48 protein-coding genes, 1 tRNA gene, 1 rRNA gene and 2 riboswitches (1 of these 52 only partly in view) are annotated in these 57,671 nt (G+C 30.1%); of the genes, 14 read left to right on the top strand and 36 right to left on the bottom strand.

Features of this window, described 5'->3' with window-relative positions; translation table 4 throughout:
- Positions 1–16: 16 nt before the first annotated feature.
- A riboswitch (Lysine riboswitch) is annotated at positions 17–184 on the bottom strand.
- Positions 185–597: 413 nt separating this feature from the next.
- Together ACM0IS_RS01385 and ACM0IS_RS01380 are read left to right on the top strand one after the other, a co-directional pair.
- On the top strand, positions 598–1,317 hold the full coding sequence (locus ACM0IS_RS01385; protein WP_416756492.1) for a chromate transporter: 720 nt from the start codon (positions 598–600) through the stop codon (positions 1,315–1,317).
- Positions 1,317–1,973: a chromate transporter gene (locus tag ACM0IS_RS01380; protein ID WP_416756491.1), complete on the top strand. Its 657-nt coding sequence runs from the start codon at positions 1,317–1,319 to the stop codon at positions 1,971–1,973. The genes ACM0IS_RS01385 and ACM0IS_RS01380 overlap by 1 nt, the downstream gene beginning before the upstream one ends.
- A 68-nt stretch (positions 1,974–2,041) precedes the next feature.
- Here ACM0IS_RS01380 and ACM0IS_RS01375 read toward each other — a convergent pair whose 3' ends face one another.
- The 7 genes from ACM0IS_RS01375 to ACM0IS_RS01345 form a co-directional block, all read right to left on the bottom strand.
- The gene (locus ACM0IS_RS01375) at positions 2,042–4,195 is read right to left on the bottom strand and encodes a hypothetical protein (protein ID WP_416756490.1); all 2,154 of its coding nucleotides are present in this window, start codon (positions 4,193–4,195) and stop codon (positions 2,042–2,044) included.
- Position 4,196: 1 nt separating this feature from the next.
- The gene (locus tag ACM0IS_RS01370) at positions 4,197–4,472 is read right to left on the bottom strand and encodes a hypothetical protein (protein ID WP_416756489.1); all 276 of its coding nucleotides are present in this window, start codon (positions 4,470–4,472) and stop codon (positions 4,197–4,199) included.
- Between the two features lie 2 nt (positions 4,473–4,474).
- A complete protein-coding gene (locus ACM0IS_RS01365; protein WP_416756488.1) occupies positions 4,475–5,464 on the bottom strand; it encodes a carbohydrate ABC transporter permease in 990 nt (329 codons plus the stop codon).
- Positions 5,445–6,494 (bottom strand): carbohydrate ABC transporter permease, encoded by a 1,050-nt coding sequence (locus ACM0IS_RS01360; RefSeq protein WP_416756487.1) that lies wholly within the window; start codon positions 6,492–6,494, stop codon positions 5,445–5,447. The genes ACM0IS_RS01365 and ACM0IS_RS01360 overlap by 20 nt, the downstream gene beginning before the upstream one ends.
- Positions 6,478–8,565, bottom strand: a complete 2,088-nt coding sequence (locus tag ACM0IS_RS01355) for an ATP-binding cassette domain-containing protein (protein ID WP_416756485.1) — start codon at positions 8,563–8,565, stop codon at positions 6,478–6,480. The genes ACM0IS_RS01360 and ACM0IS_RS01355 overlap by 17 nt, the downstream gene beginning before the upstream one ends.
- 111 nt (positions 8,566–8,676) lie before the next feature.
- A complete protein-coding gene (locus tag ACM0IS_RS01350; RefSeq protein ID WP_416756483.1) occupies positions 8,677–10,062 on the bottom strand; it encodes a thermonuclease family protein in 1,386 nt (461 codons plus the stop codon).
- A 108-nt stretch (positions 10,063–10,170) separates the two neighbouring features.
- Positions 10,171–12,912 (bottom strand): P68 family surface lipoprotein, encoded by a 2,742-nt coding sequence (locus ACM0IS_RS01345; protein ID WP_416756481.1) that lies wholly within the window; start codon positions 12,910–12,912, stop codon positions 10,171–10,173.
- A gap of 738 nt (positions 12,913–13,650) precedes the next feature.
- Between ACM0IS_RS01345 and ACM0IS_RS01340 the strand changes: the two genes are divergently transcribed.
- The gene (locus ACM0IS_RS01340) at positions 13,651–14,022 is read left to right on the top strand and encodes a hypothetical protein (protein ID WP_416756461.1); all 372 of its coding nucleotides are present in this window, start codon (positions 13,651–13,653) and stop codon (positions 14,020–14,022) included.
- A 68-nt stretch (positions 14,023–14,090) separates the two neighbouring features.
- Complete coding sequence (locus ACM0IS_RS01335) at positions 14,091–14,801, top strand: transposase (protein ID WP_416756479.1); 711 nt, start codon at positions 14,091–14,093, stop codon at positions 14,799–14,801.
- 204 nt (positions 14,802–15,005) lie between these two features.
- Here ACM0IS_RS01335 and ACM0IS_RS01330 read toward each other — a convergent pair whose 3' ends face one another.
- The 3 genes from ACM0IS_RS01330 to ACM0IS_RS01320 form a co-directional block, all read right to left on the bottom strand.
- On the bottom strand, positions 15,006–15,356 hold the full coding sequence (locus ACM0IS_RS01330; RefSeq protein ID WP_416756477.1) for a transposase: 351 nt from the start codon (positions 15,354–15,356) through the stop codon (positions 15,006–15,008).
- A 417-nt stretch (positions 15,357–15,773) separates the two neighbouring features.
- Positions 15,774–16,103 carry a transposase gene (locus ACM0IS_RS01325; protein WP_416756476.1) on the bottom strand — a complete coding sequence of 110 codons (330 nt, stop codon included), beginning with the start codon at positions 16,101–16,103 and terminating at the stop codon, positions 15,774–15,776.
- A 20-nt stretch (positions 16,104–16,123) separates the two neighbouring features.
- A complete protein-coding gene (locus ACM0IS_RS01320; protein WP_416756262.1) occupies positions 16,124–16,630 on the bottom strand; it encodes a hypothetical protein in 507 nt (168 codons plus the stop codon).
- A 145-nt stretch (positions 16,631–16,775) separates the two neighbouring features.
- On the opposite strand from ACM0IS_RS01320, the gene ACM0IS_RS01315 reads away from it, so the two are divergent.
- Entirely contained in the window at positions 16,776–16,985 is a 210-nt protein-coding gene (locus ACM0IS_RS01315; RefSeq protein ID WP_416756474.1) for a hypothetical protein, read from the top strand.
- 317 nt (positions 16,986–17,302) lie between these two features.
- Here ACM0IS_RS01315 and ACM0IS_RS01310 read toward each other — a convergent pair whose 3' ends face one another.
- From ACM0IS_RS01310 to secG, 5 genes are read right to left on the bottom strand one after another with little or no spacing between them, the layout of a single operon-like run.
- Positions 17,303–17,587: an antibiotic biosynthesis monooxygenase family protein gene (locus ACM0IS_RS01310; protein WP_416756472.1), complete on the bottom strand. Its 285-nt coding sequence runs from the start codon at positions 17,585–17,587 to the stop codon at positions 17,303–17,305.
- Between the two features lie 45 nt (positions 17,588–17,632).
- The gene (gene metG / locus ACM0IS_RS01305; protein WP_416756470.1) at positions 17,633–19,174 is read right to left on the bottom strand and encodes a methionine--tRNA ligase; all 1,542 of its coding nucleotides are present in this window, start codon (positions 19,172–19,174) and stop codon (positions 17,633–17,635) included.
- A gap of 9 nt (positions 19,175–19,183) precedes the next feature.
- On the bottom strand, positions 19,184–19,969 hold the full coding sequence (locus tag ACM0IS_RS01300; protein WP_416756468.1) for a tRNA1(Val) (adenine(37)-N6)-methyltransferase: 786 nt from the start codon (positions 19,967–19,969) through the stop codon (positions 19,184–19,186).
- Positions 19,941–22,145, bottom strand: a complete 2,205-nt coding sequence (gene rnr, locus ACM0IS_RS01295) for a ribonuclease R (RefSeq protein WP_416756467.1) — start codon at positions 22,143–22,145, stop codon at positions 19,941–19,943. Before rnr ends, ACM0IS_RS01300 begins: the two co-directional genes overlap by 29 nt.
- 1 nt (position 22,146) lies before the next feature.
- Positions 22,147–22,377 (bottom strand): preprotein translocase subunit SecG, encoded by a 231-nt coding sequence (gene secG, locus ACM0IS_RS01290; RefSeq protein WP_416741926.1) that lies wholly within the window; start codon positions 22,375–22,377, stop codon positions 22,147–22,149.
- A 307-nt stretch (positions 22,378–22,684) separates the two neighbouring features.
- Here secG and ACM0IS_RS01285 point away from each other — a divergent pair, with 307 nt between their 5' ends.
- From ACM0IS_RS01285 to ACM0IS_RS01265, 5 genes are all read left to right on the top strand, one after another.
- On the top strand, positions 22,685–25,045 hold the full coding sequence (locus ACM0IS_RS01285; RefSeq protein WP_416756466.1) for a hypothetical protein: 2,361 nt from the start codon (positions 22,685–22,687) through the stop codon (positions 25,043–25,045).
- An 8-nt stretch (positions 25,046–25,053) separates the two neighbouring features.
- Positions 25,054–26,610 carry a hypothetical protein gene (locus ACM0IS_RS01280; protein ID WP_416756465.1) on the top strand — a complete coding sequence of 519 codons (1,557 nt, stop codon included), beginning with the start codon at positions 25,054–25,056 and terminating at the stop codon, positions 26,608–26,610.
- Between the two features lie 97 nt (positions 26,611–26,707).
- On the top strand, positions 26,708–27,223 hold the full coding sequence (locus ACM0IS_RS01275) for a transposase (protein ID WP_416756364.1): 516 nt from the start codon (positions 26,708–26,710) through the stop codon (positions 27,221–27,223).
- Positions 27,154–27,522 carry a transposase gene (locus tag ACM0IS_RS01270; protein ID WP_416756464.1) on the top strand — a complete coding sequence of 123 codons (369 nt, stop codon included), beginning with the start codon at positions 27,154–27,156 and terminating at the stop codon, positions 27,520–27,522. The genes ACM0IS_RS01275 and ACM0IS_RS01270 overlap by 70 nt, the downstream gene beginning before the upstream one ends.
- Positions 27,422–27,883, top strand: a complete 462-nt coding sequence (locus tag ACM0IS_RS01265; protein ID WP_416755871.1) for an IS256 family transposase — start codon at positions 27,422–27,424, stop codon at positions 27,881–27,883. The genes ACM0IS_RS01270 and ACM0IS_RS01265 overlap by 101 nt, the downstream gene beginning before the upstream one ends.
- A gap of 450 nt (positions 27,884–28,333) precedes the next feature.
- Here the strand turns inward: ACM0IS_RS01265 and ACM0IS_RS01260 are convergent, their stop codons facing one another.
- The 17 genes from ACM0IS_RS01260 to ACM0IS_RS01180 form a co-directional block, all read right to left on the bottom strand.
- Positions 28,334–28,669 (bottom strand): transposase, encoded by a 336-nt coding sequence (locus tag ACM0IS_RS01260; protein ID WP_416756158.1) that lies wholly within the window; start codon positions 28,667–28,669, stop codon positions 28,334–28,336.
- Entirely contained in the window at positions 28,627–29,019 is a 393-nt protein-coding gene (locus tag ACM0IS_RS01255) for a hypothetical protein (protein ID WP_416756462.1), read from the bottom strand. Before ACM0IS_RS01255 ends, ACM0IS_RS01260 begins: the two co-directional genes overlap by 43 nt.
- Before the next feature lie 91 nt (positions 29,020–29,110).
- Positions 29,111–29,482: a hypothetical protein gene (locus tag ACM0IS_RS01250; RefSeq protein WP_416756461.1), complete on the bottom strand. Its 372-nt coding sequence runs from the start codon at positions 29,480–29,482 to the stop codon at positions 29,111–29,113.
- A gap of 29 nt (positions 29,483–29,511) precedes the next feature.
- A complete protein-coding gene (locus ACM0IS_RS01245; protein WP_416756460.1) occupies positions 29,512–29,700 on the bottom strand; it encodes a hypothetical protein in 189 nt (62 codons plus the stop codon).
- A gap of 413 nt (positions 29,701–30,113) precedes the next feature.
- Complete coding sequence (locus ACM0IS_RS01240; protein WP_416756458.1) at positions 30,114–31,202, bottom strand: M42 family peptidase; 1,089 nt, start codon at positions 31,200–31,202, stop codon at positions 30,114–30,116.
- A gap of 1 nt (position 31,203) precedes the next feature.
- On the bottom strand, positions 31,204–31,710 hold the full coding sequence (locus ACM0IS_RS01235; protein WP_416754826.1) for a redoxin domain-containing protein: 507 nt from the start codon (positions 31,708–31,710) through the stop codon (positions 31,204–31,206).
- A 33-nt stretch (positions 31,711–31,743) separates the two neighbouring features.
- Positions 31,744–32,799 (bottom strand): hypothetical protein, encoded by a 1,056-nt coding sequence (locus ACM0IS_RS01230; RefSeq protein WP_416756457.1) that lies wholly within the window; start codon positions 32,797–32,799, stop codon positions 31,744–31,746.
- Positions 32,800–32,937: 138 nt separating this feature from the next.
- Positions 32,938–33,021 (bottom strand) — tRNA-Leu (locus ACM0IS_RS01225).
- 37 nt (positions 33,022–33,058) lie between these two features.
- Positions 33,059–33,556 (bottom strand): dUTP diphosphatase, encoded by a 498-nt coding sequence (locus ACM0IS_RS01220; protein WP_416756456.1) that lies wholly within the window; start codon positions 33,554–33,556, stop codon positions 33,059–33,061.
- 134 nt (positions 33,557–33,690) lie between these two features.
- On the bottom strand, positions 33,691–38,214 hold the full coding sequence (rpoC, locus tag ACM0IS_RS01215) for a DNA-directed RNA polymerase subunit beta' (protein ID WP_416756455.1): 4,524 nt from the start codon (positions 38,212–38,214) through the stop codon (positions 33,691–33,693).
- Positions 38,207–41,839 carry a DNA-directed RNA polymerase subunit beta gene (locus tag ACM0IS_RS01210; RefSeq protein WP_416756454.1) on the bottom strand — a complete coding sequence of 1,211 codons (3,633 nt, stop codon included), beginning with the start codon at positions 41,837–41,839 and terminating at the stop codon, positions 38,207–38,209. Before ACM0IS_RS01210 ends, rpoC begins: the two co-directional genes overlap by 8 nt.
- A gap of 219 nt (positions 41,840–42,058) precedes the next feature.
- Positions 42,059–43,732 carry an ABC transporter permease subunit gene (locus tag ACM0IS_RS01205; RefSeq protein WP_416756452.1) on the bottom strand — a complete coding sequence of 558 codons (1,674 nt, stop codon included), beginning with the start codon at positions 43,730–43,732 and terminating at the stop codon, positions 42,059–42,061.
- Positions 43,725–44,450, bottom strand: a complete 726-nt coding sequence (locus tag ACM0IS_RS01200; protein WP_416756451.1) for an ATP-binding cassette domain-containing protein — start codon at positions 44,448–44,450, stop codon at positions 43,725–43,727. The genes ACM0IS_RS01205 and ACM0IS_RS01200 overlap by 8 nt, the downstream gene beginning before the upstream one ends.
- Positions 44,450–45,649, bottom strand: a complete 1,200-nt coding sequence (gene cypl / locus ACM0IS_RS01195; RefSeq protein ID WP_416756449.1) for an ABC transporter thiamine pyrophosphate-binding lipoprotein p37/Cypl — start codon at positions 45,647–45,649, stop codon at positions 44,450–44,452. Before cypl ends, ACM0IS_RS01200 begins: the two co-directional genes overlap by 1 nt.
- 28 nt (positions 45,650–45,677) lie before the next feature.
- Positions 45,678–45,775: riboswitch (TPP riboswitch) on the bottom strand.
- Between the two features lie 16 nt (positions 45,776–45,791).
- On the bottom strand, positions 45,792–48,263 hold the full coding sequence (locus ACM0IS_RS01190) for an MAG1360 family OppF-related protein (RefSeq protein ID WP_416756448.1): 2,472 nt from the start codon (positions 48,261–48,263) through the stop codon (positions 45,792–45,794).
- A gap of 9 nt (positions 48,264–48,272) precedes the next feature.
- Complete coding sequence (locus ACM0IS_RS01185; protein ID WP_416756447.1) at positions 48,273–49,283, bottom strand: ECF transporter S component; 1,011 nt, start codon at positions 49,281–49,283, stop codon at positions 48,273–48,275.
- 134 nt (positions 49,284–49,417) lie between these two features.
- Positions 49,418–50,266, bottom strand: a complete 849-nt coding sequence (locus ACM0IS_RS01180) for an HAD family hydrolase (RefSeq protein ID WP_416756446.1) — start codon at positions 50,264–50,266, stop codon at positions 49,418–49,420.
- Between the two features lie 130 nt (positions 50,267–50,396).
- Here ACM0IS_RS01180 and ACM0IS_RS01175 point away from each other — a divergent pair, with 130 nt between their 5' ends.
- From ACM0IS_RS01175 to ACM0IS_RS01160, 4 genes are all read left to right on the top strand, one after another.
- Positions 50,397–50,864 (top strand): hypothetical protein, encoded by a 468-nt coding sequence (locus ACM0IS_RS01175; RefSeq protein ID WP_416756444.1) that lies wholly within the window; start codon positions 50,397–50,399, stop codon positions 50,862–50,864.
- A complete protein-coding gene (locus ACM0IS_RS01170) occupies positions 50,864–51,391 on the top strand; it encodes a hypothetical protein (RefSeq protein WP_416756443.1) in 528 nt (175 codons plus the stop codon). Before ACM0IS_RS01175 ends, ACM0IS_RS01170 begins: the two co-directional genes overlap by 1 nt.
- Positions 51,384–51,863, top strand: a complete 480-nt coding sequence (locus tag ACM0IS_RS01165) for a hypothetical protein (protein WP_416756442.1) — start codon at positions 51,384–51,386, stop codon at positions 51,861–51,863. The genes ACM0IS_RS01170 and ACM0IS_RS01165 overlap by 8 nt, the downstream gene beginning before the upstream one ends.
- Before the next feature lie 113 nt (positions 51,864–51,976).
- The gene (locus tag ACM0IS_RS01160; RefSeq protein ID WP_416756441.1) at positions 51,977–53,209 is read left to right on the top strand and encodes a transposase; all 1,233 of its coding nucleotides are present in this window, start codon (positions 51,977–51,979) and stop codon (positions 53,207–53,209) included.
- A 32-nt stretch (positions 53,210–53,241) separates the two neighbouring features.
- Here ACM0IS_RS01160 and rplA read toward each other — a convergent pair whose 3' ends face one another.
- The 4 genes from rplA to ACM0IS_RS01140 form a co-directional block, all read right to left on the bottom strand.
- A complete protein-coding gene (rplA, locus tag ACM0IS_RS01155) occupies positions 53,242–53,937 on the bottom strand; it encodes a 50S ribosomal protein L1 (RefSeq protein WP_416756440.1) in 696 nt (231 codons plus the stop codon).
- A gap of 2 nt (positions 53,938–53,939) precedes the next feature.
- Positions 53,940–54,530 carry a 50S ribosomal protein L11 gene (rplK, locus tag ACM0IS_RS01150; protein ID WP_416741864.1) on the bottom strand — a complete coding sequence of 197 codons (591 nt, stop codon included), beginning with the start codon at positions 54,528–54,530 and terminating at the stop codon, positions 53,940–53,942.
- Between the two features lie 266 nt (positions 54,531–54,796).
- On the bottom strand, positions 54,797–55,570 hold the full coding sequence (locus tag ACM0IS_RS01145; RefSeq protein ID WP_416756438.1) for a hypothetical protein: 774 nt from the start codon (positions 55,568–55,570) through the stop codon (positions 54,797–54,799).
- Between the two features lie 428 nt (positions 55,571–55,998).
- A 23S ribosomal RNA gene (locus tag ACM0IS_RS01140) occupies positions 55,999–57,671 on the bottom strand (it continues 1,212 nt past the right edge of the window).

Raw genomic sequence — 57,671 nt, 5'->3', positions numbered from 1 at the left:
TTATCCCTGGAATTTGTAAATCTATAGCACCAATGTTCTTAAACAAAGAGTAGAAATCTTTTATGCTTTTCTACCAGCATCTAGGTTGCCACCATCAATGCTTCGGCTTTTATATCCTTTCAATATTTATCATCGCATGCCTGCTAAAATATTTACTTTTACTAAAAGCTCCTCTATAGTTTATCTTTAGCAATAACAGATTTCTAGGTTGAATCTGTTATTTATATGAGCCAAAAACAGATACAACTAAAACACATTCATCATAATATGTCAGTGACGACGGATGAAGGTGATAATAATATTAGTTGTAATCACGTTTCTTTCTTTTTTCATGGGTTTATTATAACACACATCTAGCTGAAGCAATGAAAAAAATGGTTATTCCATATTTTTTCCACATTTTCGCTTTTAACTGCATAATATAGTACTAAAAAACATTACATTTTTATATTACCATGTAAAATATCTAAGAAATCTGTTTAAAATTTGATTTTATTTAGAAAAAATATTGAATTTTTACCTTTAAGACTATGCAATAATGCTAAAAATAAAATGCGCTTTATTTTGCAAATGATAGAATACAATAGAAAGGATAATATGAAAAAAAATAAGCACACAGTCGCAAGCAAAGCCAGCTTTTGGGAAGTATTTCTTTTCATTTTAAAAGTAACCATAATTGGATTCGGCGGTGGTAACGCACTAATGCCAGTAATTCAACGTGAAGCTGTTGGAAAGAAAAAATGACTTACCGAAGATGAATTTGATGATATTGTTATTGTTACAAATATGCTACCGGGGGCTTCTGTAATACAAACATTATCATATATCGCAATTACATTACTTGGCAAAGTTAAAGGAACTATACTTACATTAGTCGCTATATTACCGCACGTCCTTTTAGCTTTTGCTTTCTTAGTTGTATTAACTAAGTATTTACCTGCGGAATACTTAAAAATAGTTTCAGTAGGTGTCTTAGTGGCAATTATTGCCTTCTTAATTAATTTTGGAGTAAGATATGCAAAACAAGCACACAAAACAATGTCTACTCCTTTATGAATACTTATTTTTCTTTTTTCAGCAGGATATTCATTATTTATACCTGCTCCATACAATTTACCTGTTGTAGCTATTGTAGTTGTTATTGCTATTTATAGTATTTGATATTTAGCAACTAGAAAGAAGAGACAACTTAACACACCAAAAGTACAACAAATTGAACAAAAGAAAATTTGTGAGATTTCAAAAGAAGAATTAGAAGAAGCTGACATAGAAAATAATATTCAATGTGAAGATCCAAAGAATAAGGAGGATAAATAATGCCTATAATCGGTTTTTTAGTTTGTATTCCCTTAATCATTTTTATCTCATTATCCGTTTTTGGTGGTGGACAAGTTTTTATGCCTATTTTCCAATGATTATGAAACTTAATGCATTCCACCTTTGGAGTAGAACAGTTAGATGAAACTGCAATCAACAATATCTTTACAGTAGCAAATACCACACCTGGTGTTGTCTCAACTAAATTCGCGTTCTTTACAGGTTATGTAGTAGCTAATGGATCATGATGAGGTTATTTAGCTATGTTTGTAACATATTTAGTCTTTTGTTTGCCGGCAATTATAGTTATGGCTATTACAATGAAGTATGTTAAAAAATTCAAGACAAATAATTATGTTGCAAATATGTTAATTGTAATGAAACCTATAGTGGCTGGAATTATGATTTCACTTGCTATTTCTCTTCTAGTTTCTATTTTAGTTCCTGAATATTACTTCAACTCATCTACTAAAGGATATTTAGGAGTTAGTGAGCAAAATTATTTCGTTGGATATAAAAATATCTTGTTAAAAGTGTATGTGCCATTGGGAATTATAGGTTCTTATATTATGGCCAAAAAGAAAGTTTCGCTCTTTATTATTATTGTAGTAAATATTATTATTTCACTAATTCTGTTTGCTCCATATGCCGGATAGTCACACTTAGGTGTGATTTTTTGTATCAAAAAACACACTCATATGATTAGAGTGTGCTTTAATTATTCCTAGTTATTTGTTACGGGAGTTCCGAAATATGAAACTGTATTATATGCTGAGTCAATTACATAGCCTTCAGGTAATGTTTGACTGAATGCATTGTCGATATTGTATTGAGCAAGATCGTTTGTGTATTCAGGAAGGAAGGTTGCTTCTAAATTAGGTTGATATGATAAATAGTTTTTATATACATCAAAGAAGTATTTCTTACCTTCTGCATCTTTAAATTCGATTCAGTAGAATGATTTCGCAAAATCAGCATATGGTTGTAATTGAGCTTGTAATGTGCTTAATTGTTTTTGTAATTCTGCTTTCTTTGTTCCGTCAGTTTCAACTTTGATTTTTTCATTTAAAGCATCAACTTGTGGCTGTAACTCAGCAATTTTCGCATTAATTGCTTTTGTACTTCCTTTAACTAATTGAACATTGTATAAACCATTTCCGAATAATGTTTCAGAATATAATGCTGCAAGTGATGAAACTGTAGTAACAGAGTGTGATACTTCAGTATTTAATATTTTAAATACTTTTAAAATATCATCTTTAATTAATTCGTTATCTAACAATCCACCAGTAATTGTTCCTTGCTTAATGTCAGAATTTCCTTTGATTGCAACTAATTGTTCATTTAATTCTTCTTTTAATTTAGCAACTTCTTCTTGTTTTCCTTCTACACTTTCAGAACTTTTGATTTTTTCAATTAACTCAATAGCTTTTTGAGAACCTTCTTCAATTTTTTGAAGAAGTGGTCTATATGGAGCAAGCATTTCTTTTTGAGTTTGGATTTGTTCTTCTAAAGCAGCTATATCTCCTGATGCTTTTCCGGCTTTAATTTCTTTAATTTGTTCTTGAAGTCCATAAATTTCAATTTCAATACTATTCATACTATATAAGTATAGTTGAGTAGCATGTGTTCAGAAGTATAGGTATGGATTAGACAAGAAACTTACTTGTTGTTCTGGAGTTAAGTGAGTTTGTGTAGCAATAGCTTCGTGGTTATCATTAAGTACTGGATTAAAAACAGTATATTTTAATGAAGCTTGACCAGTGTCATTGTTTAACCCATAAATCAAGTTTTGTGGAGCGAATCCTAAAGAAATACCACTACTTTCTTTTGCGTCTAATTTAACAGCATAGTTAATAAATGCTGTTTTCATAATTCCATAAATTTCTTTGAAATACTTAACAGGGTTTTTGTTTATTTCTGTAAATTTTAAGTTGTCTAAAGAACCAAAGAATTTTTCTTGGAATTGTTGAAAATCAGAAGTAGGAATTGAATTATAGTATTTAACTACCTTTTGGAAGTTAAATGTACCTTTCATACTTGCTTGATCTCATTTGAAGATTGCTGTCTCTGGGTTGTTTAAACTATTTAAATATGTTGCATAAAATGGTGTGTCTTTTAAGAAGTTTTCAACCACAGCTTTTGCATCCTGTTCAGTTACTATTTGTTTTGAAAATTGTTCTTGATCTAAATATGTGTATTCTCTTAAAGCTTTAAGTGCAATAACTAATTTAGCTACAACTTTCTTAGCTTCACCATCTTCACGAGGTTTATCTTTTTCTTTATCAATAACAACTTTTCCTTCATCATCATATTCGAGGAATTTAATTGAATTAAATACTTCCCTTGGCATATTTGCAGCATCAATTAAACCTTTTAATGTTCTATATTGAGCTGGAATATTAGGGTAGAATGTTGCATCTTTAGCACTTGCTATATATTGTTTAAGATCTAGATTTAATTGAACAATTTCTTGCTCAATTCTCTTTTGGTTATCTGCTCCAGGAATTTTTGCAATTTTCTTAGCATCTGCAGCAATTTCATTTGTTTTGTAATTTACTGTAAATACATCTTTAATTGTCACCTTGTATCTATCATTGTTTACTTCCACTATTGATTGTGGGCTAATTTTAAAGTTTACAAATGTATAAGTTAATAATCTACCATTAAATAAATTATTTTCAAATTCAACTAAATTAGGTTTTTCAGCTGATGCAATGTGTTTTTTAACACTAAATCCATTATCATTAATAAATTTCTTAGAGTATATAATAGTTGGATTATCATCATACATACATGATACAGCACTAAAAGGTATGAAACCTGCTGCAGCAACTGAACCTAAAATTAATGGTAATTTTTTGAATTTTATTTTCATATTAGTAAAACATTTGCACATAATTTAATGATTTTATTCCTGAATAAGCAATAATTGTACCCATCACGAATAATAAACAAGCAAATGCTAATCCTCCTATTGAATATGCTTTAATGTATTGATATGAATCAATAATTTGATTGTCTAAGATTACTTTTTGATTTAAATCTAAAATTGGTTGAATTTGTGAAATTAAAACCGATAATGCAATAATAGCAATTAATGATAATACTGCAACAATCGTTCATGTAATAACTTTTCTTTTGTAATTTTTCATAATTATCCTTTAATTGTTGAACCTTGTCTACTAATAGCAGCCATAATTCTCTTTCTAAAAATTAAGTAAACAATAAACATAGGTAAGATAACCATTAAGCTGGCTGCAAGTTTAACGTTTTGCATTACGTTTGCACCAGATTCAGGGTCATCAGGATTAATTCCAGCTTTGAATAGTCATACTGAAACAACATCAAGTTTAGCAGATGAAATAGTTGAAACGATTGATGGTCATAAGTATGAGTTTCATGAAGCAAGTGATGTAAGGATAATAATTGTTAATGTTGTAGGAATTACCATTGGGAAAGCAACTTTGAATAAGTATTTAATTCCTCCGGCACCATCAACAAGTGATACTTCTTTAATTCTTCCAGGTATTGCTTCGAATGCATTTTTATACATAACAGTATTGAAAATACTTGCTGTGAACGGTAATGCAACTGCAAATAGGAATCCGAAGTATTTAACAGCCATATCAGTTTTTAAAACAACTAAATATTGTCCAGATAATAAGGCAACTTCAGGAAGAACAAGTAAGGCTAAGGCTAAGAATCAAACGACTCCTTTACCTCTTCAGTTACGTAATGAGAATGCATATCCCATTAAGAAAGTAATAAATACTTTAAGAGTAACTGATACTAATACGTTTAAGAATGTTAGAAGCATAGCACTTCAGTAACCTGAAGACATAGCTCTACTGTATGTATTAGAAACAACATCAGCTCAAGGCACTAATTGTAATCCAGTATTACTATAATATGTTAAACCTTGAGAAAATGATGGTAATAATCTAAATTCATTCTTTAATGAACCAGCTTCAGTATCATTCATGAATGAAATAGAAATCATGTAGAAGAATGGGAATAGAACTACTATCCCGAATAAGACTAAAAGTAATAATTTAAGAGATGTTGTTGTAACAACTTTGGCAACGCTTTTTTCAGTTACTTGAGATGATACTCTTTCCTGATTCTTACGAAGCTTTTTTTGCATCAAGTGCTTGCGTAGCTTTAACTTTAACTCAAACATTTCTTTCTCCTAAGTTATTTAATGAAGTTTGCACCATGAAGAATCCACCTCTAACCATTGATGAGAATGTAACTCCGATGATGAAAAGTGAAATTGATGCAGCACCAGCTAATTGGAAATCACCTGTTTGTGTTTGTAAGTAAACATAAAGCATAAGTGATCCACCCCCTGCGTTAAAGGCATTAACTGGTTTGTTTTCGAATAATGCAAGTGGGAATACTTTTAGTCCTCCGATAATTCCTAATGTAATTAGGAAGTTAATTGTACTTTTAATTGATGGAAGTGTAATTGTGAAAAATTGTTTAAATCCATTTGTACCATCAATTGAAGCTGAACGATATAGGTTTTTATCAACACCTAACATAGCTGTTGTGAAGATTAAAATATTGAATGCTAGACCATTTCAAATACCATTAACAATCATTGCTATTAAAGCGTTGAATGTATATTGGTCTTGTGTTTCTAATCAAGCAACATTTGTTCCTAAAATTTTATTTAATAATCCATATGTACCAAATAATTGGATGAATGCAAGTGAGACAGCAACACCATTAGTTACATAAGGCATAAAGAATACTGTTTGTCAAAATCCCTTAGCAAATTTTCTATATAGCTTAGCTATAACAGAAGAGATTACTAAGGAAATAATCATTACAAATGGTAGAACAAACATACCATAGATGAATGAGTTTCTAACCCCAACTGCAAAACGTGGGTCAGAAAAAACTTTAATGTAGTTTCCAAAAGTAGGGTTATTTTGCTTATCCTGGAATGAACTAATTAAGTTTAAGAACATAGGTGTGATTGTAAACATTAGTAAAAGAATTAAACCAGGTAGAAGTAATAAAAGTGGTTTTCAAACTGGAGTTCTTTCATCTAATATTGAGTGTGATAAAGTAGATTTTTTAGTTGATTGTTTTTTAACTGATCAACTAAAAAGAAATGGAAGTTTTCTTTGTAATACAGAGTGGGCTTTATTATCTAACAACTTCATATTGAAGTCTTTCTTCACTTGATGCATCAAAAATGTGTAATTTGTTTAATGGTACATCAAAGTAGATTTCATCACCGATGTGGAATTCATAGTTGTTGTCAAGCAAGAAGTTAATTCTTCCTGTTCCTTCAACATCCACAACTAGTTTACTTTCTTTTCCGAAGTTTTCTTGAACAACTACTTTACCTTTAAATGAATAGTTATCACCTTTTTCTTTAATAATAAAGTCTTCAGAACGAACACCAATATTTAAAGCAATGTTATCTTTTCCAACTAATTTGATTTGTGGTAATTCAACACCTGCCATTGTTAATTTTCCATTAACAACTTCAGAAGGGAATAATCCCATTTCTGGCATACCAAGGAATCTAGCAACGAATTGGTTTTTAGGTGTGTTGTATAGTTCAAGTGGCGTACCCATTTGTTGAACTTTAGCCATTGACATACAGATAACGATGTCAGAAATAGACATAGCTTCTTCTTGGTCGTGGGTAACAAACACTGTTGTAATTCCTAGTGATTGTTGGATTTCTCTAATTCATTGACGTGTTGAAATACGTAGTTTAGCGTCAAGGTTTGAAAGAGGTTCGTCCATTAATAAGATTTCAGGTTTTTTAACAATAGCACGAGCGATTGATACACGTTGTTGTTGCCCTCCTGAAAGTCTTGTTGGTTTCTTTTGAAGAATGTGAACAATTTCAACACGTGAAGCTACTTCCATAACTTCATTGTGAATTGCTTGTTTTAATGAAATATCGTCTTTTGATAATTCTTTAATTTGAGCTTTTTCTTCTTCATTTAAAAATTCATTGTTTGAATGTTTTAATTCGTTTAAAAGTTTTGCCAATTCATACTTTTTATCTAATTCATTTGATAATTGTTTGAAGTATACACGAGCAACAACAGGAAGTCTTTTAGCGTCTTCTGTTAATCTCTTATATTCTTCATTATTCTTTAGAATATCTTTGAATTCAGCTTTAGCTTGTAAATAGTTTGCTTTAGTTTCTTGTTTTAATACTTCATATTTAGCTAGAATTTCTTCTTGTTTCATTATGAATTTGTATCTTGTAAGAAGTTTTAAAGCTTTTTCTTCAAGTTTTACAATAGCAATTCTATCTTTTAACACAAGGTTATTGAAGTCAACAACTAGTAAGTTGCTTACAAATTCCTGAATGTCGTTAACTCTTTGTTGCATTTCTTCAATTGTAGCTAGTTTTTGGTAGCGTTTGTAAATTGAATCAACGTTTTGTAGAATTTCTGCTTTTACTAATTCTGCAGGAAGCAAATTATTTGCTAAATCAGAATTGTATTTTTCTTTAATAGCATTAATTTTTTGCTTAGAATCAGTTTTAATTTTTTTGTTAGTTTTAATTACGTTTTTTGTTAGTAATGAGATTTCTGAATCTTCGTGTACTAATGTAATTTTGTATTCTGTATGTGCCTTTTCGTATTTATCAACTAATTTTGCATATAATTCTGCAAGTTTGTGATCTGTTTCTTCAGAAATAACCATTCAGTTATTGAATGCTTCTCTTAATGAAGAAATTTCTTCAGCTGTTGCACCTAATTTTTTAAGGTATACAATTCTCTTTTCATTACGTGCTTTTTCGCGTGATAAGTAGAATCTTCTTTGTCAATCAGCGTCATTTTTTAGAGGAAAGGCAATATTTGCATAAACACTCATGTGTGGGTAAAGTGCATAGTTTTGGAACACGAACCCGATTTTTCTTTTTTGTGGTGTAAAATCAGTAACATCTTTTCCTTTAAAAAGTATTTTTCCAGAGGTTACTGTTAATAAACCAGCAATAGCATTTAGAGTAGTTGTCTTACCTGATCCAGAAGGTCCTAGTAATGTTACTAGTTTACCTTCCGGAATCTTAAAACTAACGTTATCTACAGCTAATGTTTCACCAAAGTCAATGTTAAGATTTTTTAATTCAATAGCAGGTATTGATTCTTTATCAATTTGTTCAATTTCATGAACATAATTCTTGATTCTTTTTAAATCTTCTTCATTGACTGTGATTGTTTTATCATTCACAGATGAAATTAATTTATTAATTAGTTTCATTGAATTCCTTTCTATTTGATATATGTAATTATTAAGGTTTTAGAAATATAATAATACTATTATATTTTAGTACAATTTTTCTTCAAGCCTCATAATTAGTGCATTTTTTCACTATTTATTTTCTTGGGCAATTTTGTTATAAATTTGTTCAAATGGAACATATGAAGTATTTGGTTTAATTAGATAAATGAATCTTGAAACATCTGTTGGAGTTTCAAAATAGTGGAAAAATCCTCTTTTTGCTTCCACTGCTTCATGCATAGCTTTAGCAATTTCTGGATAAATTAATGCTTCGTATGATTTAGGCAATGAATTATAGTTATTTACTGTTACTGTACTTTTTGCAAGAGGTAAAGTAAATCCAGCTCTAACCACTTCTGTGTTGTATGAATATTGATAATTATCTCCAAAGAATACATCAGCAGTTAATCTGCCAAATGTATCTTTACCATCAATGAAAGCAACACGAACATGGTCTCCATATGTTTTTCATAGTTCTTCGGCAAAATGTGTAGGCATTAATGCAAAAGCATATTCGAATGGAGCAGATGTTACTGATCCTGATTTGTTTCCAACAGCTTTTTCTGGTGTATCTATTCCGGCTAATCTAATAATGTGTGAACTTCCAGCTCCAATAGGACCAACATTATTTCCAATCGTTTTATCAGCTGATGCTTGTACTGTAAATGTATCACCATCTGCTGTGTTAGTAATTTTTCCATCGAAATAAAGTGATGAATCAACTTTGCTTCAATCGATTCCAGAATTTTTAAAGTTTTCTTTATTAAAGGCTGTTTGATATTTGGAAAGCACTGGGTTAATTGTCATTTCATTTTCTTTTGTAATAGAAGATGATAATTCAACAACTTCTGTGTTTTTGTTAATGAATGGCATGTAGACAAAGTTTGATATTGCTTTTATTTTTGTTAAATTTAAAGCAGCATCTTGATCATTTTGACCTTTAACCCCTAATTTAAGTCCTGTATTTCAATTACTAAATGATTGATCAAATGATTGTAAGACATATTTTAATACAATTTTTTCGCCATTTGCGTTTTCTACATTTACATTAAATTGTTTTGGAATGTTAAAGAATTGTGATGCACTTGGCATAATATATGTTGAGTTTTCAACAGGTCTGTATTCAATATTAAATGTGCTTGTAACAGCTTGATTAATATCTGATGAAAGCTTTTCTAAGGCATCACCAAATTCCATAATTTCAGCACCTTCTAATATTTTTTTAGAAACAATTTTCGCTGTTTTGAGATTTCCTTGAGCGTTTGTATCTACATTAAATTTAAATGCATAATCTGAATCAAATTTAACATTAAATGTCTTAATTTCTTTGTCATTTGAGTAATTAATTTTGTTATTTTGTGAGTAAGCTTCTTTAACTGGTGTAAAGTCACATGATACAGCGATTAATGGTGTTGCAAATCCAATAATTGGAAGAATTGAACCCATCATTAATCATTTTTTAGATTTAATTCTCATATATTCTCCTATTCTTTTTTCTTAGTTTTGAATTAATTATTAATAGCAAAAAATATAATTCATTAGGCGCACCTAACAAATTATATTTTCGCTTTTAGATCAATTTAATTATTTGTTGTTAGCACTAATGTTGCTTGTAATTTTGTTAACGAATGAGTTAAAGTCTTGAGGTGTTTCACCGTTAGCAATAGTTTTTTGTAATCCATCTCAAGCCCCTTCAATTCCGGCTCTAAATGAGTCAGCAATTAATGAACCTGGTTCTTCAAAAATTACATATTTATCTGGGTTGTTTGCAGCTTCTTTAAATAAGTTAAATGCAACTTGTAGATAATCATTCTTTCTATCACCTACTCCCATAAATTGAGGGTTTTCAACATTTTGGAATCCATTATATGGCATGATGTAACTCATAGCACTTTGAACGAAGTCTCTTGGTGTTGCAGGTGTGCCTTTATCGTCTTTACCTTTTGAATTAATTCCTAGATCTTTATATGTTTGAGTACTTGTTACTAATCATTTAACAAATGCTTTTGTAGCAATTTCGTTTTTAAAGTTTGATTTAATTCCTATAATAGATGGACCTTGTGCGAAGATTACATTCTTTGTGTTTGTATCTACTCATTTACCTGGTGTAGGAATTGAAACTAATTCTTGTTTTTCAAGGAAGTCAGTTTTTGAAAGTGTTTTCTTTTCGAATCCATTTTCCTTCAATGAGTTATAGAATTCTTCTGAGAATCCTAATTTAGGACTAGCAGGTTTAGTCTTATCTTTCGCTTTATCTTTGCTATCAGCTTTTGCTGGTGTACCATTGTTGCTTGCAGCTGGAGCTGGTTGTGTTTCAGCTGTAGCCACTACATTTGCTGGTTTTTCAGTATTTGCTGCTGGTTTTTTATCTTCAGCAGGTTTTGCAGCTGGTGTAACTGCTGCTAAAGCATTAGGGAATACAACTGCTAATGTATTTGTTTTTGCACCTTGAGTTGTTGTATAAGCGTATACAGCCCCCATTTTATCTAAAGCAGCTGTAAATGAGTTTTGGTTTGCTGTAGAAGCTGATTCAAATCCTGGGAAAGTAATCATTACAGCTTTTGCTAAATCAATGTTCTTAGTTTTAATTCCCTCAACAAATTTTGTTTGTTCATCTTTTGTAGTGAACATAATAGCGTATTGTGGTAAATCATATTTTTGATTGTCACTATTTACAGCTGTTGTAATATCTGCTGCATAGATTCCATTATTCTTATCACCAAATGTGTATAGTGGTTTAATTGTTTTAAAGTCTACTGCATTTGTTGGAACAGTTGCTGTACCATTGTCAACAGATTTAATTGTAACAACTCCTGATCTGTTTCCACTTACATTTGAGAATGATACATATTTTGAAGTTTCAAATCCAAGTCCACTAACAACTCTTTTTGATGTTGGGTTAAGGAAGTCAATTGTAATTTTTTCAGTTTCAGCAATATAGTTGTGTGAATATCCGGCTGTTGATCCAATTGAAAATGCGAATCTGTGTTTTGTTTGGTCACCTGATGAGAATTGACCTCCAGGGAATAATTTAACCCCACCATTCTTAACAGCTTCTGTCATTACATCGTAAATAGTTTTTGATTTTGTGTAAGCATCTGAGTTAGGGTTTTTTAATGGTTCGTAATTAATTTTAATTGCGTGGTTTCCTGGGTCTTCTTCAACAGCTTGAATCATTTTAGTTGAGTCAGCTTCAAGATCTGAATATAAAGCTTGTTCATATAATGATGTAGCACTGTCAACACCAAATACGTGTAAATCAGATTGTGCACCATTTTTGCTTGTATTTTCAAATAATGTTTGAGCTAATTTAGCAAATTCAATAAGTTCTTTATAGTTATTTCACATTGAATATGATAATTCATATCCTTTTCCATCTTTAACTAGAAGTTCTTGAATGTTTGTAACTGGTTTTCCTCATAATGCTGCAACAGATTGATTATCTGCAGCTCCTTTTTCTTTTAACAAGTCAACTTGAGCTTGCATTTTAGTATCACCTTCTTTAACTTTTCCACCATTTGCTAAAATTGTTTGATAAATATAGTTTAAAACAGGTGCATTAATAGCAACAACGTTTGTACTCTTGAAAGCTGGAAGAATTCATGATGACATGTTGTCAATGTATTCTGTTTCAGCGTTAATAACTGTAAATTGTGTTGAAAAGTCAGTTAAATCTGTGTTTAATGCAGCAGATGTCTTTGAGTTAAAGCTTAATAACATACCATTGTTTCCTAATGCAGAAGCAACTGGCGCGTAGTTGAATACTAAATCATAGAATTGTGATGCATTACGTGAAGAAAGGTCAAGATTAACTTTTTGAGCCCCAGCTGAGTAACCTGAACCAATGTTTTTTAATGTAACAGGTAATGCATACATTGAAATTCCATTGCTTGATACGAAGTTAATAGCTTTAGGGTCATCTTTAGCATGTTGTGTTTTGTATGCAGCTAATTCTGCTTGCATAGCTTTAACAGCTTCATTATATGTTTCTGCTAATGTTACTAAAGCTTTACCTTGTGATCCTGTTTCACTAAATGTATGAGCTATAACTATTTCATTTCTAGCATTTTGCTTAAAGCCTTGTTGAGAAGGTCTTTTAGCTGAGTTACCATCTGAGTTCATTGCACGTTGGTATTCAGTAGATGTTCTACCTAGTAAAGTAATTTTACCTTCTTGTTTATTAGTCATGTATGAAGGAAGATTACCAGCATTTATTTTTTGGTCACCTTCTTCATCTTTATCATGACATCCGGCTGAAAGAGCAACTGTTGTTACACCAACTAGCCCTGCAGCTCCTAATAATATATTTTTAAATTTAAAATTCATAAATTAAAACTCCTTAATAAACAAATATAAATATATTTGTTCTTGTTTTGTGTTTTGTATTTTTTAAGAAATGTAAGAGCGATATAAATTTGATGTATAGCTGCTCAAGTTACAATTTCTATAATAAATTATAGAGCATTTATTTTTTTATGCTGTTGAAAAAATTTATTTCCACATTTTGTTCCACATTTGCAGATTATATCCTGTGTTTCCAAGTTGGAGACACTTTTTTTGTATTTTTTTATTAAAAATTAATTTTCTATTTATGAAATAAATAGCTCTAATTTCTGATCCAAAAAATTTTTATTTTTTATTACATAATTACATAGAAAAGTGATATAATAAGGGCATGGAAAAATGAATAGTCGTAAAAATAAGAAAAAGATGATTACTACGTAAGTCTTGGAATTTCAGGTGGATATGGTAAAGGTTATAAGAGATCAATAAGTATCGGAAGTTTATCAGTACTTGAAAAGACGCATGAAAATGCATTAGATGTTTTAAAACAAATAGCGAAAACATTGCCTACTGATGCTGATAAAGAGTATATTAAATCTAAAATATCGGAAGCTTTTGAATTAACTAGGTGGAATTTGGAACTTATAACGTCGGTGTTGAATTACTCTACAAAATAATTAAGGATTTAGAACTTTTTCAAGGGTTAGAAAAAGGAAAAAGAAACAAACAGAAGAAATTTTTGAATTTCTAATTGCAAAAAGAATACTAGAACCTGAAAGTATGTTGAGAAGTTTTACTAATAAACATAAGTTTATTAACGAAATTAATGTCAAAAAATCAACTGTTTATAATTTCTTAGATTTTGTAGCTGAAAATAAGCAAAAACTAGTTAAAAATGTGAATAATAAAATTTCAGAAGTCACAAACAGAAATGTTAGTCTAGTGTTCATGGATGCCACCACATTATATTTTGAAACATTTGTAAATACAAATGAAGACTTAAAAGAAAAATTCACTCTTAAAAGAGCTGGATATTCAAAAGATGGGAAGTTTAAAGAGGACCAAGTTGTGCTTGGGATGGTTACAGATAGCAACGGAATACCTCTTGATTTTGCACTTTTACCTGGTAATGTTGCTGATCAAAAACTTTAATTCCCACAATAAATGAACTTGGAGAAATTTATAACATAACCAATGTCACAGTTATTGCTGACAAAGGTATGAATCAATATCAAAACAAAATGTGATTAAAAAATAATGGCCTAAATTACATTTTTCCAGTTAGACTTAAAGGTACAAGTAAAAAATTCAAAGAGTATGTTGTAAATGAAACAGATTATAAAGAAATTGATGGTTTACTTTGTAAAGAGGTTGAACAAGTTAATATTGATGCAGAAAATAATGCAATGAAAGTTAGACAAGTAGTGATTTACGATAAATACAAAGCTAAAAGAGATGCAGCACTTAGAAACGAAGTTATCGAAAGATTTAATAAAATTAAATCTACTGATGGAACAGCCACAGCAAGAAGCATGATATCTTATAAAAAGTATAAATATTTCAAAGAAATACAAGAATCTAAATTCGCCATGGATATGGACAAAGTTAGAGAAGATAAGAAACTCGATGGTTATATAGTTTTTGAAACCACAAGATGAGACTTATCAATTAAAGAAATCTTAGACATTTATAAAAATCAATGAAGAATTGAAAATAACTTTAGAGACTTAAAAACAACTTTAGAAACTAGACCTATGTTTGTCAGAACTGATGAACATGTTCTGGGACATATAACAATTTGCTTTATTGCATTAGTTATTCTTAATTATTTAACATGATTAGTAAATAAAAACCAAGCCCAAAAACTTGGTGTATTAGATAAAATAACATCTCAAAGAAATATTATTAGCAATAAAATCTGCCATGGTTAATTTTAAAAAGGTGGATGGTGTAGTCGTTGAAGAAAAAATGTGAAGTTCTGATGAAATTAAAGAAGAAATCGAACTGTACCATTACATTTTAAACTTAATAAAGTAATTTTTCCTGAGCTTCGAGTTTTAAGAGTCAAAAAACGAATAGTCCTATATTATGGGGCTATTCGTTTTTTCATACATTAAATTACTTGTACAAATTTTTTAAATATCGTTTCGATTGTTTCATAATCTGAAATATGGTCTGAGCTTTTGAGTGTTTTTAATATAAATTTCTTCTTTAACTTCACCATTTACAACTTTCACTACCTTTTCAGCTGATTTTATCGCTGTGATAAGTCTATCATTAGAAAATTTATCAATAACTCCTGTGCTTGCAAGAACTGTATTGATCTTGTGAAGTAGAAATTTTATAATAACAAGAGATATGAAGCACAAAATTAAATGCGCATTAATGTGATCATCAGTTCATACATACATAGGTCTAACTTGAAGTGATGACTTCATTGTTCTAAAGTTTTCTTCTATTTGTCATTGTTTTGCATAAATATTCACCACTTCTTCTGGTGATAAGTCATGTCTTGAAGTTTCATAAATATAAAATCCATCTAATTGACTGTCTTGACTTAATTTTTGGCTATCTAATTCATAAAATGAACTTCCAATTTTCTTAAAGAATCTATATTTTTTACCACTGGTTAGCTTGCTTGCTTCAACTAATCCATTTTTGTTTTTTAACTTGTTAAAGTTATCAATTAATATTTGTCTGTCTGTTTTATCTTTTGTTGCTCTTTTTTACTAAATGTAACAATTCTTCTTCTAACTATACCATTAGGTCTTTTTTATTAAAGAGTGAAACAACTTCTTGCTCTTTAAATTTGAATTCTTCATTTCCTTGATAATTACTTTCATCGAGCACGTATTCTTTAAAAGCTTTAGTTCCTGTTTTTAATCTATAAGAAATTACATAATCTATTCCTTTTGCTCTAGAAATCTAAGTGTTTTAGAAGTTGACATTCCTTTATCAGCAATAATGGTTACATTTTTAATTTCGTATGTTTTAAGCATTTCTAAAATAAATGGGATAAATGTGTTTGCGTCTGCTGTATTTCCTTTAAAGGTTTTAAAATGAATTGGAATTCCATTTCCATCTGTTGCCATTCCAACCACCACTTGGTCTTCTTTGAATTTTCCATCTTTTGAATATCCACTGTGTCTTAATCCTGAACGGGAAAAACTTTCAAAATACATTGTTGTTGAGTCATAGAAAACTAATTCAACTTTTCTTGTTGTGTTTTTCATTATTTTTTCATTAACTTTATTTAGAATTGCTTTTTATTTTGATTAACCAGATCTAGTAGTGTATAGTATCCATCTTTACTTGTTTCTGGAGCACCTTCATATTTATACTTATCTTTATGCATTAATATGTAACTTTTCGCATCAATGATTCTGCTAGCAATTGTGTATTTTAAAAGTTTTTCAAGGTCTTTATGTCTTGTTTTTGGCAGGGCATTAAAAATCTCAAATTTATCAATTACACTGTAAAGTGTATTAATACCATAATTCACATTGTATACCTCGGTTTGAGAAGAATTTAATGCAAACATTATGCTTTGCTTAATTTTTTCTTTTGAATCATCAATATTTAAAGTCTCACATACATTTTTAATTACATTTATCGGGTCCGAACATAATGTTTCGAGTTTTTCTAATCTTCCAATTCCAACTTGGTTACTATATCCTTTCCCATATCCATTTGATGTGGCAACTGAAATATATGTGTGATCTTTTCTTTTGTGTTTTATTAGTATGAACTTATCTGACATATTCATATTATAGCACTTTATACAAGTAATACAAGTAGAAAAATAATAAAATTTAGAAGAATTAAAAAGTCCATATATCTTTGATATATGAACGTAAAACTTTTAAAATAATTGTTGTTTTTTCAGGCTCAAACTCCGAAACTCAGTGGACTTAAAAACAACTTTAGAAACTAGACCTATGTTTGTCAGAACTGATGAACATGTTCTGGGACATATAACAATTTGCTTTATTGCATTAGTTATTCTTAATTATTTAACATGATTAGTAAATAAAAACCAAGCCCAAAAACTTGGTGTATTAGATAAAATAACATCTCAACAGAATATTATTAGCAATAAAATCTGCCATGGTTAATTTTAAAAAGGTGGATGGTGTAGTCGTTGAAGAAAAAATGTGAAGTTCTGATGAAATTAAAGAAGAAATCGAACTGTACCATTACATTTTAAACTTAATAAAGTAATTTTTCTATGTAATTTTAAGAACAAAAAAACGAATAGCTCTATATTACGGGGCTATTCGTTTTTTACTCCTTATCAACTTGGAAACACAGGCTGCTCAAGTTACAATTTCTATAATAAATTATAGAGCATTTATTTTTTTATGCTGTTGAAAAAATTTATTTCCACATTTTGTTCCACATTTGCAGATTATATAAAAAAGCTCGCTTTTTATTATTTGGCGAGCTCTATTTCATAGACATTTTGGACTGTTTTAGACATTTTTCTAATAGTTCCAAATTCTTTTTTAAATTCATCAAGTTGATTAAAAGCTTCAAAAGACTGTTTTGAACTTCAACGTTCAATAACAAGAACTTTATCTTCAGCTTCTAATCCATATTCAAAAGAAAGATTTTCTTCTTTCATTCTTGTTTTTTTAGTTAGGATATATAAATAATCAATGAATCCCTTCATTTTTTCTGGATTAATTATATATCTTGTAGCTTTTGCAAAAATCATATTAAATACTCCTAAACATAGTATTTGGTATTGCTTAAATAAATACTATTTCTTAATTCTTGAAAAAAGAATAAATTCTTTCCCTTGATTAATGTTATCAAATTTAGACCAGTTTGTTAATAAATCAAATGAAAAATTATTTATTCCCAGAATTTGAGCCACTTCTTGAGTTTTTCTTGGCAATACTGGAGCTAAATATAATGAGACAGCATAAATACCGTTAAACAATCTAACAAGAATTTGTTCTAAACGTGGTAAATCTTCTTTTAAAGTTCAAGGTTTAGTTTCATCAATATATTTATTTAGTTCACTTGAAAGATCAATTGCCACCTTTAAAGCTTTATCAACTTCTAGTGCATCAAAGTGTGCTTTGTAGCTAACTAGTGAACTAGCTATTTTTTCTTCAATTGCTAGGTCTATAGCAAGATTAGAAGCTTGATAGTGTAAAGGATTTTGGAAGCTATTAGCTTTCATTTTTACACTACGAGCCACTAAGTTTCCGTAGTTATTAATTAAATCAGCATTAATTACATCAATAAAACGATTTTCTTCTCAAACTCCATCTTCTCCAAGAGTAATTTGTGAAGCAAAATAATATTTAATCATTTCTGGATGGTATTTTGCAAGTAATTCATATGGATCTACAACATTATTTTTTGATTTAGACATTTTTCCAGTTGGTGTAACAAGTCAACCATGAGCTTGAATTTTACTTGGTTGTTTTAAATTTAAAGCTTGCAAGAAAATTGGTCAATAAATCATATGGAAACGAGAAATTTCTTTTCCAATTAGATGAACAACTTCGGACTCATTTCAATATTGTTCAAATTCTGCACTTTGGTTTGAGTTTTTAACATCAAAGCCAAGGGCAGTTATATAGTTACATAAAGCATCTAATCATACATATAAGGTATGAGTTGGATCTTCATTAATTTTAATTCCTCATTCAATATTAGTTCTAGTTACTGATAAATCTTCTAGTCCCTTGAGTAAGAAATTGTTTTTCATTTCATTAATAATTTTATTTGGCGCTAAAAAGTCTGGATGTGAATCGATATATTGAATTAATCAAGGAGCAAATTGATTCATTTTAAAAAAGTAAGAATCTTCTGAAACATTAATTAATTGGTGGCCACTTTGAGGGTGATAATAAGCGCCATCCTTATATATAGCTTGAGTTTCAGTTAAAAATTCTTCATCACTCACTGAATAAAGTCCTTCATATTTACCACGATAAATGTAGCCTTTATCTAAGAAATATGAAAAGATATTTTTAACACTTTCACAGTGGCTTGGAGCACTTGTACGAGAAAAGATATCATAGTTAATATCGAAATCACGTCACATTTGTTGATATTTTGCAACTAAATTATTAACAAACTCTTGTGGTTCTATACCTTGTTCTGCAGCTTTTTGTTGAATTTTTAAACCATGCTCATCACTTCCAGTTAGCATTTTAACATTGTAACCATCAAGTTTTTTATAGTTAGCAATTACTCAGGCTAATGTAGTGGTATATAGGTGGCCTATATGTAAGTTACCACTTGCATAATAAATTGGTGTTGTTATATAAAAATTCTTTTTCATTTTTGCTCCTTAAACTTTTTTAGGCTTATATAAAGCTTTAATTTCAGGTAAATAAGCATGATTATTCTTATCATTGCTGTCATGTAAATAAAGGTTAGGAAGAAAATGTACTCCTCACCCAGCTTGATAACGAGCTTCAATTAAAGCAAATTTAGGTTTATCATCAATTCTTGGCAGAATAAATTGAATCCGTTTAGGTTCAAATTTATACTTACGTAAATATTCAAAAGTATCAACTAATCGTTCAACAGGTAACACAATAGTTAAAAACCCTTTTTGTTCTATTATTTTACTGCAGCCCATAATTAATTGTTCTAAATTTAAATAAATTTCATGTGTGGCAATTAGTTTTTCTTGACTAATATCCTTTTTGATTTTACTTTTATCATATGGATAAAAAGGTGGATTACAAAAAATAGTTTGATATTTGGCTCTAGCTTCTTTAGTATGTTGCTTTCAAAAATCATTAAAGTCAGCACAAATGACCTTAATTTGATCTTGCATTTGATTCATTTCAACATTTTGTTTAGCTAGCTGTGCAGCTTTTTCTTGGATTTCAACTGCATCAATTTGCAATTTGCTTGAACGTGAAGCTGCAAAAATTGATAACGCACCATTGTTGGTACCAATTTCAAGTGCTTTAGTAGTTTTTTGAGTTAAATAAATAAAGTTACCAAGTAAAATAGTATCAACTGAATAGTTGAACATAGTTTTATCTTGGTAAACATATAAATTTGAGTCAAAACCTAAAGAGTTTTTTACTAGTTTATTTTCTTTGTTTCTTAAACTTTGCATTATTTCTTTCAGCTTCTTCTTTTTGTTTTTTATTCATATAGTCTTGGTATAAATCAGCTAAAACACAGTCAACTTTACCTTCAACTAAATCTACTCCAACAACTACTACATCAACATAATCCCCTAAAGTAAACTTACGGTTAGCTGAGACTAATTTAGTTAATACATCATTAGCTTCATATTCACCATCAATTAGGGTACTTTTATGTACTAAACCACTAGCTTTAAATTCAAATTCAACAAAGAACCCGAAGTTTAAAATACTTAAAATTTGTACTTTAAAGGTTTTTCCAATTTGGTTCTTTAAGAATTCAGCAAATTTTAAATCATTAACATTCCGTTCAATTTGAACAGCCTTTTGCTCACTCTTAGTATTTAAATCTCCAAAAATAGGTAGCATTTCTCTGTATTCATCTAACTTGCCATACTCTTTATTAATTAAAAAGTTTCTAATGGTACGATGAATTACTAAGTCTGGATATCTACGAATTGGACTAGTAAAGTGGCAATAGAATTTAGATGCTAGACCAAAGTGACCAATATTATTATCGGAATAAATAGCTTTTTGCATTGAACGTAAAAACATTAATTTAACAAAATCATCATCACGTTCATTTTTGACTTTTGTAACAAAGTCAGCGAATATTTTAGGTGTAATTGTATTAGCTTTTAATTCAGCTGCTGATACATTAATAGCAGCTAGTGAGTTCTTTAATAAAGTTAGCTTATCTTCATCAGGTGTTTCATGCACACGGTAAAGAACAGGTAATTTAGCATCAAATAAATACTTGGCTACAGTTTCATTGGCTCTAACCATGAAATCTTCAATAAGTACTTCACTAAATCCACGAGGATTAATTTCAATACTCTTAACTCTTCCTTCTTCATCAAGTTTAATTTTAGGCTCTTGAATTTCGAAATCTACATAACCTTCATTAATTTTGTATTTATGTAAGATTAAACTTAATTCTTTAGCTGTAAGTAACATGTCTTTTAAACATTTAACTTGTTTAGGATCGTCATTTTCATTTAATAAACCTGTTTTATAAAACTTATCAACATTTTTATAGGTTAATCTAAACTTACTTTCAATTATCCCTTGTGAGATTTCAACATTGACATTATTACCTTGTGGGTCAATTTCCATTTCACAAGCTAAAACAAAACGATCTTCGTTTGGATTAAGAGAACAGATTCCGTTAGATAATTCAACCGGGAGCATAGGAATAACACGATCAACAAGGTAAATACTTGTTCCACGTTTTAAGGCTTCTTCGTTAATGGCTGTCTCTTCTCTAACATAGTAAGAAACGTCAGCAATATAAACTCCTAAAAAGTAGTTTCCATTAGCAAGCTTTTTAACCGTGATGGCATCATCAAAGTCTTTAGTATCGTCACCATCAATAGTAACGATCATTTCATCACGGAAGTCTTTCCGATTACTTCAATCTTCAGCTACAATTGTGCTTGGTATTTGACTAACTTCCTGCGCCATATTTTCTGGGAATGATAATGGTGCTTTAATTTGTTCAAGATATGATTTAACAAAAACCATTGGGTCAGCTTCATTTGTTATTACACGGGCAACTTGAATATCGATGCAGTTTCCTTCGTAAGCTAAAATGTTGCAAGTTACTAAATCATTTAACTTAGTTGGAACAGTAGAAGAGATTAATTTTCACTTGCTAGTTTTCAGTCTATTGTCAACTGGTACAAAGTATTTGGTGTCATTTTTTTCTTTTATAAAACCAACAACATCTTGGTTGTTTCTTTGCACTATTGCAGTTACTACACCATGGGTTAAATCATCTCCTCCAGGAAGATCTGATTTGTAAACATTAACTTTTACAGTGTCACCATTAATTGCTCCGTTAAAGTTAAAAGATTTAACATAGACACTTTTCTTAGTGTTATTTTCTTCGTCAATATCATAGTCAACAAAACCAAAGTTTCCTTTTTGAGAAACATTTAAATTACCTTCAATTGTTTCCTCAAGCACTGGCGCATAATATTCATCGCGATTATTTTTAAAAACTAAATACTCACCTTGAAGTTCTGAAAGCACTCTTGTAAGTGATTTGTTATCTCTTGGTAAGATTTTAAAATGTTTTGCAATTTCCAAAAAAGCTTTTGGCTTTCCATTTTTTATATAGTCATAAATAAGATTTTTTTTCATATTACATTAAGATTCTAATTACTAGTGACCCCACTATGATTAATGTTCCTAGTGTAATCATTGAATATTTTAAAATCTTTTTTACTCCTCTCTCTTTTGAATGTTTAAATAAGTCCAAATCACCAGATCCAACTAAAGCCCCTGAAAAACCATTTGAATCAGGTGACATTAAGAACGAAACTATGATAATTAAGAAACCTATAATTAGTAATACAACTACTAAAGAAGTCATCATTCCTCCTAAAATATTTAAATAGTATTTAAATAATACCACAAAAACTTCAAAAAATGTTGTTTACCAGTCTCCTTTTATCCTTTTGCATAAGCTTTAAACAAATCTTTTTAGCTTTTAGCTTATAAAGTTTGTTTTTCTTTGTGACTTTTATACATATTTTCTAGCAAAAAATCAAAGGCAAATTTTACTAATATGCTTATATAATGGGAATATTAGTAAAGTGGTCTAGTTAAAACTGATAAAATTATCAGAGATTTCTTTCAAGTTATCTAGGCTTTTAAATTTAGAGAGTATAATTATAATTATGAAAAAAATATATAGAAATTTATTATTAGCTAGCTCAGCTATAGCAAGTATTACCTTGCCAATGGTTTCAAGCAGCTGCAATAACAAAAACAAAACAGAACAAAATGAAATTATTAAAAGTATAGAAGCTTACAGAAATGTCTGCCAGCTTTATGTAAATCAAGCTAATAAATACTTTACACAAGTAATTATCGATACTAAGAATGATAATTTTTTAGCACCAATAGCTGATAAATTTTATGGCGAATTATCACTTTCAAGCCCTAATGGTAAGCTTGATAATCTTTTCTACAACTATTACAATGATATTAAAAATGTAAATAATTTTGCTAACCAAATGCAACAAACATTTCAAGCAATTTTAACTAAAGTAACAAATGTTGACATGGAAAAGCCTATTGACTTTTATAGAAGTGTATTGGAAAACCACAAATCAATCGGTGATATGTATAACAACTTCATTCAAACCTATATTGATATCCTAGGGCAAGCTGAAAAAGTGAATCCCACAAAAGCAAAAGAATATCAAGATAAATTTGTTAAAGGCTTAGATGATGCCACAAAAGTTTTTGAATTCTCAATTGTACCAGTTGTTTTACTACAATTAGAAATTAAAAATTATGGAATGCATGATATGCTATCAAACTTAAATAAAGCGTCAAAAAATTCGGATGAAGAATTAAGAAACCTAATTAAAAGCAGTGATGAGTGAATTAATAAGTGATTAAACTATGTTAATGGATATAAATTACAAAACATCATTAGCAATAATTTAAATATAAGTGACGTAATCACTGAATTACATAATGATTTTGAAAATAATGTTGCTAAACTTTTTTATACAAAATTCATGATTAAAGTATTGCAACAAAGGCAACCTGAAAAAGTATTAGATGATCAGTTTAATGCTAACCCAGTGTATATTAAATTCAGCAATTCAGCTCATGATACCAACAAAATTATTACAGTAAATGAAATATTAAAACAAGAAACTATAACAAAAAATGAAAAAGCAAGTCAGGCTATAAAAAATCTTGAACAAAATTATAGTAATCACGGTAAAACCTTAAATCCAAGTTATGATATTAATAATTTCACTAATGGTTTATATACTAATATCAAGTTAGCATATTTAGCAAACTCTCAAAAAGAAGAAGCAGGGGGATTTGCCGCAACTTTATACAATCGTGATTCTACAACCAAAAAATTTAGTTCACAATCAGATACACCTAGAGGACTGGCACAAAAGTTTGATAAAAGTAGTGTTAACCACGTTATCAAATTCAATATTCCCGTCAATGTTGCTGCAGCTATGGGATTAATTCTTTCACCTATGCAAAATAGTCCAGAAGTTCAAAAGTTCTTTAAGGAAACAAATGGTTATTTACCATTTGGCATCAGAGGATTAAATTCAGTTAAAAACTATTTAATAGGGCAAGACTTATTAGTCTTTGATTCCTTATACGCAGGGTTAGAAGGAAATAGATCTATTATTAATCAATGAGATCAACTAATTTTTGAAAACTACAATTTTGTCTTAGTCAATAAAGATGCAGCATTAAATGTGGAAGCTTACATCGGAATTAATGATGATTTATATAATAAATTCTTTAATAATAAGTCAAAAGAACAATTAACAAGTCTAATCAAAGATAAACAAGAATTAGAAAATAAACAAATAGTACTTGAAGATAAGTATTTACCATGAGTAAAGAATTTCTTAATTCCTAAATATCAAATTAATAGTAATATGACTTCAGATCAATACTACAAAGATAAATTGGCTCAAATTCTTACTAATAAAGATGGAAAAAACTACATTACAGTTGATAAGTGAATGCAAGCATTAAGCAATATATTAGATTATTTAGCTGCTGCCCCAAATAAGGATCAAAGCGAAAGCACTATTCAAAATGCTGTTAAAGAACTTAATGACCAAAAAGATAGCCTAACTAAAAAATATGAAGAACAAGTTAAGGAAATTAATGATGAAAAAGCTAAACAACAAGCTATTGTAGATGGAAAAGATTCAACTGATGATGCTAAAAATAATGCAAAACAAGCGATTCAGCAATTAAACTTGGCTCTAGATACTGCCAAAAACAATTACAATAAAAATATAGAGGCATTGAATTCCCAAATCGCTGATGCTAAAGTGACAATTCAAGAATGAATCCAAAAAGCACAAGAACATGGGCTTGAAATCAATCAATATAGTGATATTGAAGTAATAAAAAATAAAGTGACTTCTATTTTAAATACAGTTAAGGAACCAATTAATCAAATTCAACAACAAATCGACAAATTGACTGATACTGAATTATTGACCATACTATTTAGATTACAAAGTAATAATTAAGGAGTGTTATGAAATTCACATCTCTAATAAAATTACTTGCTTTGCCAAGTATTTCACTAATAGCACTTTCTAGTAGCTGTCAAAGTAAGAATCCAACTCAAAACAATTTATATGCTAAGACTTTTGTTGCTGAGGCTCAAGTATTTGTTAATAACTATACTAAAATGCAAAAACAAATTGTTGATTATATCCTAGCACAAAGCAAAATTAATTTAGTACTTAGAGAACAAATTGAATCTTATAGATTGCAAAAGCCAAGTAGCTTTAATAAATATTTTTTACCTTTTGCACAAAATCAAGTTCAAGGTGATAATATCTTTGATACTAAATATAAGGAATTTAAAGCTGTATTCCAACAGAAAAATATAACAAGTTTTTCACTTGCTAAAGCTATGGAGAATTTTGTTAATGAAATGGTGAGCGAATGTAATGAAATGCTACTCACATTAAATCAATATTTTAATATTGATCAAAATTTTACATACAATTTAGAAGATGAATTTGCCAATGTGCAAGCTATATCGCAAATCTATTATCTTAATTCAATTTACAATCATATTTTGAATAATCTTTCAAGTTTAAAAACTCAAAAGCTAATAGAACAAGATAAAATAACTAATTTTAGTCAAAAAATAGAAGACAATTTGAAGCAAATTAAAAGTTTATGCCAAATAAAAAATAACAATATTGAAATTAGCAATTCTTATAAAACAGGAATAAAAGCTGCTTTTAGTAATTTAAACAAAATTATCGAGATTTACAAAAATGAATTCGGAACAATTTATCTCCAATCTCTTGATTTGAACAAAAATAATGTTTTTACTTCATCCATTAGTTCAATGAATAATCAAATGAAAATGCTAATTAGCCAAGAAGGAAACAACTTAATAACTGATTATTTATTTATTGATCCTCATGCTTTTATAACTGCAGCTAGCCAACTTGGAAATATTGATTATGTTAATGAATTAAACAAATTAAGAAAAGAAAATTATCATATTATTTCTAATTATATAATTGATGATTTGCTTTATGATAAAAAGCTTCATTTGAGAAGCAACTTGCATAATAATGTTAAATTCGACTTAGCACTAGTTGCTAAAAAAGAAGGAAAATTTAATTTCATTCAAGATCTAGCCAGTCCTAACTTCGGAACAAAGCTATCCCAAGAAAAACAATTAACTGACGCAAATTATTTAATGCGCTTACAAGTTAATCAAAATCAACTAAAATCACTTGGTATTTCCCTGATCTCTATATTACAAAACTCTGTGTTCAATAAAGAAGGAAATGTAATTTTATCCCAACCCGAAAGTTTAGTTGCTTCTGCAGGATTTCAAAATAACAAGTTACAAATTTCACTAGCTTATAAGGACGAAAATTACGTGGTGCCCGCTGGGTGAGATACAGTTTTATATCCAAATAAAAAGATTGCTTTATCTTATAATTTCCCTAAAAATGTTGAATTAAGTATTTTTAACATTTATCTTAAGTTAGATCAAGAAACTTATAACAAATTAATGCAAATGCAAGATAATGACACATTTGACTTAAAATTTTTATAGAAAAATAACTACTAGTGCACTAGTAGTTATTTTAGTTATTTTAGTTAATTTAGTTAATTTATTATTTATATGCGATTTTTTGATACTATCCAAAATCTTGTGTAAATTTAAAATTACCCAAAAAAGGGTAAAAAGAAAAGATAAGTTACCTTATAATTTTTTTGAACAAGAAAGGAACTTATCTATGAATAATTTTAAACTATTAAACCAAGATTTTATTAAAAACTTTTCTAAAAGTATAAATAGTATTGATGACTTTATGAAACTAATGCTTGAACAATACAAAAACGATATTCAACATATATTAAACGAACTATTAAAAGATGGATTAACTGAATTTCTTAAATACGAGAAATACAAAAGAGCAGATACTGATAATTATAGAAATGGGTACTACACAAGAAAATTATTATTAGAAATCGGAGAAATTGAACTAAATATTCCTAGAGATAGAAATGGGGATTTCAATAATAAACTAATTAAAAAATATCAAAGAACACAAGAAGAAGTGACAAAATTAGTCAAAATTTTATTTAAAAGGGAATGGATTATTCAGATATTATCGATGTCACGACTGATTTATTTGGAAAGCAGTTATCTAAACAATCTATAACAAATATAACTGATAAATTTTTGGTAAATGTTGAAGAATTTAAGAAAAGACAACTTAAAAAAGAATATAAAGTTGTCTACTTGGATGCAACATTTTTGAGCATTAAACGTGGTACATATAGCAAAGAAGCTGTTTATATAGCACTCGGTATAAGCCTTGAAGGAAATAAAGAGGTACTAGCTTTTGATATTAATCCTAATGAAAGCGCAAACAAGCTGAGATGAAATACTTCAAGATATAAAGAATCGTGGTGTTGAGAACGTCGAACTTTTTGTTACTGATGGATTAGCCGGAATTAAAGATGTAATCTTCAAAAACTTTCCATCTACTAAATTTCAAAGATGTTGAACGCATATATCTCGTAATATATCTACAAAAGTGAAACCATCAGATAATTTTGAAATTATCCAAGACTTAAAATTAATTTACAATCAAACCGATGAAGAACAAGCTATTCAAAAATTCAATTCATTTTTAAATAAGTGAAACAAGAAATACCCAAACATTACAAGAGGACTCCTTAAAATTGCGGATGATTTATTTGCGTTCTATTCTTTTCCTTATGCAATACGAAAATCAATATATACGACTAACTTAATAGAAGCATTAAATTCACAAATAAAAAGACAATTAAAGGGTAAAAACAATTCTCCACAGTAGAAGCTACGGAGAAAATACTTGTTGCAATGTTTGAAGAGTACAATTTTAAGAATTCTCAATACAAACATTGTGGGTTTAAAAACATTTAATAAATTATGTATAATTTGTATACCATAAGAATTATAAAACTTATCTTTACAAATTTACACAAAATTATTTATAGTATCGATTTTTTCAGCATATACTTCAGGTGTAAATTCTTTAATAAATTCTGTCATTAAATCAATTGTAGCTTGAATATCCACAAGAGAACATCCTGTGTTTCCAAGTTGATAAGGAGTAAAAACGAATAGCCCCGTAATATAGAGCTATTCGTTTTTTGTTCTTAAAATTACATAGAAAAATTACTTTATTAAGTTTAAAATGTAATGGTACAGTTCGATTTCTTCTTTAATTTCATCAGAACTTCACATTTTTTCTTCAACGACTACACCATCCACCTTTTTAAAATTAACCATGGCAGATTTTATTGCTAATAATATTTGCTTGAGATGTTATTTTATCTAATACACCAAGTTTTTGGGCTTGGTTTTTATTTACTAATCATGTTAAATAATTAAGAATAACTAATGCAATAAAGCAAATTGTTATATGTCCCAGAACATGTTCATCAGTTCTGACAAACATAGGTCTAGTTTCTAAAGTTGTTTTTAAGTCTCTAAAGTTATTTTCAATTCTTCATTGATTTTTATAAATGTCTAAGATTTCTTTAATTGATAAGTCTCATCTTGTGGTTTCAAAAACTATATAACCATCGAGTTTCTTATCTTCTCTAACTTTGTCCATATCCATGGCGAATTTAGATTCTTGTATTTCTTTGAAATATTTATACTTTTATAAGATATCATGCTTCTTGCTGTGGCTGTTCCATCAGTAGATTTAATTTTATTAAATCTTTCGATAACTTCGTTTCTAAGTGCTGCATCTCTTTTAGCTTTGTATTTATCGTAAATCACTACTTGTCTAACTTTCATTGCATTATTTTCTGCATCAATATTAACTTGTTCAACCTCTTTACAAAGTAAACCATCAATTTCTTTATAATCTGTTTCATTTACAACATACTCTTTGAATTTTTTACTTGTACCTTTAAGTCTAACTGGAAAAATGTAATTTAGGCCATTATTTTTAATCACATTTTGTTTTGATATTGATTCATACCTTTGTCAGCAATAACTGTGACATTGGTTATGTTATAAATTTCTCCAAGTTCATTTATTGTGGGAATTAAAGTTTTTGATCAGCAACATTACCAGGTAAAAGTGCAAAATCAAGAGGTATTCCGTTGCTATCTGTAACCATCCCAAGCACAACTTGGTCCTCTTTAAACTTCCCATCTTTTGAATATCCAGCTCTTTTAAGAGTGAATTTTTCTTTTAAGTCTTCATTTGTATTTACAAATGTTTCAAAATATAATGTGGTGGCATCCATGAACACTAGACTAACATTTCTGTTTGTGACTTCTGAAATTTTATTATTCACATTTTTAACTAGTTTTTGCTTATTTTCAGCTACAAAATCTAAGAAATTATAAACAGTTGATTTTTTGACATTAATTTCGTTAATAAACTTATGTTTATTAGTAAAACTTCTCAACATACTTTCAGGTTCTAGTATTCTTTTTGCAATTAGAAATTCAAAAATTTCTTCTGTTTGTTTCTTTTTCCTTTTTCTAACCCTTGAAAAAGTTCTAAATCCTTAATTATTTTGTAGAGTAATTCAACACCGACGTTATAAGTTCCAAATTCCACCTTAGTTAATTCAAAAGCTTCCGATATTTTAGATTTAATATACTCTTTATCAGCATCAGTAGGCAATGTTTTCGCTATTTGTTTTAAAACATCTAATGCATTTTCATGCGTCTTTTCAAGTACTGATAAACTTCCGATACTTATTGATCTCTTATAACCTTTACCATATCCACCTGAAATTCCAAGACTTACGTAGTAATCATCTTTTTCTTATTTTTTACGACTATTCATTTTTCCATGCCCTTATTATATCACTTTTCTATGTAATTATGTAATAAAAAATAAAAATTTTTTGGATCAGAAATTAGAGCTATTTATTTCATAAATAGAAAATTAATTTTTAATAAAAAAATACAAAAAAAGTGTCTCCAACTTGGAAACACAGGATAATGACACATTTGACTTAAAATTTTTATAGAAAAATAACTACTAGTGCACTAGTAGTTATTTTAGTTATTTTAGTTATTTTAGTTAATTTATTATTTATATGCGATTTTTTCAGCATATACTTCAGGTGTAAATTCTTTAATAAATTCTGTCATTAAATCAATTGTAGCTTGAATATCCACAAGAGAACATGAACCAATTGGCGAGTGTAAGTATCTTTGTGGAATTGAAATTGTCATTACTGAAACTCCACCTTCACCATATTGTAATTCAGCAGCATCAGTTCCACCACCTTCAGCTACATATTTATAAGCAGGAATATCTTTTCTCTTTGAAATATCCATTAAAACTGCAAGCAATTTTGGATCAGGTAATGTGCCACCATCTTTAACTAGTAAAGAAACACCTTTACCAAGTACTGGTGTACCAGGTTTACATCCAGTTGTATCATGTGAAGCACCTGTATCAACAGCAAAAGCTACATCTGGGTTAATAATTGAAACAGAAGTTTTAGCACCTCTAGTTCCAACTTCTTCTTGCACTGTTCCAACTAGGTATAAATCACAAGCTAAATCTAAGTCAGCTAGGTTATTGGCAATAAATTCTAAAGCTGTAACCCCAGCTCTATTGTCCATAGCTTTACCACCGATAATATTATTTGCAAAGTGAATTGTTTCACCAGATAAGAAAATTTTATCTCCGATTTCAATACCAGCTTCTAGTACTTCTTGCTTATTAGCGTATCCTAAATCAACAAATAAATCAGCTTCCTTGATTGCGACAGTAATTTTGTCTCTATCCATAATGTGAATTGAAGTGTGCCCAAAAACACCTTCAAATCTTTTGCCAGTAGCATTAGAAACTACAGTAGCTTTAGTCCCGATAACTACACTTGGTCATACTCCACCAATTGTAGTTACTAAGATGTTTCCGTTATCTGCAATTGATTTTACCATGTATCCAACTTCATCCATGTGAGCTGCTAACATTACTTTAGGAGCATTAGCAACTTTTGAAGGTTTATGGAAAATAATTGATCCAAAAGCATCTCTGGTAATTTCATATTTGTTTTTGATGTTTGCTCTTAATTCATTAGCAACTGGTTCTTCAAAACGAGAAATTGCTTCAATTGACATGTATTTAGCTAAACGACTAGCTAATTTTTCATATTTTTTATCCATTTTAGTTCTCCTTTAATAATTCATTTAATTTTGCTTCCATTGATTTAAAATCAACTTGTTCATTTGTGTTTTCGTTTATTTGCATATATTTAATTTTATTTTGTTCATCCAATATGAATAAAGAACGAGCACATAATTGTAATTGTTCAATTAATACTCCAAGTCCACGTGCAACGTCATGTGCTAAGTAGTCTGAGTATAATTGAACTCTTCCAGTTTCATGGTCTTCTGCATAGTTACTTAAGGCAGTAGGTAAATCCATTGAAAATGTCACAAAGTCAACATCTTTATATTTACGTGATAATTCAGCCATTTTTAAAATTTGCATATCACACACCATAGTATCAGCTGATGGGAATGTTCCTAATACTAAATATTTATGTTCGCGTTTTGGCATACTTTGATCAAATTTACCTTCTTTAGCACCTTGAAGTACTACTTCATTGCCAACAACTGGTGCTGTACCAGCAAGGTTATAATCCTTATTTGCGAATTTAACTGTTCTCATAATTCTCCTTTATTTTTCATTTATTCAATTTTACTAAATGTTAGCTTTTGTGATAATTATTTTTAATTCAAAAATACTCCATTTATTATTGACATGGAGTATTTCTAAGTCTATAAAGATAATATCAAATATTTCTTTCTTATCATTTAATTTTGATTGTACTTCTTTTTTAAAATTAATATATTTAATTGCATTTTCATTAGAATCAAATATTACATCATAATCATTCGGCAACGCTGAAGAATTCATAAATATTTTATCTTTTAAGATTCAATCAATGATTTGTTTAGCAATCTGAGCACTCATTTTTGCGTATGGATTATCATTAACTTTTTCAAAATTAATGTTATATATGTAACCACAACTTGGTTCTATATATTGCTTATCCCAAAATTGGTTTAATTTTATTGTTGGTACAAAAACATCAAAATCCTTTTTAGCATTTACCAATAGGCAGTCACCATTTGATGTAGCTCACAATATCATTTGTACTAAATCCCATATCTTATAAGGAACTGCAGACATATCTGAGTTTCTTTTTAATGTAAGTGATGTATGACTTTCATTATTTATAATATCATTAAGTCTATTACACATTAACAAGAATAAATGTTCTGCCTTAGTGATTTTTTTCTTAGCAATTGTGGCTTCAAACCCATGGTAACTAGATATCTTCTTCATTTTGAAAGGCGCAAAATCATTGTCAACTATTTCAGAAAGACTGTCTAAATTTTCAACAGCATTGATCAATTCTTGTTTATCTTTTTCATTCAATATTTCGCTATCAATTGATCTAATTGCTTGTTCTGAACTTTGATCAACATTTGTATTTTTTAAAAAGCATATATTTGTATAAGCCTTTAACATAAGCTTATAATAATCTTTATCAGTTATTTTGGCACCGACATTATCACGTTTTATATATGCAGATAGTTCACTTGGAATGTTTGCTTTACCAATTTTTAGATTTTGACTTTCATTCTTATTATCTCCATCATTATTTACACTATTATGACTACAATTAGTAGCAATTGTGCACAGCACAGGTAAAGTAATAGTGCTTAGAGTAATTAATAAATTCTTTTTCATTATTTTCCTCTTCTGGTCTTAATATATTTTTAGTGTGCAATTACCGCACACTTTTATTATATATTTTTTGCATTTCTGCCCAAGACACCAGAAATGATTCCAGATTAGGATTATAAAAAAGACTCCTAAGGAGTCATATGGTGCCTTAGACAGGACTTGAACCTGCACGGATTGCTCCAGCGGATTTTGAGTCCGCAGCGTCTACCATTCCACCACTAAGGCAATAAGCTATATTATTATATAGCTTTTTTATTTGCTTTTAGTAATTATTTGCAATTCTTTCATAATTTTTACGATTTTTAGCTTCATAAGCTGCAAATAAATCATCATAATTATAACCCAACATTACAAAGCTTCCTAGAGCTACTTGGAACGCTTTTAATATATTATCTTTATTAATATCTTTCATAATGTTAGCTATTGCAATAAATAATTGTTGAAATTGTACGTTGATATCATCACTTAAAATTAAAGGTTCAATTTCAGGATCAATTTCAAATTTATAAGAAAAATTGACCAAAAAGTGAATTAAGTCTGCAAATTCTTCAGTTACTGCAGATTTTTTAATATCCTTGTGAATTTTTCAGTATTTGAAGCTTTGTACTTCATTAATATATTCAGCTGCTTCAATAATTAAAGCTAGTGTTTTTTGAACTTTGATATCTTCAACATTTAAATCAGGGTTTGCGTCTTGGCTCTTTTTAGCAATTTGTTTATCGAGCTCTTTTTGCATATCAAAAATTTTTGTTAAATTCATAGCTGTATTATATTACTTTTATTTTTTTATGTAAAGAGTTTATATCACTATTGTATAGAGCTAAGCTCGCAATACAAAAAATACAGCACATAAGCACTGTATTTGTAAATAATTATTTATAGATATAAGAATTATTACTCTTCATCCATGCTGTCGTCGTCGTATTCATTTGCAATTTCTAATACATCGTCATCAATGTCAAAAATTTCTTGATTTTCTTCATCATCAGTCATATCCATATCATCATGTTCTTGCAATAACAATGAATCTTCTTCGAATGATACTGGAATATCAATGTCATCAAATGTTGAGTTAATTTCATCTTGTTCTTCTTGACTTAATTCAAAATCACCATTTTCTGGATCAATTTTACCTGTGAAGTATGTTTTAGGATCACGAATGTCGTATTTTCCTTTTAATTCATAGTTAGCATTTGTTCCAGCTGGAATCTTGTGTCCAAGAATAATGTTTTCTTTTAGTCCTTCAAGATAATCAACTCTTTTAGCGATAGATGAGTTAACAAGAATTTTATCTGTTTCTTGATATGAAGCAGCAGCTAGGAATGAATCACTTAATAAAGGAGTTTGTTTAGCTCCACGAATCTTAACTTCCCCGTAAGCTGGACGTTTTCCTGCAGCAAGTAATTTTCCATTTTCTTTTTGGTAAACAAAGGTATCTACAAGACTTCCTGTAAAGAAGTTTGAGTCCCCTGGATCTGTAATCATAATTTTTGAAAGCATTTGTCTAATGATGATTTCAATGTACTTATCTGAAATTGTAATACCTTGTAAACGATATAGTCTTTGTACTTCTTTTAATAAGTAGTTTTGCACAGCTCTTGTGTCAGCTGCTTCAAGAAGTTGGTTAAGAATAATTGGCCCTTCAAAGATCTTTTGACCACTTACAACGTTATCTCCTAGTTTAACACGTAATTTTTGTGAAACTTTTCCGCTGTATGTTTCAGTAGCAACAGTTCCATCAGCTTTTTTAGTTTCAACATCAACTAGTAAGATATCACTACTGTCTTTTCCATTTTTATCTGTAGCAGGTGCAATTCTTGTTACTGTTCCATATACTGTTGAAATAACAGCAGGTTTTCCTCATGGGAAGTCGTAAGCATCGATAAGTTCGATTAGCCGACCAAACCCACCAGTAATATCTTCAACCCCAGCAACCCCTCCGGTGTGGAATGTACGCATTGTAAGTTGCGTACCAGGTTCCCCGATTGATTGAGCAGCAACAACCCCAACAGCTTCACCAATATTAACGATTCTGTTTGTTGCCAAGTCTTTTCCATAACAGTGTTTACATACCCCATTTTTGGTGTGACATGAAAGCACTGAACGAATTTCAACTTGACTTTGTCCATATTCGTTAACAATTTTATCTGCAAGGTCAGGAGTAATTAATGTGTTTGCAGCTACTAATTCATTACCATTTTCATCTAAGATAGCCTTGTTTGTAAATCTACCTTCAATTCTTTCTTGTAATGATTCAATAACAGTATCGGTCTTAGTATCTTTAATGTCTTTAACAACGAATCCAAAGTCAGATCCACAATCATCTTCTCTAACAACAATACCTTGTGCAACGTCAACAAGTCTACGTGTTAGGTATCCTGATTTAGCTGTGTTAAGCGCTGTATCTGTAAGCCCTTTTCTGGCCCCGTGAGTTGATGAATAGAATTCATAAGCTGTAAGTCCTGAAAGGAATGATGACTTAACTGGGATTTCAACTGTTGAACGAACCACACGGTCGTTTTCTGCATCGGCTTTAAGCACTTTGGTGTTGTTGTTCATAAGCCCACGCATACCAGCAAGCTGTGTAAAGTTAGATGAGTTACCACGAGCTCCTGAGGTAAACATCATAAATAGAGGGTTATCGATGTCAGATTTTGTAACTTCTTTCAAGTCTTTTTCAATAGAGTCCTTAACTTCTGATCACTTTTGAATTGTTAAGGTATAACGTTCATCATCAGTTAAGTATCCTTCTTCGAAGAATTTCTTAAGTTGATCTGTATATTCTTCACCTTTTTTAATCTTTTCAGCAGTTGTATCTAATGTAGTAATGTCATTCATAGAGATAGTTGTACCTGAAATTGTAGAGAATTTAAATCCAAGGTTCTTAATTCTATCTAGTATAGAAGCAACATAGTTTGTATAATCGAATCAAACTTTTTCAAGTACTTTAGTGTATTCAGTTAAAGTTCAAACTGGTTTCATTCCTTCTGCTACATTAGGGTTTTTCTTACTTCATTCGTAGTTAATTGTTTCAAAGTGTTCTTTAATTGAATTTGAAATAATTCTTGCATGTGAAGTAGGAATTGGCGCATTAGCAAAGTCTACTAATTCTGCACATTCTGTGAAACGATCTTCAAAATTATCTTGTGTTGTTTCGTTAATAATTGAAGCAATATCTTCCATTGTTACAACAGCAACATATTTTTCATATACTCTACGTACAATTTTAGCAATGTCTTTCTTAGAAAGAGCTAAGTTCACTGGCATATTTGCAATTTTATCTCTAAAGTCATCACCATAGTGAAGTACGTATTTGTTTAAATCTTTATCTGAAGTATCAATCTTTTCGCTTTCACTTACTTTGATGCTTCCATCTGCTTGTGTAACTTCTTTTCTTGTTACATATTTACCAAAGATAAATTCAAAATCAGATGGGAAAGCACGGTTAAGGATAAATTTACCTACTGTAGATACTAAGTAAGGAGCATTTGTGTATTTTGATACTGATTCTTTGCTCATAGCTGAAATTGGAAGTACAACTCTTGTATGTAAAGTAATGTAGCCATTTTCATAAGCAAGCATCATATCATCGAAACTTGCATAGAAGTTTCCTTCTCCCTTAACGTTAGCTTTTTCAATTGTTAAGTAGTAAAGACCTAAAATCATATCTTGAGAAGGGTTAATAATCGGTTCCCCATCTTTAGGTCCAAGAATGTTTTTAGAAGCAAGCATAAGTTCTTTTGCTTCACGAACAGCTTGATCTGAAATTGGAACGTGCACAGCCATTTGGTCACCATCGAAGTCAGCGTTGAAAGCTGTAGTTACAAGTGGGTGAAGTTTAATAGCTTTCCCACGGATTAAAACAGGTTGGAAGGCTTGGATTGAAAGTCTGTGAAGTGTAGGAGCACGGTTAAGAAGAACAGGTCTTCCATCAATTGCTTTTTCTACGTATGGTCAAATAATTGGGTTTAGAGTTTCAATCATTTTCTTAGCTGATTTAACACTTGTAATTGAAGGTTCACCTTTAATTAATTCTTTAATAATTCAAGGTTCGAATAATTTAGCAGCCATGTCACGAGGAATACCAACTTCGTGCATTCTAAGTGAAGGCCCAACAACGATAACACTACGACCAGAGTAGTCAACACGTTTTCCTAAAAGGTTTTGTCTGAAACGTCCTTTTTTACCAGTTAAGGCATCTGAAATAGATTTTAAAGGATGAGAATCTTTTGATACAACTGGTGTTGGTTTCTTTCTTGCGTTGTCAATTAAAGCATCAACTGCTTCTTGAATCATACGGTATTCGTTTTGCTTAATAAGCATAGGAGCATCAGCTTCATTTCATTTAGCTAAACGATTGTTTCTAATGATAATACGACGATATAGTTCGTTAACATCACTAGTTGAGTGTCTTCCACCATCTAACTGTACTAATGGACGTAAGTCAGCAGGGATAACTGGAAGGTTATAAATTAACATACTTTTTGGATCTTGTCCAGATTTAATAAATGAGTTAATTACTGTTAAACGTTTATATAATTTGGCTCTGTCTTGTTCTTTAGTTGATGATAACCCATTATCTAAGTCCATTTCAGAGTTAATTTTATCGATTTCAGCTTGAACAGCTGCAGCTTCTTCAGCTAAATCGATGTGAGTTAATAAGTATTCAACAGCACGAGATCCTGTGTCGATTTTAGCATCTGAATATTCGTGAATAATTTCGTTGTATTGATAAAAGTCAATCCCGAAATCTTTCCCAATTTTTGATTCAGCATATTCTCTTAATTCGATTAATGCTGTTTCAATATCTTCATATTCATCTGTATCTTTTTCGTAATTACCAAGCATTTCTTCTAAAGCAGCTTCATAAATGTTAGCAGCTTCGTTAATGTCAATAATTGTGTTTTTCTTTAAGCTAGTTAAGTTTCCAGCTTCAAGTACGATGTGAGATTTATAGTAAATTAATTTTTCTAAATCTGCTTTTGTTACTTGCTTAGTAGAATCAGCAACTCTAAGTCCAAGTAATTTTGAAATAATTGAGTGATCTATTTTGAAGAATCAGAAGTGCACAACTGGATTGTGTAACTTAATGTGCCCCATTCTGCTTCTACGTGTGATTTTAGGTAAAATAACAGGTCTATATTTTTCACAAGCAGGGGTTTTGGTACATACAGAATTTTCATCACTTTTCTTATATTTAGTATTACAGATTGGACATTTGTAATCTGTAACTGGTCCGAAAATTAATTCATCAAATAGCCCATCTTTTTCTGGTCTATATGATTTATAGTTGATGGTTTCTGGTCTTGTAACTTCACCATGAGATCATTCTAAGATGTCTTGATCTGTTGCAAGTGAGAGAGTAATTTTATTAATTTGTTCAACTAATTCGTCTTGTTCTTTATCAAAATTATTCATAACCTTCTCCCCCCATTTCGTTTGTATCAACGTATTGATATTGTGTATGATCGATATTTTCTTCTTCATCAAGTGTTCTTGTTGAAGCATCTAATTTCATTCCAAGACCTTTAAGTTCATAGCTAAGAACATTAAATGATTCTGGAATTCCAGGCATTGGTAATTCTTTTCCAGATACTAATGCTGAATATAAGGCATTACGTCCTGTAATGTCATCAGATTTAAATGTAAGGATTTCTTGAAGTACGTTTGTAGCTCCATAAGATTCAATAGCTCATGTTTCCATTTCTCCGAATCTTTGTCCCCCATTTTGTGATTTACCTCCAAGAGGTTGTTGTGTAATAAGTGAGTATGGTCCAACACTACGTGCATGCATCTTATCATCAACCATGTGGTTAAGTTTAAGCATGTACATAACACCAACTGAAATAGGTTTATCAAATTTTCTACCTGTAATTGGGTCAATTAAAGTTTGTTTTCCACTCTTGTCAAGTCCAGCTTCAACTAAAGCGTTTTCAATGTCAGTTTTCTTAACCCCATCGAATGAAGGAGTAACGAATTTAACGCCTAATTTTCTAGCTGCCATTCCAAGGTGAAGTTCAAGAACTTGCCCAATGTTCATACGTGAAGGAACCCCTTGAGGGTTAAGCATAATGTCAAGTTGTGTTCCATCTTCTAAATATGGCATGTCTTCTTCTGGTAATACGATTGAGATAACCCCTTTGTTACCGTGACGTCCAGCCATCTTATCCCCAACTTTAATCTTACGTTTTTGAGCGATAGAAACCTTAACAATTTTATCTACACCTTCTTCTAAGATGTCTCCAGCTTCACGTGAAAGTACTTCAACATGGATAACTGTACCAGCGTGTCCATTTTTAACTTTTAATGAAGTATCTTTAGTTGTTTGTGGACGTTGTTGAAGGATAGCCATAAGAAGTTTTTCTTCTTGAGAAGGGTTGTCTTCTCCTTTTGGTGAAAGTCTACCTACAAGTACGTCTCCAGGTAATACTTCAGAACCAACTTTGACAATACCTCTTTCGTCAAGGTTTCTTAAAGCAAATTTTGAAACATTATTAATTGCGTTTGTTAATTCATCATCACCAGCACGTGATGTTCTGAATTGAATAGTTTGCTCTTCGATGTGGATTGATGTATAAACATCATCTTTAACAAGTCTTTCATTGATGATAACAGCATCCTCAAAGTTATATCCGTTTCATGTAGTGAATCCTACAAGTACGTTTTTACCAAGTGCCATTTCTCCATCTTTAAATGAACTACCATCTACAAGTAAGTCACCTTTTTGTACTTCTTGTCCAACAGCAACAATAGGTTTTTGTTGAATTAAAGTACCTTGGTTACTTCTTTCGAAGTTTCTTAATGAATATCTATCTGTGTTACCTTTTTCGTTCTTGATCATAATTTTTGATCCATCAACGAAAGTAACAACCCCAGGGTTTTTAGCAACTAAGTTGTATGAAGAGTATTTAGCAATGTCTGCTTCAATTCCTGTAGCAACAAATGGTGCTTCAGCTTGAAGAAGAGGAACTGCTTGACGTTGCATGTTTGATCCCATAAGTGCACGGTTGGCATCATCGTTTTCTAGGAATGGGATAGCTGCAGCAGCAACAGAAACGATTTGTTTTGATGAAACCTCAATATAGTCAATTTCATCTGGTGTACCTATAATATAGTTATAGTCACGTCTAATTGTTAAATATGGATCAACGATTTTGTTGTTATCGTCAACTCTAACTGAAGATTGAGCAAATGAGAACCCGATTTCTTCAGCAGCTGTTAGATAGTGAGTTGTTGAATAGTCAACAACACCATTGTTAACTTTAAAGTAAGGAGTCTTTAAGAATCCTAAATCATCAACTTTTGCATATGTTGCATAGTTAAGGATAAGACCGATGTTAGGTCCTTCAGGTGTTTCGATAGGACAAATTCTTCCGTAGTGAGTTGCATGAACGTCACGAACTTCGAATTGTGCTGTATCACGGTTAAGACCACCAGGCCCTAGAGATGTAACACGACGTTTGTTTGAAACTTCAGCAAGTGGGTTGATTTGATCCATGAATTGTGAAAGTTTTGAAGAGTTAAAGAATTGTTTCATTTGGTTTGTTACAAGTTTATTGTTTGTAACGTTTTTAGCTGTAACTTTATCAGCTTCTTTAGCTCCCATACGTTCACGTGTTGCTTTTTCAAGTTTAGTTAAAGCAACTGATAATTGGCCTTCAAGTAATTCCCCAACTGAAACAATACGTTTGTTTGTAAGTGAGTCAGGGTCATCATCTTGTCCAATACCATCGATTAAGTTAAAGTAGTAATTAATTGCAGCGACGATGTCTGAAATTAATAAGTGTGTTTCTGTTGATTTTGGATCGTTACCAATTACTAAAACTGGTTGATCTTCTTTTTCTTCCATTCATTTTCTTGATGGATATACACTTAGTTTAACGATATTAATTCTTTTTGCTAATGTCTTGTTTTGGTTAATAAGCTTGTGGTATACCATTTCTGGATCAATACCAGGAATTTTCTCACTTCTTACTAAACCTTCATTAAAGGCATTTTGAATTTCTTTAGCTTTCTTAATGTCGATAAATGTTCCTTTAGGATATAAAACAACTTTTTCTCCTAATTCAACTGATTTAACTACAAAGTCTTCAGCTAAGTATGTATTTGTTATACGATCAACAAGTGAAAGTTTCTTGTTAAGCATGTAACGTCCAGTTGTTGATAAGTTGTAACGTTTTTTATCAAACAACATTCCAGGAATAAGTGAACGTTTAGCTTCTTCAGAAATACGATCACCTTTTCTTAAACCTCTGAATAATTCTTCTTGACATTGATCAAGAATTTCAGCTTCAGTAAATTCTGAATTTTCAATTAACTTGTCTTTTTTAAGTGTTTCTTCAAGTAATTCACTTGTTCCAAATAATTCTCTAATTGTTTTTGGTGTGAATCCAAATGACCCTAAGAAAGTTGCTAAGTTAACATTCTTGTTTTTATCAATTTTGATTTTAACTGTGTCTAATGTTGAAGATGTAACTTTGTGTGACACTTCAAGTCATGACCCGATTCTTGGTAAAATTTCTAATTTGTTGAATAAGTCATCTGATTGTTTGTTACGTACACCAAGCCCAAAGTAGGCACCAGGTGATCTAATTAACTGAGAAACGATAACTTTTTCTGACCCGTTAATGATGAAACTTCCACCAGAAGTCATGTAAGGAATTTCTCCTAAAAGAACTTCATCAATTTTAACTTCTCCAGTATTTGTGATTTCTCTTTTTAAGCTGATATAAACTTTAACACTGAAGTTAATTCCTTTAGCTTTACATTTTTTAATTTCTTCGCTTTCGCTAGTAATTTTCTTAAATGGTAGTTCTAATCTAACTGACCCTTTAACGTAATCTAAACGAACTTCTTTGTTAGCAGCTTCGATTGGATAAACTTCAAGTAGACATTCTTGAATTCTTTTGTTAATGAAAAGTTCGAAACTTTCTTTACTTGTTTCAAGAATATCAAAAAGAGGTAAAGATTCTTTTGTTACTGAGTAATCTCTTCTCTCTGTGACAGGACCAAATTTACGAATTTTATAATTTTTTTGCTCCATATATTTATTCTCATCCTTTCTGAAAATATAGACCTCTAATTAAAAAATACATTATTAAAATGTATATTTACATAAGGTATATAAATTTTATCACATAAGATTTTTTTTAATTGTAGGAAATAAACTTTTTTAGTGTATAAGAAAGAGGTTAAAAAAGTAATAAAAAACGCACTAATTCCAAGACAGAATTAGTACATAAATACAACTTATTTACCTACGCTATAGATTTGAATAAAAACTAGTATAGTGCGAACTAATTTTTGTTAATGTGCGATTTTTATTTCTTTTATTTCGTATAAAAATATTTTTTTCTTTATAAATTCAAAAACTAATTTCTAAAATTATGAAAAATATATAGGCCGGGAGTATTACTGGAAAAATCTTACTGTACTCATTTTTGTCTTGATATTGCAAGACCAAATTATAAATTCCAAGGTTAGCGAAAGTACCATATGAGATGGAATTTCTTACTGCATCTTCACCTTGAAAAATAAAGACTGATAACAATTGCTTATTAACATAAGGCAAAACATAATAACGGTAAATTTTGAGTTTACTTCAACCTTTTACTTTGTATAATGCAATTACATTACTTGGCAAGGTATTAATTGATTCGGAAATTTGCTTAGTCATTTTTCTAAATGCAGAAACAACTAAAGCAACTGTTATCGCAGCCACTGAATCCATAAGTGGATTAAATACTAAAAATCAAAAATAAGTAGGTACTACTTTTATAAAAGTTAAAACTATTTTACTTGCAATCACTGAGTAGTTTTTATTAATTTTCTCTGCAAGTATATATGCATACATAACACCGAGTATATAAGCAAGTACTATGGAAACATATGCTTGTTGTAAGATTATAAAATATTGTTTCATTACGCCTCAATTAAAGGATGAGAAGTCGAATTTAAATACGTTTGTAAAATATTGTTTCAGGGTAATGCTATATATTTTAGAATCTGCAAGTGAAATAAGCCCTCATATCATGACAGCAAAATAGCCTATTAACATTAAGCATAAGACATATTTTTTTCAATTATATTTTCAACACTTTGTTGTTTGTTTAGTAGGCTGAAATTGTGGTTTTTGGACAAGTAAAATTTTGTTTAATAAGTATAAGATTGCCTCTATAACAAGAATAAACATCGCAATAAAGAGCAATGTTATTCCAAAGCTATCTTGATAATGTTTAGGATCAGCAAAAACTATCCCAAGACCATTAATTCCAACTAAACCTAAAATAGTTAATCAACGAATATTAGACTCATATGATAAGAAAAAATTGAGGAAAAACTTAATTTTTACCTGTTGATAAATATTCTTATAAAATGACTGTAGTTTGTTTATTCCTAAGGCTAAGTCACGAAAGTATTGCTTAGTCGAGCAGCTTTCAATTAAATCCGCGATATATCGATTCATTCAGAGCCACGTAAATCAAAAATAAATAATAAAAGAAGCTAATTCTGCACTAAAGGCGTTTTTAAATAATAAAATAAAAACAATCACTGGAAAAGCTCTAAGTAACATCAAGATAATTTTGACTAAAAACGAAAAATATTTGCGTTTATGAATATTGGCAGCACTGCAATATCCAGTTACCATTGCAAGTAAAAAGCCAAAGAAAGTTCCAATAGTCACACTTTTTAAAGTAATTAAAAAGTAATTTCAATTGATAAGTCAAATATTGGATGAAAGCTCTTTGTTATGACTTGCAAAACTAAAAATGGATTTAAAGTTATCTCAAGCATTTTGCCAGCTTGGATTTTGAACTGTATAGAAAAAATTTAAATTATATAAAGCATAGAGGAAAAAAGCTATTAGAAACAAGATAAGTGCATATTTAAGAGCTGTTTTTTTATGTAACTTACTAATAAAAGTTGTTTTATTCATCAAAATATAATGTTAAAAGCTCTTTTTTGTAGTCTTGTTTCTGTATGATATTAACTATTTTGCCACCTTTTATAGCTACTAAACGATCACAATATTGCATAGCTAAATCAATATCATGAATTGCGGTAATTATTAATTTTTGTTCTTTTAATTCTTCTAGGTAGGCAAATATTTTGTGAGAATTATTCATATCTAAATTACTTGTAACTTCATCGCAAAGTAAAATTTCAGAACGATTAAAAACACCAGCAATAAAGTTAAAGCGTTGCTTTTGGCCACTAGATAGCATATTTAGCGGAGTTAAGGCATAATCTTGTAATTCAAATTTAGTAAATAAATCTCATAATTGATTCAATTGTGCAACTGTCAAATGATGAAATAAGGCATTTAAACAGTTGGTGTAGTTATTAAAATTAAACAAAATATTTTTATAGGCATCGTAATTTGCTAAAGATAAGGTTTCAGCATCGATAAATGAAATAATGGACTTATATTGTTTAAGTCTTTTTTTTGATAATTTGTTTACAACTTGGCCATTATAGATAATTTCACCTTTTAAGACTATATCTAGGTCAAATATAGATTTTAATATTGTGCTTTTTCCTTGACCACTGCGTCCAATAAGGCCCACTATTTCACCGGTATGAAAATTCAGACTTAAATTAGATAAAACTTCCTTATTTTCATAGCTGAGCGCTACATCTTTAAATTCAAGCATTATTCTCCTATTACTTTGTCAATTTTGTTTTTAAAGTTTTGTAATGTGTCATCACTGTAAGATACAAATCCAATATTTCTTCCATAAATTGGATTTGCACCAGAAGCTAAATCATTTAGCGCTTCTGTAACTAATTTAAGTTGTTTATCACCCACTTTTTTTGCAGCAATACCAACGTTATATGGCAATGGATCTGTTACTGATAAGAATGTAATTTTTTCATTTGGGCGGATGCTTTGATCTACAGCATATGCATATTGTTTAGATTCTTTAAAGTGTGTAAATGCATACCCACCTTCATTATCAAAGAAGATATGTAGGTTTTTATTTTTTGCATCACTTGCTTCTGTCAATTTAGCTCTAACCAATTTATTTTGATATTCATTTTTAGTCTGTAAATCAGCGAAAGAAATAAATTGTTTTTTGTCAGCTGAATTGAATTGTTTTTTCATTAAAGCTTCAGGTAAAATATATTTACTTCCTGAACTAGGTTTTCCCATTCCGATTCCATATGAAATGAATTCTGCTAGGTTTTTGCTTGCTCATGCTTGCTTAATTTTTGTAGTTAAGTCATCATCAGCAACGATTGCAATCAATCCTCTTTGATAGCTAACTATATTATCAGAAGCTATAGAAGAATAGTCTTGATAAAACTTGGTATATGCACTTCCATTTCAGCCATTTCCATCATTTGTATCATTTCATTTTTTAGATCATGGTATTAAATCAAATTTTGCTTGTTCATTTTGAGCAATTTTTTCGAGCTCACTAGCTGAGGTTGTAAATGAAGCGTCTTTGATATCACCAGCAAATTTTGATGTTCAGGTTTGAATAATATTAGGGTTAAAATTAGTTAAATAGTTCTTTTCTGAAAGAATACTTCCAGAAGATATAAATCCTAAGTCAGTTTCACCCTTAGTAATATTTTGGGCAACTGTTTGATATTTATCATCATCAACCATTTTTACTTTTACTGTAAAACCAGCATTTTTGGCTGATAAATATTGATTCATTCTTGTTTCAATGTTATTTTTTAAGTTAGAAATTTCATCAGTCTTGCCAGCTAACTCCCATGGAGTAATTAAGTCAAGTTTCAGTTCTTTAACTTCTTGGTTTTGACTATTGCATTGTGATGCAATAATTGGGAGACAAGTTGTGCTTAAAGCAGCTCCCATAAGTAATGTTTTAAATTTGTTCATAAAAAAATCCTTCCTTGGACAGGGAGGAACGTAAAAAGAGAAGACTCGCTACGCTAGTATTAACTAGATCAGCTCATAAGAGTGTTTCTCAACCTGTTTTTTCAACAAGTACCTCTGTCCTTGGAAGAATTATATAATAAAATTAAAATAATTTGCTTTCAACTTCAGGAGAAATTATTTCACCTTCAGTTTCATGATTTTCAACGTGATTGCTTAATTTAATTTCTTTAGTAAATTGTTTATCATCTTTATCATAAGGCTCTGGTATCAGTTTAACATTTACATCAGTTAAAATGAATTCATCATTAACAAAAGCTGATTGGAACTGTTCACTAATTTTAGTATCAGAAAGCTTGCCATCACTAAATAAACGTTCAGATTCACTGGTTTGATTATTCTTATTAATCATGTTTCATTTTTGGTATTCGCTTAGTGTACAGTAAACAAAGTGTGAAGGACGAGAATCTAAAGTATATAGTCCTTGTTTGATGAATAATTGTACATAGTCACGATTTAATTGTTGATTTAATGAAGAAATCTTATGATTAATGAGCAATTTAATATCCGGATTAACTGGATGAGAGAAAATTTCTTTAACTTTAGCTCCCTCAAGTAATTGCATATCATTAAAGAAGTAAACGTAGTCCATTGTTTCTTTTATGAATTTTAGGTTTGATGTAATAAAGACTGTAGCAATATTGTTAGCTTCCACTATTTTAAATAATACCCGTAAGAATTCACTACGCGCTTCTTCAGCAATATTTTCCATGTTATCTTGTAGTAATAAAACTTCAATCTTGCTAAGCCCAAACTTTGTAAGCTTAATTTTAGCTTTATCAATAATATCTAGATCCTTAAAAGGCCTTACATAGTTAGGAATTGAAACTGAAGCAGTTTCATATGATTCAATAAACCGAATCATAGCAGCTGATTCCTTTAAAAATTTCTTACTTGCCTTTTGCTTATTAGATGAGTAATTAATTAAATCCATTAGCAAGTTGAAAATTCAATTTTTAGTTAGGAATTTTTTGAAATCAACTAATGTTTTAATTGCATTTTCATTATGTAAAAGCGTCATTTTAACTAAGAGAGAATTTATAATAGAAATTACAGTTCTTTCAGTACGTCTAACATTTAATTTAAGTCGATTAAGTTTGAATTCTTTTGATTTCAATAAGGAATTAAATAGTTTTTCTTCAGAATACTTAGATCAATCTAATTCTGCTTGAGCATACTTAATTTTTTCTTCTAACTCATGTACTGAGACTACATTTTTATAGTTAGATAAATGGTTAAAGCGTAAATTTTTAACTTGACGAATGGCATTTTGGTTATTAGCAATACGTTCAGTTAGCTGGTCATACATGTTTTTTGACATTGCAATATAAGGCTTAATGTTAAATGAGAATTCTTGGTTTATAAACTCTTTAATTTTAGATACTGTAGCATTCTTATACTTATCTTTAGTTTCAGTAAAGTTATTAGTAATAAAGATACTAATTTCAGAGTCAATCATTAATTTTAAGTCTTCTAATTGTTGCTCATTAAGATATTGGATCCGTCTAAAGTTCTTAATTCAAATGTTTAGTTCTTTTTTCTTAATTAAAATATCCTTTAATAAGTCAAAATACTCATCATTAATTGAGGGAAGCAACTTTTTCTTTTGCTCAAGTAAACTAATTTCCTTATGTATTAGTGATATTTGGTAATACATGGTTTTTTTAGCATACTTAGCAATAGAATTTTTTAAGTCTTTGTAATAGTTAATTTCGCTGGTTAAATCACGTATTTTTAAGTCATTTTCAACTTTAAGCAATGAAACATTATTAATTTGATTCATATATGAGAGCTTAATTTTACTTTGCTCGATTAAATTCTTTTGCTCATTGATATTGCTGGTTTGAATACCACTTTCCAGTCTACGATATTCATTTTTAAGTTCTTTAAAGACATCAAAATATTCCTTAATTGTATTAACAACATAAGAATTAATTACAAAATTTAAATTTTCAATATGCCCACTTAATGCATCTTGATCATTATTGTTGTTTGCAAACAATAAGCTTTGTTCTAGGCCACGAATGGTTTTAATAAATTCATTATTAGTGTCCATAATATTTGAAGAGTGATTCTTCAAAATATTAAAGATCAAATTCTTCATTGTGTAGTCTAAATTAGAATAAATATTATTTAAGTTAGCAAGATTGATTACACTTTTAATTGAGTTTTGACAATCAACTCATAATTCAAATAAAGGTATATTTAAGTCATCTTGGTCAACAATCTCATTAATATTAAAGTAAGAGACTTTAGATAAAATATCCTTTTTCTTAGTTGAAAAGTTTTGATAATTATTGAAGTCATAGTATTCTTTGACATTTGGATTATAGTATGTCATAACTGTGTTTTTATCTTTTAATATAAACTTACCCAAATTATGAAATGTAATGTTTTCATTATCACTAGGAATATAGAAAGCTGTTTTGTTATTTTGATAAATAGATAAAAAGGGGATAGAAATATTAGAACTTGGCCAAATACCTGTTCTATTTTTACTATACCCTTTAGGAATAAAGATATTTTCAATTGTTAGTATTTTTTTATTTTTTGCCATATACCCTTCTTAATATGCTAAGTGTTCATTTTTGTTAATTAACTTAGAAACCACTTGATAAGCATAATAAATAACAAAAACATTAAACCAAATCTTAATCGGGCTCGTTAAAATATGTTGTGTAATTCATACAAAAATATCAGCTGTTTCACTGTTTCCGAGTGAATATAAATCAGCAAATGAAAGAATCGGAATATTAACAAGTTCTAAGAAAGCACAGAAAACAATTATAGGAACAAAAACTAGGTATTTATCAGTGCGCATTGCAAAACGACCAACTAGAATGAAAATAACTAGTAGTGTCATACCTGAAGTCATTAATGCAAGTAGAATTCATCTATTTTTAATAAATCCATTTTGGATAATTTCATCGCTAACAAAGAATCCAATATATCAAGCAATAATTGAAATTGCAAGCACTAAAAATAAAGCACCTGAAATGCAATAAACATTTTTTAAAGCTATATTTGAGGAGTCTTGATTAATAAATTGTCTCTTATTATTTAGTTTCACAATCTTATTTGCAATTTCAATTGCTTTCTTTCTATTTCCAGCAGCAGATTCAAACTTATATTTATAGGCAAGTAAATTAATCTTAATAGAAAGACGATTTAAACGATATTCTTTTGAGAATGCAAAACGTAAAAATCCCATGTAGTATAAACCAAATATCCCTGAAATTAAGCCATTAACAGCTGTTGCAGCAGTATAAATTGGGTTATATCCAGCAGGTGGAACAAATAATAATGAGATTAAATCAGCAACAATTCCAACAAAAACCCCAATAACTGGACCAAAAATAAAACCAGAAATTTTTACCGGTAAGCCAATAAAAGAGAATTTATAAGATGGAATGTTAACAATAGGAATAATTTGAGCTGAAACTACAGTGAAGGCAACAGAAATAGCAATTAAAATAGCAACAAAAACCATTTTGCGAATGGTTCATTTAGGAAAAAGGCCTAAATCCGAAAGTTTAACTTTAAATTTATTGACTGAATTAATTGCTGGTTTCTTCATATTTAAATTTTATATTATTACGCTGTAAACATAACAAAAATTATTAAAACTTCTAGCACTTATTCTAGTAAATGATCGCTTCTTTTTGCTTAGAAAAATGGGAGCAAAAGAAAAAAGTGAGCTTACTCACTTAATTATTTGTTTTTAGGTTTTTGTTGAGATATCGCTCTTTTTAGTTCAAAGTCTGAACGATATAAATAATCATCAATTGCTTCAGCTAAGCCATCTTGTTCAACAGCGCTTGTATAGAATTTTGCTGCTGCTTTAGTTGCTTCATCAGCATTATCCATTGCATATGAATATCCTGCTGTTAAAAACATAGGAATATCATTAGCACTATCTCCAATTGCCATAACATCTGCTAAATCAGCATGGAAGACATTTTCACAAAGTCATTTCATTCCAGATGCCTTTGAAATCCCAATATTAGTAATTTCGATGTATTTATTAGAAACATTAATAATGTCTAGTTCTACACCACTGGCTAAACAAGCTTGATAGAAGGCTAAAATAGCTTCAGGTGTACCGTATGCTTCAATTTTATGTAAGTCTTGATTAATTCTACCATCAGTAATCCAATCATTATATTCATTAAAAGTGGTTAGAAATTCTCTAGTTACATCATTGCTATTGTACATGTAGTATTGATCACTGCCCATGTAGTATAATGTTACGCCATGTTGTAATGCTAATGGTCAGATAACTTCAGCTTTCTTTGTGTCGATATATTCAACGTGTAAAGCTTTCTTTTCTAAATTGTCATATATCATTGCTCCATTAGAACAACATAAATATCTGGCATTTAGTGTATCAGCTAGACGTTGAATCTTTTCTAATGGTGGATTTCCGGTATTGATTACAAATGGGATATTTTTGTCAGCTAATTCTCTTACTTTAGCTTTATTAACTTCTGATAATTGTTTGTGTGGAAATGGGTAAATTGTACCATCCACATCACTAAAAATTGCTCATGTTTTATTCATGTGTATATTATAGACCATTACTGTATAAAAACAATTTTTTAATGCATTTTTTAGGTCTAATTAGTTGTTTTTTAGCTTACTTTCATATCTAAAATGTTTGAGAAAAATTAGAATGTTATACAATTTTTATATGCAAGAAATTATCAAAAATTTAACCAAAAAATTAGAGAAAGATAAGCGTAGATTAAGACGCTATAAAATGCTAGATGACTTATTTTCAGTCTTAATTGCATTTTTAAATATTGCTGCAATTGTACTAGCTTCTTTAGCATTATCAATTTTGTCAAAAGAAACTCCAAACAAACAATCACAAGATGATTATAAATCTTATGTCAATGTAGTTGTATTAGCAAGTTTTATTATTATTTCATTCTTTTTAAACTTGTTTATAGCAATTTATAGATACAATACCCACAGTGATTTGTATAAAAAGATCTATACCACAATTTCATACTTACAAGTGAAATATAATGCTAATGAAATATCTACCGAAACTATGGATAATATCATTGATGCTTTATGAAAACAAGCTTCTACTCGGAAAAAGATTATCATCGCTGAAGTACTAAAATCTGAATTAACTAATGGAGGTAAATAATGAAAAGTAAAAATAGTTTAACTAGTTACCAAGCTTATTTACTCCTAGTTAAGAAAGTTAAAATTAAGGTGGGTATTTATGGGTTTATGTATTACTTATTAAACTCTTTAATTATTATATTTACCTTGCTTAATGGATTGATTGCAATTTTATATTTAGCTGGAGCTAGCAAGAACTTCGCTACAGTTGATGGGATTACTTATCCGGATAATAACCCTTATTATACCGATATGTTGAATGGGAATTCTAACTCTAACTATGTTATCATGACCACTATAATAAATGCTTCAATTACTTTTTTAACCGGTTTATTAACATTCTTCGTTATTAACAAGAAATACACATTTTATATAAGTAAATATAAGATTTTACAATTTGAAGCTGTAATCTTTAAACAAAGAATCTTTGTTTATAAGAATCTTGATAAAATTAAAGCTGAATTTTTATTTTATAAACGTTGCTTAGCAATTATGGAAGTAGATCGTTTTAAATCAAGTGACTTTACAGGAGGATATTTACATGGATAAGCATTTAATCGACATCGATAAAGTTAATTTACATGCCAAAAAACATGATTTTAAACTCAGTGAAGAAAAACTAAAAGCATTAGTAACTGAACACAAAAATAATACCAGCTTACATAATAAAGTTCATAAGCTTAAGAGAAAATCATTTAATAAATATATTATTTCTAGAAGTTTCTTTGTTTTTCTTAATGTATTAGCTATTTTTATTGCTGCAAGTATTGTGATCTTGAACTTATATTCAATTAGATTTAATAAATATCCCGATGCAACTATGGTTTATTTCGTGCTAATTGCTGTACTTTCAGTAATTACTACTTTAGTTGTTAGCTTGCAAAGTTTCTTTGGTATTACAGATAAGAAGACGACATTAAAAGATACCATTTCTAACCTTGATGAAGTAATTAATACTATTTCAAATAAAGAAGATCTCTCATCTGAAGAATATGACAAGATTATTAAATTATTAGATTAACTCACATATGTGAGTTTTTTCTTTTACTTGCAATAAAAAACTAGGATTTCTAAACTAGGACACATAAAGTTGACAAGAAATTGTCAGCTTTTTATATAAACAAAGGAGAATATATGGGTAGACACATAAAACCATTAGAATGACTAGAACTAATAAATATGTACAACAACAATGTGAAATATAATGAACTTTATGAAAAGTATTTATCTATGATCGATGAGGAACATACTGAAGGAAGAAAATATAGTTTCTTTAAAACTTTAAGGTATAGAACAAAACTATATAATTTAGGCATGACATATTCTTTAACTTCAAAAAAGGATCCAGCATTAAAGAAAAAGCGTGGAAGACCTAAAAACCAAAAAATAAAAAATGAAAAAGGTGAAATAAATTGAGATGCAATACCTATCGAAGACTTAAAAGAAATTGCTAAAAGATATTACGAAATAACCAATAAACTAGACAAAAAATCGCTTATATCAGAAGCAGAAAAATTAAATATCCATAATAATATAAAATTTGCATTATTTAACATTAGTAGACAAACTCTAGCAAAACGTAGAAATGCAGCGACTAAAACTGCAAACATTGATAAAAGCATATGTAATATTTACAAAGAAGAAATTGCACAACTTAGATCTAAATACAAAAATTTTGGTAGAGAAAAACTTGCTCAATATCTTAAAAAGGACTATGGTATAGAAGTAAATAGTAGAACATTAGGAAGATATTTATCCAAAAATAATATGAATTCTCACATTAGAAAGCCTAAAAAAGCAAAAGAAATTAAAGACACTCGTTTTGCAGGTAAAGATTTAATGAAAAGAGATTACAATGACATTTCAGGTCAAAATATTAAATCTACTGATGTTACATATATCCCTGCTACTAAAGATGCACCCCAAAATCATATTTATCTATCAGTTGTTATGGATAATAAAACAAAATTAATTATAGGATATAAATTTTCTTATTACAATAACATGGATCTAGTGATGGATACTATGCTAAGTTTACCTTTAAATGAGCCTACTTTTATAATGCATTCTGACAATGGATTTCAATATACCCACGAAATGTACAGGAATTTAATTGAAAGTAAAAATGGTAAATGTTCATATTCAAGAACAGGTAATTCATTAGATAATAGAGAAATAGAATATTGATTTTCAATTTATAAAACAGAATTTTTGCCGTACATAGATTGTAAATTGCTTACATTAGAAGAGTTAGATACTCTCACGGGTGAATTTATTAATTTTTACAATAACGAAAGAATACAGTCAAATTTAGAATGAAAAACACCAGCGCAATATGCACTGATGTACAAAAATAATTTTTTGTAAACTTTTAATGTCCTAGTTTACAATAGAAATTATTATTTTTCTATTTTAATTTTAACACTTGGTCCCATTGAAGCTGAAACTGTTAAGTTTAAGATGTAAGCACCTTTAACTGCAGCAGGTTTTAACTTCTTGATTAATGAAATAAGTGTTTGTGCATTATCTACTAAAGCTTCTGTAGACATGCTTGCTTTACCAATAAGAGAGTGTACGATTCCAGCTTTATCTGTACGGTAGTTTGCTTTTCCTTTTTTAAGTTCTTCAACAGCTTTTTCTGGAGTTGGAGTAACTGTACCTGTTTTAGGGTTTGGCATTAGACCTTTAGGCCCAAGTTTTTTCCCGTATTTTCCAAGTAAAGGCATCATTGCTGGGTCAGCAACCATAACATCAAAATCAAAGTTATCTTCTTTAATTCTTTGTTCTAAAGCTTGAGCATCAACAACAATGTCTGCTCCAGCTTCTGCAGCTAATTTTTGTTTTTCAACATTGTTTGTAGCTACTAATACACGAACTGATTTACCTGTTCCGTGAGGAAGTAAAACAGCACCACGTAATTGTTGATCAGCTTTTCTAACATCTAGGTTTAAGTTGAAAGCAAGGTCGATTGAAGCATCAAATTTAGCGTATGAAGTTTTTTTAGCAAGTTCAATAGCTTGTGCTAAATCATAAGCAACTGTTCTGTCAAATGATTCACGAGCTGCTCTTAAATTTTTAGAAACTCTTTTAGCCATAATTATTCTTCTCCTTCGTTTGCTTTTTCATCTGTAATAACATTAACTTCAATAGCTTGACCTTTTGTGTTAACAAGGTCTTCTAAATCGTTATTTAAAGCTTCTTCTTTAGCAGCTGCTAATTTTGCAGCTTTTGCAGCAGCCTTAGCTTCTGCTTTAGCTTTAAAGATGTCATCATATCCTTCAACTAAAACACCCATTTGTCTTGCTGTTCCGGCTACAGTAGCCATAGCTGAGTAAATGTCATCTGTGTTAAGATCTGGCATTTTGTATTCAGCGATTTCTTTAAGTTGATCTTTTGTAATAGTTGCAACAATTGTTGTTTTAGCATTTGCTGCTCCTGTTTGAATTTTAGCAGCTTGTTTGATTTTGAATGATGCTGGAGCTGTGAATAATTTGAATTCAAATGATTTGTCTTTGTACACTGTAATTTGAACTGGAACTGGTTCTCCAGCTCTGTCTCTTGTAGCATCGTTAAATGCTTTTGTAAATTCAGGCATGTTTACACCTACACCAGCTAATGCTGGTCCAGGTTTAGCTTGACCTGCAGGGAATTGCAATTTAGCAATACGTTGTATTTCTTTTTTTGCCATTATGTATCCTTTCGATATTGTGGTCTAGCGATATATTTGATATCTCCCACTAGTAGAGGCAATATAAATATTGCTTATTTATTATATAAAAAAAGTTGTTTTTTCCTAATTTAATACTAAATTTAATTAGTCTAAAAATAAGGGATAAACAACATAAAATAAGAATTATCGATATATAAATGAGATAATTTGCTTTTTTAGTATATAAAGAAACCCTCGCCATTATAGCAAGGGCTATAGCAGAAAATTACAACTAAATAACTTACTTAAACCTTTCAATTAATTAATTTAATCTCAAAAGCGCCAACTTTACCTTGTACTTCTTTTTTTCTTGCAAAATCTTGTAATTCTTTAATAGATAAGTCATCATACTTTATGTTATTATTTTTATATTTAGAGTAGCTTATATTAATATCATCTTGCATGCGTTGTTCTTTGGCTTTTTTTGCAGTAACTACTCCTACTTCATAACCTTTATTAACAATGCCTTCAGCAAAGTGTGCATTATTAATTTTTCTATATAAAGAACTTAATTTTGTGCATTTATTTCCGTTTTTAACTTCAAAAATACCTTGTGCATTGTAAATGGATTGCAAATAATTTATGGTATTGTTTTTTAAGCACTTTCATAAATATTTTTCAGCTTGCCTGTTACCATTATTCAATATAATTTTAGTTATTTCTTTTTCAAATTTTGGTTTGCTGCCATCTAATAATTTTCAAAAATTATAGAGGATTAATTCCTTTAACTCTTCAATGGTTTCAATAATGTATCACTTTATATTTTTGATATTACTTGCAATAATAGATATATTAACATCGCTTGATAAACTGAACATGTTCATTATATAAGCTGCTGATTTAGATTTTAGGTTAGAAATTGATTCATCTTCTGAAATATTCTTAGGTAATGACTGTCCTTCGTCATGGATCAGTCAATTTATAAAAATAGCTATACTATTATTTGAACCAATAAGAGAAAAGAATTTTTCGCTGTTATTCTTATTCTTATAAAAGTGTCTTGCCTCGTTACCTTGCATAGTTTTGCATTAAGTTTATTCGTTGTAGCTTTTCTTGCTACATAATTATTATTGCACATTTCAAGCATTTTTTCAACTCAAATCAAAAATTTTTTTGCCAATTATAATAAGAGAATTATCCACCTAGCAAAATTTATGTTTATCCCTATTTTTTAGGCACAAAAAGCACTTTTCAATATGCCAATATAGCATATGGAATAATTTTCACTTTTGGGGTAATTTTAAAAATTTTTTTTATTTTTTAAAACTAAATTAACTAGTTGCTCATTTTTTAATATTTTTAATCCATCTCTTTTTATTATTTTTTTATATCAATATATTTGTTTTTTTAAAAAAAAGTAAATAAAAAAACGCCTTTAGCGTTATTTATATGTTCTTTGGAAACTGAATAGTAATTAAATAATTCATTAAAATGTCTGAATACATTAACTTTTAAACCTATCAATTTATTAGTAATGGTCAGCTGAATGTATTACTACACTTACACTTCCATCCTATCAACCTCGTAGTCTACAAGGAATTTCAAGGGAATACTTATCTCTGAGGAGGCTTCCCACTTAGATGCTTTCAGCGGTTATCCCTTCCGTACTTAGCTACCCAGCTATGCTCCTGGCGGAACAACTGGAACACCAGCGGTACGTCCACTCCGGTCCTCTCGTACTAAGAGCAGCTCTCATCAATATTCCAACGCCCACATCAGATAGGGACCGAACTGTCTCACGACGTTCTGAACCCAGCTCGCGTACCGCTTTAATTGGCGAACAGCCAAACCCTTGGAACCGACTCCAGCTCCAGGATGCGATGAGCCGACATCGAGGTGCCAAACCTTGCCGTCGATGTGATCTCTTGGGCAAGATAAGCCTGTTATCCCCAGGGTAACTTTTATCCGTTGAGCGACTGCCGTTCCATGACGTACAGCCGGATCACTAAGTCCTGCTTTCGCACCTGCTCGACTTGTAAGTCTCGCAGTCAAGCACACTTCTACCTTTGCGCTCTGCATACGGTTTCTGACCGTATTGAGTGTACCTTTGAACGCCTCCGTTACCTTTTAGGAGGCGACCGCCCCAGTCAAACTACCCACCACGCACTGTCTCCCCACCGGATAACGGTGGCAGGTTAGAAACTCAACATACCAAGGGTGGTATTTCAAGGTCGACTAATCTAGAACTGGCGTCCTAGCCTCAAAGTCTCCCACCTATCCTACACATGTTAGGCCAAGTTTCAATACGAAGTTGTAGTAAAGCTCCATGGGGTCTTTTCGTCTTGATGCGGGTACCCAGCGTTTTCACTGGGACCATAATTTCACCGAGTCCAATGTTGAGACAGTTGAGAGATCATTGCGCCTTTCGTGCAGGTCAGTATTTAGCCGACAAGGAATTTCGCTACCTTAGGACCGTTATAGTTACGGCCGCCGTTCACCCGGGCTTCACTTCAATGCTTCGCGTAAGCTAACAAATCCGCTTAACCTTCGGGCACTGGGCAGGCTTCACCCCTATACTTCATCTTACGATTTAGCAGAGAGCTGTGTTTTTGATAAACAGTTGCCCCTCACAATTTACTGTGGCCAACCGAAGTTGGCACCCTTCTCGCGAACTTACGGGGTTAATTTGCAGAGTTCCTTAACATTGGTTTTCTCGCTCGCCTTAGAATACTCATCTTGGGAACGTGTGTCCGTTCTCGGTACAGGCACCTTTTGTTTTATAACAGCTGAAGCTTTTCTTGGAAGTATGAAATCACACAATTTGCCACAAGTGGCTCTACATAATGACTCCCGGTTGTAGAATACGCATTTAACTATATTCACCAGTAATCACTTATCCCTAAATCCGATAATAGGTAGTGCTATCCTTCTTCGTCACTCCATCACTTACGCAGGTGGTACAGGAATATTAACCTGTTGTCCATCGGATACGCTTTTCAGCCTCTCCTTAGGTCCTGACTAACCCTGGGTGGACGAACCTTCCCCAGGAAACCTTTCCCAATAGGCGTTGAGGATTCTCACCTCAAATCGTTACTCATACCGGCATTCTCACTTCTTAACGCTCCACCAGTCCTCACGGTCTGACTTCGCCGCATTAAGAACGCTCCTCTAACGTACTAA

Origin of the sequence: Mycoplasma aquilae ATCC BAA-1896 (assembly GCF_048074525.1) — a bacterium.
Taxonomy (GTDB): Bacteria; Bacillota_I; Bacilli_A; order Mycoplasmatales; family Metamycoplasmataceae; genus Mycoplasmopsis; species Mycoplasmopsis aquilae.
This window is presented reverse-complemented; position numbering and strand designations above follow the sequence as displayed.